Raw genomic sequence first — 55,559 nt, 5'->3', positions numbered from 1 at the left:
ACCCAGAGAGCATGGAGAGGTATGGCAAGATAAACAAACCGGGGGGCGATCACCATCTTTTCTATAAAGCCAAGTGAATGTCATAAATATTCAACGGAGAACAGGGAATGCAGAAGCGTCAGCGTGGCCAGGAGTGGTTGGAAGTATTGGAACGCTGCCACCTTGAAGTGATGTGCGGGGAGGAGACCAAGAGCGTTCCGCCGGTACAGGCCGCCATCTACGCCGTCAGCGGATTCGACGTCAGACCTGCTGCAGCCATCCCCACAGCATCGGCCGGCGCCGCCGACGAGCTCGATCTAATGTGGCATCACTTCGCAGCGGCGGTGTCACTCTACGACAACGAGAACGAGTTCCTCATTCTTCCGCCGGTGTCCGGCGCCAGCAGGATCGGGTGGGTGAGAGTAAGAGATTCCCTCGGCGAGAAATTGCCCTCACGCATTTCTAGTGTGACGGGTTCACCTGAGTTCGTGGCCTTGTCCATCGATGGTCGTCGCCTTTGTGCCGCCTCGGTCGAAGAAGATGACTACTGGGTGGTTGTGCATGATTTCACGGAAGACGCAACGGCCCCGTGAGGCATGACAGCCAGGTCCCGGCCCGCGAAGTTGACTCGTGCCTGCGAAGCGGCAAACGCGGGACAAGAAGACTGCGGTACGTTCTGTCCACCGCCTGGAGCGCAGGTCTCGTAAAACCTCTGCGCCAGGTCGACAAGCCGAGGATCGGCGACTGAGCGAAATTCGCGGCGCCTCTCTGTCTTCACCCGTATCCCGTCTGCCCCCCCCTTTCGCTCTTAGCGCCGGTCGGGTATCAGCCGCCTGGGAGCTACACCATAATCGGTAACAGTTCGAAACCCAAAGAAAGGGTAAGGAGTCCGTGACGTTCGGTCCGCCGCCCGGCGGTTTTCCTCCTCCCCCGCCCTCCGCCTGGGCCCCTCCGTCAGAGGTCGAGCAGGCGCTGTTCGAGGCCAAGTCGCGTGCGGACTGGGCGGCGTACTTCGGAACGCTCGCGCAGAGCAGGCTGTTCTTCGAGATACAGAAGGACAAGGCGGATGCCACACCCAGTGCGACGTACGCCGTCTTCGGGTACGACCCGCGCGTCGCCGGCGGACGGATCCGGGCCGTGTACACCGAGGGCATGCTGCCCGCACCGGAGCCACACCGCGTGTTCGACTGGAACTACCTGGAATGGTTCGCCAAAGTGTGGCAGCCGACCGATCCACCGGTGATCGTCGTCAACCCCGGAAGCCCTTGCGAGGCGTTCCTCCCCTCGGCGCCCCCGCACTCGGCGGCGTGGGCCCGGTACGGGGAGCAGGCTCCCGCCCAGGAGCAGTCGCCGCGTCTTCGCACTCTTCGTATCGGCGGCCCCCTGCACGGCCCCGCCGCCCACGGCCTCGCCTGTGGGGCCCTCCTGTGCGTGAACAACGATTCCTTCTGGAACGGCATGGCCTCGCACGGCGAGGGCTATCCCAGGGAACGAAAACAGCTACGGGAGTGGTGGGGCATCACCAGTCGCGAGGAGTGGCTGTCCGCCCTCAACGGCCTGCTCACCGCTGAATCACACAGCATGGTATGGGACTTCGCCATCGGTCTGCGCCGCACCATCGCCCGGGACTTCGGCGGACATGTCGACGTGGGGTACTGGAAGCAGTCCGTGGCCAACGTCATCCGCGCGAACTTCCAGGGCTCCGCCGTGGTCACCGAGGACGGCGTCACCAAGACCGAACCCCGGCCCGAGTCCGAGGTCGAGGCCCGTATCGAGGGGTTACAACGACTCATCGGGCGGATCACCCGCTACGAGGCCCGCATGCGCGCCGACGGTGTTTTGGGTGAAAACCAGTACGTCTCGTCCGTCGACGCCTGGGACCTCGGGCGCGCCTCGAACATGGCCCGGTGGGGACTCGCGGCCCGTTTCGGGACCCTAAAGGAGGCCGAGTCCGCCGTCATCCAGGCCGGGCGGGCCTCCGCCTTGGCCTACAAGTCGTGGCAGGACTTCGCCGCCGGCTTCATCCTCGGGCGCTCCCTCCACTTCGACGAAGAGGAGTTCGGCAGCTGGTACCAGGACATGGTCAAGGCCCATCACATCCTCGTGTCCGACCCCGGCAGCCCCTGGCTCAACATCCCGTTCCGCTGACGGCCGCCTGCTCGATCCCGGTGGCGTGCGGCGCCCGCCCTCACGCCACCCCCAGCTCACACCACACGTACTTCCCCCGGTCCCCGAACCGAGCCGACGGCTGCCACCCCCAGTACTCCGCGCAGGCCGTCACCAGCCCCAGCCCCCGGCCCTCCTCCCGCTCCAGCACCCGCTCCAACGGCACCGGCGGCTCCGGCGGCTCCGGGTCCGTGTCCCACGCCCCGATCCACACCAGCCCCTCCGCCGACCTGCGCACCCGCAACGCCGCAGGCCCCTTGGTGTGCCGCACCGCGTTCGACACCAGCTCCGTTGCGAGGAGTTCCGCCGTGTCCACCAGCCCCGTCAGGCCGTGCAGGGTCAGGATCACCCGCAACGTCTGGCGGCAGACCGTCACCGCTCTCAGGTCGTTGGGGATGTAGAGCGTGTAGTCCCAGGTGTCGTCGGTCTCAGGGTTTTCAGGCATGCGTCATCAACTCCGATCAGTGAGGGGGGATTTGGCGCGCGGTGGCATTGCCGCAGCCGTCATGGCAGGACGGCGCGGTGCGCTTCCGCAGCGTGTGCGTTACGTCACCGACGGTAGGTCATAAATTTCATTCGCGGCAAGCCGGTCGCTTAATCTTGCCCCCGAACGAGTCCCATCCCCAGGGACGTTGAGGAAAGAGGACGCCGGTGCCGGCACGACGGAACCCCACAGCACGCCAGGTTCGCCTGGGCGCCGAACTGCGGAGACTTCGCGAGGCCGCAGGGCTCAAGGCGACGGAGGCGGCCGCCCAGCTCGGGGTGAACTCCGTACAGATGAGCCAGATCGAGTCCGGCATCGCAGGAGTGAGCGAGCAGCGCGTACGCCGGCTCGCCGCCAACTACGCCTGCTCGGACGCTGTCCTGATCGATGCACTGGCGGCCATGGCGACGGACCGTACGCGGGGATGGTGGGAGGAGTACCGAGGTGTGCTCCCGGCCGCGTACCAGGACCTCGCCGAGCTGGACCATCACGCCCGCTTCCGCAAGGATGTCGCGGTCATCCACGTGCCGGGGCTTCTCCAGACCGAGGACTACGCCCGGGCGCTCTTCGCTTACATGAACCCGGAGTTCCCAGAGAGCGAGGTGGCCCTTCGCGTGGAGCACCGGATGAAGCGGAGGGTCGTCATCGACGGGCCCGATCCCATCCCGTACGAGACCGTCATCCACGAGGCGGCGCTTCGCATCCGGGTGGCCGGGCGCGCCGCATCCCGGGCTCAACTCGGTCGCATCCTTGAGCTGTCCGAGGCGGAACACGTCACCGTACGCGTCGTTCCCTTCGCACTGGACGACTTCGCGGGCGCCGGAAGTGCCATGGTGCACCTCGGCGGAGCAGTTCCCCGGCTGGATACCGTCGTGCGCGACGCGCCACACGGCACGGCGTTCATCGACTCCGAAGCACAGCTGGAGCACTTTCGAAAGCTCTTCCGTAAGGTGAGGGAGGAAGCGCTGACCCCCGAGCAGTCGCGCGACCTCATCCAGCAGGTGACGAAGGAGCTGTGAGGGCCGGCATGATCACTCCCGCCTCGTGGAAGAAGTCGTCCTTCTCCGGCGGAGGTGAGGGGAACGACTGCGTCGAAGTCGCCCACCTCGACACCCACATATCCGTCCGCGACTCAAAAACCCCCACCCGCGCCACCCTCACCTTCCCCGCACCCGCCTTCACCTCCTTCATCGAAGCCGTGAAGGCGGCCCCGGCTTCGGCGTGGCTGAACTGAGAGGCGCCCTGTTCACCGAGGTCCAGGGCGTGGGACGCGGGCACGGGGGGGCGACGTGCCGCTGGTGGCCCCTGAGGGGAGCCCCCGGTCCGGCTGACCGGTGACGCGGTCGTCAGGATGGCGCCCGGCCACGTCCTCATCGCTGTCGTCGGGAGGTGGGGCGAGCGGGTGGCCCCACACCGCGCCGACCCGCTCCGTCCCGTTTCGGTCGGACTTCTTGGCATGTACTTGATCTGATCATGTCAAGGCCGCACCATGAGCGCCAACCGCACAGCGAACCCACAGGGTCCCCAAGAAGGCCCCGGTCGGGTTCGTATCCGCACGTCGCACGGGAACATCCCCACCTCCACCCCCACAAGGAGAGTTCATGCGACTTCGCATCCGCGGCTCCGGCGCGCGCGGCGGCAGACGTACCGCCGCTCTCGGTGCGCTGCTGGCGCTCGCCCTCGCCGCTCCGGTCTCGGCCGGTCTCGACCATGCCAGTGCCGACGGGGTACGCAGGGTCGGGCCGGCCGGCGACGACGTCCGGCAGTACGAGATCCATCAGGGCACGAACGCCGTCACCCGTACGGCCATCCAGGCGACCGGTGTCACCGTCGACGAAGCCGACGAGGAGAGTGTCGTCGTCTCCGGGCGGGCCGAGCAGATCGGCAGGCTGCGCCGGATGGGGTACGACGTACGGCCGCTGGGGGACGTGCCGCAGCGGAGCGGGGCGCGGCTCTACGACTTCCCCAGCGCCGACGCGAAGTACCACAACTACGCCGAGATGAACGCCGAGATCGACCAGCGGCTCGCCGCCTACCCGGGCATCATGAGCAAGCGGGTGATCGGGAAGTCGTACCAGGGCCGGGACATCGTCGCCATCAAGGTCAGCGACAACGTCGGCACCGACGAGGACGAGCCCGAGGTGCTGTTCACCGCCCACCAGCACGCGCGGGAGCACCTGACCGTGGAGATGGCGCTCTACCTGCTGCGTGAACTGGGCGCGGGGTACGGGTCCGACCCGCGGATCACGAACATCGTCAACAGCCGGGAGATCTGGATCGTTCCCGATCTGAACCCGGACGGCGGTGAGTACGACATCGCCAGCGGGTCGTACCGGTCGTGGCGGAAGAACCGGCAGCCCAACTCCGGGTCGTCATACGTCGGGACGGACCTCAACCGGAACTGGAACTACAAGTGGGGCTGCTGCGGCGGGTCGTCGGGGTCGAAGTCCTCCGAGACCTACCGCGGGTCCGCCGCCGAGTCCGCGCCCGAGGTGAAGGTCGTCTCCGACTTCGTGCGCAGCCGGGTCGTCGGGGGCAGGCAGCAGATCAAGGCCGGCATCGACTTCCACACCTACAGCGAGCTGGTGCTGTGGCCGTTCGGGTGGACGTACAACGACACCGCCACCGGGATGACCGCGGACGACGCCGCCGCCTTCAAGGCCGTGGGCCAGAAGATGGCCGCCAGCAACGGGTACACCGCGGAGCAGTCAAGCGACCTGTACATCACCGACGGGTCCATCGACGACTACCTCTGGGGTGTGCACAGGATCTTCGACTACACCTTCGAGATGTACCCGACGTCCAGCTGGGACGGAGGGTTCTACCCGCCCGACGAAGTCATCGAGCGGGAGACCTCCCGGAACAAGGACGCCGTGTTGCAGCTGCTGGAGAACGCCGACTGCATGTACCGGTCGATCGGGAAGGCCGACCAGTACTGCGGCTAGGGGTTACGCCTCCTCGAAGTAGGCGTCGAGCACCGCGTCCAGCTGCTCGTCCCACTCCTTGAACCGCGCCCTGGCCGCCGCCTCGATCTCGATCGGGTACCAGCGGCGGTCGGGCGTGTGCACGGTGATCGTGTAGCGCTTGCCGAAGCGGGGCGACTCCGTCTCGACGGCGGCGATCTCGTCCCATCGGAACTCGCAGGTCTCCTCGTCCAGGCTGAGGCGGACGCCCCTGCTGTCGGCCACTATCCGCGCCCGGCGGTCGGAAGCCTCGAAGATCGGGCCTTCGGCCGCGTGCTCGTCGGTCGCCGGTTCGCCGGACGCGCCGTCGACCGGGGCGTCGGTGTCCTTGACCAGCTCCTCGGCGGGGCGCGCCGGCTCCTCGGCCGCCGCCTTCCCGGACTTCAGCTCCCCAGCCGTCGCCTCCACGGGATCCGGCTCCTTCGACACCGGCTCCCCCAGTGTCGGGCCCGTGATCCCCGGGATGTACGCCGGGTCGAAACCGGCGCCCGTGACAGGCTCGGCCTTCAACGGCTCGGCCTTCGACGGCTTGCTGCTCGATCCTATGCGCTGCTCCACGGCGGCAGTATGGACGACTTTCCTGTGCCGGAACCAGTCAGCTCACGAACACGCCGGCCACCGCCGCCACCGCGAACCCCGCCAGTGACAGCACCGACTCCAGGACCGTCCAGGTCCGCAGCGTGTCGCGCTCGCTGATGCCGAAGTACTTGGCCACCATCCAGAAGCCGCCGTCGTTGACGTGCGAGGCGAAGATGGAGCCCGCCGAGATGGCCATGATGACCAGGGCGGTGAAGGCCTGGGAGTGGTGATCCTGCGTCAGCAGTGGGGCCACGATGCCCGCCGTCGTCACGATCGCCACCGTCGCCGAGCCCTGGGCGACGCGCAGGACCAGTGAGATCAGGTAGGAGAGGACGATCACCGGCAGGCCCACGTCGTGGAAGGTGTCCGACAGTGCCTGGGCGACACCGCTCGCCTTCAGTACGGCGCCGAAGACGCCGCCCGCGCCGACGACCAGCAGGATGTTGCCGACCGGCTTCAGGGACGCCGTGGAGACCTTCTCCAGCGACGTGCGGGACCAGCCGCGCCGGATGCCGAGGACGTAGTAGGCGAGGAGCAGGGCGATCGTCAGGGCCACGAAGGGGTGGCCGAAGAACTCGATCACCGAGCGGGTACGGGACGCGTCCAGGGTGATCGAGGAGAAGGTGGCCGCCAGGATCAGGATCAGCGGCGTACCGACGATGGCGAGGACCGCGCCGAGGGCGACCGGCTGTTCCCCGGGGCCGGTCCCCCCGGTCTGTTCGGCCCGCACCGCGCGCCGGGCCTCCTCCGCCGCCTCCGCCATGTCCCGCGGTACGGCGACGAAGACGCGCCGGCCGATCCAGGCGGCGTACGCCCAGGCGGCCAGGACGGCCGGGACACCGCAGACGGCGCCCATGAGGATCACCCAGCCCAGCTGGACGTGCAGCAGTCCGGCCGCGGCCACCGGGCCCGGGTGCGGGGGCAGGAAGGCGTGGGTCATCGACAGTCCGGCCAGCAGGGGCAGGCAGTACAGGAGGATCGACCTGCCGCCGCGCTTCGCCGCCGCGTAGACGATCGGGGCCAGGACGAAGATGCCGACGTCGAAGAAGACCGGTATGCCGAAGACCAGGCCCGTCAGGCCCATCGCGAGAGGGGCCCGGCGCTCGCCGAACAGGGCCAGCAGGCGCCCGGCCAGGACCTCGGCGCCGCCGCTGACTTCGAGGATCGCGCCGAGCATCGTCCCCAGGCCGATGATGATCGCCACATGGCCGAGGATGCCTCCCATGCCGGACTCGATGGTGGACACCGCGTCGGAGCGCTGGACCGTGCCGAAGAGTTCGGTGACCGACAGGCCCGCCAGCAGGCCGACGGCCACGGAGACGGCGAGCAGGGCGACGAACGGCTGGAGCCTGACCTTGATGATCAGGAAGAGGAGCAGGGCGATGCCCACGGCGGCGACCGTGAGCAGTCCGGCCGTGCCGTCGACGAGGAGGAGCAGTCCTCCGGTGTGGGGCGGGGCGGTGGGAGCGGGAGCGGCGAGGAAGTAGGACATACGGGGGTCCTCTGCGTAAATGCATGCTGCTTTCGGGCAGGGGGGATCGCGGCACGGCGCCGGGAGGGCGCCGTGCCGGAGAGGGCGTGCGTGCGGGAGCGGCAGGGGGTGCTGCGGGAGTGCGGCGCGTGTCAGCCGAGTACGGCGAGTGCGTCGATCTCGATGAGGAGGCCGGCCGGCAGGCCGACGTAGACCGTCGTGCGGGCGGCGGGCGGCTGGGTGAGGGCCTGCTCCTCGAAGTAGGCGTTGTAGATCTCGTTCATCTCGGCGAAGTGGGCGGTGTCGGTGAGATAGACGCGGATCATCATCACGTCGTCCCAGCCGGCGCCGCCCTCCTCCAGGATCGCCTTGACGTTGGCGAGGGTCTGGAGGGTCTGCTCGCGCAGGGTGGGGCCGGCCGGCGTGGGGGGCTTGCCCTCCTCGGCGGGCAGGAAGCCGACCTGGCCGGCGACCTGGAGGATGTTGCCCTTCTTCACGCCGTGCGAGAACGTCGCGGGCGGGGTGGTGTGGGTCTTCGGGGTGAGCGCGGTCTTGTCGGTCATACGGTGGGGTCCTTCACTGGGGTTCGTCCGGAGTACTCGCCGCTGATCGTGTCCGCCGTACGGCGTACCAGCGGGAGGAGGGTGAGGAGTTCCTCGGCGGTGACGACGACGTTCGGCGCGGACACCGACATCGCGGCGACCACCCGGCCGTCGGCGCCGCGGATGGGGGCGGCGACGCAGTTGATGGACTCCTCGTGGCCGCCGAGGTCGGTGGCCCAGCCCTGTTCGCGCACCGTGGCCAGTTCCTTCAGGAAGGCGTCGGCGTTCGGGGTCGAACGGGGCGTGTAGAGGGGGTAGTCGAGCCGCTCGGCGAGGGCGCGGCGCTCGGGTTCGGGCAGGTCGGCGAGGAGCAGCTTGGCCACGGCGGCGACGGTGATGGCGACGGGTTTGCCGATCCGGGAGTACATGCGGACCGGGTAGCGGCTGTCCACCTTGTCGATGTAGAGGACCTCGTTCTCCTCGTGGACGGCGAGGTGGACGGTGTGCCCGCACTGTTCGTTGAGCCGTACGAGGTGGGGGTGGGCGATCTCGCGGACGTCGAGGTTCTCCATCGCCTCCTGGGCGAGGGCGAAGAGGCGGGCGCCGAGGCGGTAGCGCTGGTCGGACTGGCGGTAGACCAGGCCGTGTTCGTGCAGGGTGCGCAGGAGCCGGAGGGCCGTGGACTTGTGGACGCCGAGGCGGTCGGCGACCCGGCCCAGGTCGGCGGGGCCCTCGGCGAGCAGGGGCAGGATGCTCAGGGCACGGTCGACGGTCTGACTCATGGGATGTTCGCCTCCTCCGGGGCCCGATCGGCCTGCGTCCAGCCGGGGCCGAGTCGAAGTCTCCCCCATGCGTCGTCGTCCAGGGCGGCGAGGCGGTCGGCGTGGTCGCGGGCGGGGGGTGCGGCGAGGTCTCCGGGGGCGGTGAGGGCGGCGGCGGCGAAGAGGTGGCCGTGGCGCAGGCGGTCCCGCGCGGGCAGGCCGCGCAGGGTCGCGGAGAGGAATCCGGCCGCGAAGGCGTCGCCGGCGCCGGTGGTGGCCACGACGGATGTGCGCAGGGCCGGTGCGAAGGTGGCGGCGCCGCGCTCGCCCGCACGCCGTCGTTCGCGCTCGTCCGCACACCGTCGTTCGCGCTCGCCCGTACACCGTCGTTCGCGCTCGCCCGTACACCGCCGTTCGAACGCCGTCGCTCCCTTCTCCCCCTGCTTGACCACCAGTACCGCCGGTTCCGGCAGTTCCCTGCGGATCGCGTCCGGGCCGCCCGTGACACCCCAGGCCTCCTCGGCCTCGTCCTCGCCCACGAACACGATGTCCGCGCGCCGGGCCAGTTCCAGCAGCACCCGGCCGCCCTCGCGGTCGCGCCACAGCCCGGGCCGGTGGTTGACGTCGAAGGACACCGGTGGGCGGTCCGGGGCGGGGGCCGTCAGCGTGTGGAGCAGTTCCCGGCAGTCGTTCGACAAGGCGGCCGTGATGCCGGACAGGTGCAGGACGCGGGCCGCGCGCAGTGCCGTCAGGTCCACGGTGGCCGGGGACATCGCCGACGCCGCCGACCCCGTCCGGTAGTACGCCACCTCGTGCGCGCCCGTGCCCCGGTCCCCCGCGGTGCGGAAGTACACCCCGGTGGGCCGGTCCGGGTCGCGGTGGACGGCGGTGACGTCGACGCCGTACCCGGCGATGCGCTCCACGAGATGGTCGCCGAAGCCGTCGGCGCCCACCCGGCCGACCCAGCGGGCCGTGTGCCCGAAGGCGGCCAGGGCGCAGGCGACGTTGGACTCGGCGCCGCCGATGGCCCGGTCGAAGGAGGGGACGTCGGCGAGGCGGCCGGGGCGGCTGGGCAGGAAGGTGACCATGGTCTCGCCGAGCGTCACCACGTCCGCGGTCTCCCACGCCGGTGCAACGGCCGGGGCGTAAGCAGCGTCGTCGATGATGACTCCTGTCGAGCACTTCCGTGGAGACTCCTGTGGAGGACTCCCGTCGAGGGTCCGGGTGACGGCTCCGTTGACCCGGTGTTCGGCGAGATGCTAGACACCAGTAGCAGTACACGCAATGGTCGTTGCATATTTTGCAACGATCGAGAGAGGGGCTCCATGGGCACCGAAGCGCTCACCCGCCTTGCCGAGGAACGTGTCGACCACCGCTTCAAGGGCCTCCCGCCGGACGCCGACGGCCTCACCGTCGCCGAGCTCACCGCCCAGCGGCGCAACCTCTTCCGGGACGGCGACGGCTTCACCACCCCCGTCCTGGCCCTCTCCGCCGAGCGCCTGGAGCACAACCTCGCGCTGATGGAGACGTACACCGCCCGGCACGGTCTGGCCTTCGCCCCGCACGGCAAGACCTCCATGGCCCCGCAGCTCTTCCACCGCCAGATCGAGCACGGCGCCTGGGGGATCACGCTGGCACTGCCCCACCAGGTGCGGGTGGCCCGGGCGTTCGGCGTCCGGCGCGTGTTCCTCGCCAACGAACTGGTGGACGCCTCCGCCCTGCGCTGGATCGCCGGCGAGCTGGCCGCCGACCCGGAGTTCCGGTTCGTCTGCTACGTCGACTCCGTGCGCGGGGTGGAGCTGATGGACGCGGCCCTCGGCGGCACCGCCCGCCCGGTGGACGTGGTGGTGGAGGTCGGCGCGGGCGACGGCGCCCGGACCGGGGTGCGGTCGGAGGCGGAGGCCCGGACCGTCGCCGACGCGGTGGCCGGCACCGCGACGCTGCGGCTCGTCGGCGTGGCGGGGTACGAGGCGCAGGTGCCGGACGCCTCCCCGGAGCGGGTGCGGGCGTGGCTGGAGCGGCTGGTGGCGCTGGCCGTGGAGTTCGACCGGGCCGGGCGGTTCGCCGGGGCGGGCGAGATCGTGGTGAGCGCCGGCGGCAGCGAGTGGTTCGACGCCGTCGCCGATGTCTTCGCCGCTGTCCCCGGGCTCTCCCTGCCGGTGCTGAAGCTGCTGCGCTCGGGGGCGTACGTCTCGCACGACGACGTGCACTACAGCAGGCTGACCCCGTTCAACCGGGTGCCGGAGGAGGGGGCGCTGGAGCCCGCGTTCCGGCTGTGGGCGCAGGTGGTGTCCCGGCCGTCCCCGGCCGAGGCGTTCGTCAACGCGGGCAAGCGGGACGCCGCCTACGACCTCGACCTGCCGGTGGCGCACGTGGTACGCCGGGACGGCGGCGAGCACGCGGCGACCGGGATCGAGGTGACCGCCCTGTCCGACCAGCACCTGTGGCTGCGCACCGGGCCCGGCGCGGATGTCGAGGTCGGCGACTGGGTCGGCTTCGGCCTCTCCCACCCGTGCACGTCCTTCGACAAGTGGCAGCTGATCCCGGTGGCCGAGGCGGACGGCACGGTGGTCGACTACATCCGTACGTTCTTCTAGGAGGCCCGTGTGGAGGACCTGGTCATCCGGGACGCCGACGTGGTCGACGGCAGCGGTGAGCCGTCGTACCGCGCCGATGTCGTGGTCGACGCCGGCCGGATCGTCTCGATCGTCAAGGAGGCCGCTGCGGCGGGCTGCCAACGCCCGGGGGCGGTGCGGGAGATCGACGCGGAGGGCCTGGTCCTCTCGCCCGGCTTCATCGACATGCACGCCCACTCCGACCTGGCCCTGCTGCGCGACCCGGACCACAGCGCCAAGGTCGCGCAGGGGGTCACCCTGGAGGTCCTGGGGCAGGACGGGTTGTCGTACGCCCCCGTGGACGACCGCACGCTGGAGGAGGTGCGGCGGGCGGTCACCGGCTGGAACGGGTACGGCGACGACGTCGAGGTCGACTGGCGGAGCGTCGGCGAGTACCTCGACCGGCTGGACCGGGGGATCGCCGTGAACGCGGCCTACCTGGTCCCGCAGGGCACGGTCCGGGCGCTCGTCGTCGGCTGGGAGGACCGCCCGGCCACCCCGGCGGAGCTGGACCGGATGCGGCGGCTGGTGGCCGAGGGGCTGGAGCAGGGCGCGGTCGGACTGTCCTCCGGGCTGACGTACACGCCCGGGATGTACGCCGGGGACGGCGAACTGACCGAGCTGTGCCGGGTGGTGGCGTCCTACGGCGGCTACTACTGCCCGCACCACCGCTCCTACGGCGCCGGCGCCCTGGAGGCGTACGCGGAGATGGTGGACCTGGCCCGGAAGGCGGGCTGTCCGCTGCACCTCGCGCACGCGACGATGAACTTCGGCGTGAACCGGGGCCGGGCGCCGGAGCTGCTCGCGCTGCTCGACCGGGCCCTGGACGCGGGCGTGGACATCACGCTGGACACCTATCCCTACACCCCCGGCTGCACCACCCTCGCCGCGCTGCTGCCGAGCTGGGCGAGCGAGGGCGGCCCGGAGGAGGTGCTGGCCCGGCTCGCCGACCCGGAGACGGCCGAGCGGATCCGGTACGCCCTGGAGGTCACCGGCTCGGACGGCTGCCACGGGGTGCCGGTGGAGTGGGAGACGGTCGAGATCTCCGGCGTCACCGATCCGGCCCTGGCCGGCCTGGTGGGCCGTACCGTGCGGGAGGCGGCGCGGCTGCGCGGCGAGGAGCCGTGGACGACGGCGCGCCGGCTGCTGGTCGGCGACCGGCTCGGCACGACGGTCCTCCAGCACGTCGGCCACGAGGAGAACGTCCGCGCGATCATGCGGCACCGCGCGCACACCGGTGGCTCCGACGGCATCCTCCGGGGCGGCAAGCCGCATCCGCGGGCGTACGGCACCTTCCCGCGCTATCTGGGGCACTACGTGCGGGAGTCGGGGGTGCTGACGCTGGAGGAGTGCGTCGCCCACCTGACCTCCCGGCCCGCGGCGCGGCTGCGGCTGCCGGACCGCGGGCTGGTGCGCGAGGGCTACCGGGCCGACCTGGTGCTGTTCGACCCGGGGACGGTCGCGTCCGGCGCCACCTTCGCCGAGCCGCGCACGCTGCCGGACGGGATCCCGTACGTGCTGGTCGACGGCCGGTTCGCCGTCGAGGACGGCCGGCGGACGGACGTCCTCGCGGGGCGGTCCGTCCGCCGTACGCCGCTGTGAACCGCGCTTACGGCTTGGGCAGGGTGCAGCCGGCCGCGCTCAGGTCGAGACGGTTGCCGGTGGTGAAGCAGGCCGGGATGTTGTAGATCTCCTGGGCGTAGTTGATGCCCTGGCGGACGGTGACGTTGCCGTTCGCGTCGACCTCGCACGGATTGTTCACCGTGCACCGCTCGCCGTCCTCGTTGCCGGTGTTGTTGACGGCGACGACCTTGCCGGTGGTGGTGTCGATCACCGGGGAGCCGGAGGTGCCGCCGATGGTGTTGCAGGAGGAGGTGTAGCGGACCGAGTCCTTGAAGGTCCAGTCGCCCTCCTTCAGCCGGTACACGAACCCGTCGATGTTGCAGCTGTAGGTGCGCTTCCAGTACCCGGAGACCACCTTGATGGCGGTGCCGGCGACCGGGTGGGTGTCCTGCACGGTGAGCGGACTGATGCCGTACGTGCTCCTGATCGCCGCGTACGTGGTGGTGGTGCGGTAGATCGTGACGTCCGTGTCCGTCATGGTCGAGTAGACGACCTGGTTGGCGCGGAGGGTGCCGATCCTGGAGCCGGAGGCGTTCAGCAGGCCGAAGGAACGGCTGGAGGACTGGCCGGTGATGACGTCGCCGGGACCCGGCATGCCGGTCTCCAGGCAGTGGCCGTTGGTCAGCACGAGCGCCGGGTCGGTGTCGGCCGAGCCCGGGAAGCGGATGACGGAGCCGGAGCAGTTGCTGAGCGAGACGGTGCCGGCGAAGCTGACGGCCGCCTTGACGGCCTTGGCGGAGTGCGGGGCGGTGGTCTTGGCGGCCGTGTGCGGTGCGGCGACCGCCGGTGTCGCGCCCAGTCCGGCTATCGCCAGGGCGGAAAGCGCGGCAAGGAGAGGCTTGTTCACGTGGGGGTCCCCTCTTACGACTGGGGCGACCGGAGGTGCTTCCGGTCGCCCACTCGGTTGTCATGCGCATTCTCAGCAGCGGAGAGGCGCGGGGACAAGACGCGGTGTCAGGTCATAGGGGTTTCCCTGTGCGCGCGGGCGGGGGCGCGACCGCTCACGGCACCGGACATGTCGTCACCAACCCCCGGTTCTACGGGTGTTTCCAGGTGCCGTGGCCGTGTCCGCGGCCCCTGCCGGCGGGCGTGCCGGACGGTGACACCGTCGGCGCGGCCGTCGGTGCCGTCGGGCTCGGGGCGCCGGACGCCGAGGGGGCCGGCGCCGAGGTCGTGACGCCGGGGCCGTGGTCCGTCGCGCCGCCCGGGTCCCGGGTGCCGGCGGTGGCGGGGGCGGAGGGGTCAGGGGAGGCGGCGGCGGGGGAGGGCGAGGAGCCGCCGGCGCCCGCGCCGGCCGGGGACGCCGTGCCCGGGGAGGCGGTCTCCGCGCCGGGGCTCGCCGACGCGGCACCGGCACCCGCGCTCCGGCCGGCTCCGGGACGCGCGCCGTCCGGGGAGTTGGGACCGCCCAGCCCGGCGAGGGCCGCGACCGCGCCGGCCACGCCGAGGACGCCGGCGGCCACCACCACCCGGCGCCGGCCGCCCGGACGCCGCGCGGCACGCCGCCGGCCGGCCCGGCCGGGCTCACGCGCCCCGGCGGGGGCGTCCACGGCGGGCACCCCGGGCCGCTCCCCCGGCTCCGGCGGCTTCGCCCGCTGCCCCGACTCCGGCGGCTCGGCCCGGGGGGCGAGGTCGCGCGTGCCGTCGTAGGCGTTCTGCCAGCCGTGCGCGGCGGCGGGGTCGGCGTACTGCTCGTACGCGGGGGCCGGAGCCGGCTGCGGGTGGTACACGTTCGGCCGGACGCCGGGCGCGCCGCCCGCCGCCTCCGTTCCGTACGCCCCCGCCTCGTACTCCCGTTCCGTGGACATGTCAGCGAATTCTAGGGATGCAAGTGACTCCTGAGACAGCCGACGTCGATATCCGGGCAGACTCCCGGGTCTCACGTGGCGGAAAACACGGGCCATGAGGCGTTACCGGGCCGTAAGCTCACGGACATGCAGGTGATCCAGTCGACCAAGCTCGCCAACGTCTGTTACGAGATCCGGGGCCCGGTGCTCGAAGAGGCCATGCGGCTTGAGGCGGCGGGCCACCGCATCCTCAAGCTCAACACCGGCAACCCGGCCGCCTTCGGCTTCGAGTGCCCCCCGGAGATCCTGGAGGACATCCTCCGCAACGTCTCCACCGCGCACGGCTACGGCGACGCCAAGGGCCTGCTCGCCGCGCGCCGCGCGGTGGTGATGCACAACCAGACCATCGGGATCGAGACGGACGTCGAGCACGTCTTCATCGGCAACGGCGTCTCCGAGCTGATCGTGATGGCGATGCAGGGCCTGCTGGACGACGGCGACGAGGTGCTCGTACCGAGCCCGGACTACCCTCTGTGGACGGCCGCCGTCTCCCTCTCCGGCGGCACGGCGGTGCACTACCGCTGCGACGAGCAGTCGGACTGGATGCCCGACCTCGCCGACATCGAGCGCAAGGTCACCGACCGCACCAAGGCGATCGTCGTCATCAACCCGAACAACCCCACGGGCGCGGTGTACGACGAGGCGGTGCTGAGGGGGCTGACCGACATCGCCCGCCGGCACAACCTGCTGGTCTGCTCCGACGAGATCTACGACAAGATCCTCTACGACGGCGCCACGCACACCCCGACGGCGGCGGTCGCGCCGGACCTGCTGACGCTGACGTTCAACGGCATGTCGAAGGCCTACCGGGTGGCCGGCTACCGCGTCGGCTGGATGTCGATCTCCGGCCCCCGCGCGCACGCCGACTCCTACATCGAGGGCCTGACGATCCTGGCCAACATGCGGCTGTGCGCCAACATGCCGGGGCAGCACGGGGTGGTCGCCGCGCTCAGCGGACGCCAGACGATCAAGGACCTGGTGCTGCCGGGCGGGCGGCTGAAGGAGCAGATGGACACGGCGTACGAGCTGCTCACCCAGATCCCGGGTGTGAGCTGCGTACGGCCGAAGGGCGCGCTGTACCTGTTCCCGCGGCTGGATCCGGAGGTCTACCGGGTCAAGGACGACCGACAGCTGGTCCTGGACCTGTTGCGGCAGGAGAAGATCATGGTCGTCCAGGGCACGGGCTTCAACTGGCCCGAGCAGGACCACTTCCGGGTGGTGACGCTGCCGTCGGTCGGGGACCTGCGGGACGCGGTGACCCGGATCGGGAACTTCCTGGACGGATACGGCCGGCGCTGACGGATACAGCCAGAGGTGACCGCGGGACCTCGCTCCGTGACCCGACTCAACTTTAGACGAAATCCAAGCTAGGATGGTTTCCTGTCAGAGCACAGGAGGCCATCCCCCATGTACGAACCGATCCGCGCCAAGTCGGTCCACAGCACGATGGCCGGCACCCCCTCCGACTTCCCGCACCGCTCGCGCGAGGAGGAGCTGGACATCCAGCTCGCCGGACACCTCGCCGCGCTGCTCGCGGTCACCGACGAGCTGCGCGCCCTGAGCCCGTCCGCCGATCTGGACACGGCGGCGGAGCGCCTCGCGGCACAGGTGGCCCGGCTGCGGGGAGGACGTACGCCGCTGCGGGCGGCACCGGCCTCGGCCGGTGACCCCGCCGCCCTGCACCGGCGCGCGCACGCCCTCGCCGGCCGGGCGCTCGTGGTCGCCGCGTCGCGCGCCGACACGGCGGCGGCGATCCTCGCGGCCCAGCGGATGGACGCGCACACCGCCGCCCTGTCCGGGCCGAAGGCGTACAGCACCGCCCACTGATCCCCCGGGGATCCCCTCGAACGGCCCCGGTCCGCGTGCACCCGCAGCGACACGCGGACCGGGCGCCACACACCGCGCTCGGCTCGTGTGAAGATCCGGTGAGCAAGGGGGCGCACGGGAAGGGCCCCGCACGCCGTTGTGCGGGGCCCTTCCCGGGGTTGTTCCACGGCCGGTCGTGACGATCGCTGGTCAGGGCACATCCTGGCCGGCCGTGGGGTCTTTCGGCGGGGCCGGTCAGCCCAGGCGCTCCACCAGCGCCCGGTGCTGGTCCCACAGCTCCTTCGGGGTGTGGTCACCGAAGGTGTTGAGGTGCTCGGGGACCAGGGCGGCCTCCTCGCGCCAGATCTCCTTGTCGACGGTGAGCAGGAAGTCCAGGTCGGAGTCGGCCAGTTCGAGGCCGTTCGTGTCCAGCGCGTCCTTCGTCGGCAGGATGCCGATCGGGGTCTCGACGCCCTCGGCCCGGCCCTCCAGCCGCTCCACGATCCACTTCAGGACGCGGGAGTTCTCGCCGAAGCCGGGCCAGACGAACTTGCCCTCGTCGTTCTTGCGGAACCAGTTGACGTAGTAGATCTTCGGCAGCTTGGACTGGTCCTTGTCCTTGGCGACGTCGATCCAGTGGGCCATGTAGTCGCCCATGTTGTAGCCGCAGAACGGCAGCATCGCGAACGGGTCGCGGCGCAGCTCGCCGACCTTGCCCTCGGCGGCGGCGGTCTTCTCGGAGGCGACGTTGGCACCGAGGAAGACGCCGTGGTTCCAGTCGAAGGACTCGGTGACCAGGGGCACGGCGCTGGCGCGGCGGCCGCCGAAGAGGATCGCGGAGATCGGCACGCCCTTGGGGTCCTCCCACTCGGGCGCGATGATCGGGCACTGCGAGGCCGGCACGGTGAAGCGGGCGTTGGGGTGGGCGGCCGGGGTCCCGGAGGCCGGCGTCCAGTCGTTGCCCTTCCAGTCCGTCAGGTGGGCGGGGGGCTCCTCGGTCATGCCCTCCCACCACACGTCGCCGTCGTCGGTGAGGGCGACGTTGGTGAAGACCGCGTTGCCCCACAGGGTCTTCATCGCGTTGGCGTTGGTGTGCTCGCCGGTGCCGGGCGCGACGCCGAAGAAGCCGGCCTCCGGGTTGATCGCGTAGAGGCGGCCGTCCTCGCCGAACCGCATCCAGGCGATGTCGTCGCCGATGGTCTCCACGGTCCAGCCGGAGATCGTGGGCTCCAGCATGGCGAGGTTGGTCTTGCCGCAGGCGGAGGGGAAGGCGGCGGCGACGTACTTGGACTCGCCCTGCGGCGGGGTCAGCTTCAGGATGAGCATGTGCTCGGCCAGCCAGCCCTCGTCACGGGCCATGACCGAGGCGATGCGCAGGGCGTAGCACTTCTTGCCGAGCAGGGCGTTGCCGCCGTAGCCGGAGCCGTAGGACCAGATCTCGCGCGCCTCGGGGAAGTGCGAGATGTACTTGGTGGAGTTGCAGGGCCAGGGGACGTCCTCCTGGCCCTCCTCCAGCGGGGCGCCGAGGGTGTGGACGGCCTTGACGAAGAAGCCCTCGTCGCCGAGTTCGTCCAGGACGGCCTGGCCCATGCGCGTCATCGTGCGCATGGAGACGGCGACGTACGCGGAGTCGGTGATCTCCACGCCCAGCGCGGACAGCGGGGAGCCGAGCGGGCCCATGCAGAACGGGACGACGTACATGGTGCGGCCCCGCATGGAGCCGCGGAACAGGCCCTTCTCGCCGGAGAAGATCTCCCGCATCTCGGCGGGGTCCTTCCAGTGGTTGGTCGGGCCGGCGTCCTCCTCCTTCTCGGAGCAGATGAAGGTCCGGTCCTCGACGCGCGCGACGTCGGTCGGGTCGGAGGCGGCGTAGTAGGAGTGGGGGCGCTTGACCGGGTCGAGCTTCTTGAACGTCCCCTTGGCGACCAGTTCCTCGCACAGCCGCTCGTACTCGGCCTCGGAGCCGTCACACCAGACCACACGGTCCGGCTGCGTCAGTTCGGCGATCTCGTTGACCCACGAGATCAGTTCCTGGTGGTTGGTGGGGACGACGGTGGGAGCCGCGATGTCGCGCGCCACGATTGCTCCTAAGTGAGGGTTTTTGTGTTTGTCCGCCCCGTGGGGGCCGCGACCCGGATGCTTCGTAGCCCGCTCATCCGGTGCCGACCGCACTCATTTGATCATCCGAGTCTAGTGCGCATCTGTCCAGGGGGCATCACAGGTGAGCGGCGTGAGGAATCACACGATTTCCTGGACTCTTTGCGTCCACGTTGGGTTCAGGTGAAGGACTTTTTGCCCGACCGGTCCATGACGCGGAGATGTCCGTGGACTGATGAACGACTTACGGCGGTCTCGGTACCATGCGGCGCATGACTGCGCCCGTCCCCGACGCGCCCACGGACACGCCGGCCGCCGGCCGCGGCCCCGTCGCGCTCTCCCTGCCGCATCCGGTCAAGCCGAGGCTCCGCGGCTGGCTGCACCTCGGCATGTTTCCGGCCGTACTCATAGCGGGCCTGGTGCTCACCGCCCTCGCCGACTCGACCAGAGGCCGCGTCGCCTGCGGGGTCTACGCCCTGACGGCCTGCCTGCTGTTCGGTGTCAGCGCGCTGTACCACCGGGGCAACTGGAGCCCACGCATGGACGGCGTGCTGCGCCGCCTGGACCACGCCAACATCTTCCTGATCATCGCGGGCACCTACACCCCGCTGACCCTGCTGCTCCTGCCCGACGGGAAGGGCCGGTGGCTGCTGTGGAGCATCTGGGCCGCCGCGGCGGCGGGCATCGTCTTCCGCGTCTTCTGGGTCGGCGCCCCGCGCTGGCTCTACACGCCCTGCTACATCGCGATGGGCTGGGCGGCGGTCTTCTTCCTGCCGGACTTCCTGCACACCGGCGGCGTCGCCGTCCTGGTGCTGGTGGTCGTCGGCGGGCTGCTCTACAGCGCCGGCGGCGTGATCTACGGCATCAAGCGCCCCAACCCGTCACCGCGCTGGTTCGGCTTCCACGAGGTCTTCCACTCCTTCACCCTCGCCGCGTTCGTCGTCCACTACGTCGGGATCTCGCTGGTGGCGTACCAGCACGCGTAACCCCGCTCGCCCCGCTCCTCGCGGCCACGGCTCACCCGAGCCGTGGCCGCTTCTCGTTGCCTGACACTCCCGCAGGAGTTGACAGTCCCACTATTTTGACAGTTACTTTCATTTCATGGCTACTGTCATTCAGGTGGACGGGACGCGGCGCCACCCCCGCCGCTGGTGGGCCCTCGGCGCCCTGGTCGCGAGCATGCTGGTGCTCGGGTTCGACACGACGATCCTCAACGTCGCCCTGCCGACCATGGCCGGGCAGCTCGGCGCCACCACGGGCCAGCAGCAGTGGATGGCGGACGCGTACGTCGTCGTCTTCGCGGCGCTGATGCTCCCCGCCGGTCTGCTCGGCGACCGGTTCGGGCGCCGCCGGATGCTCGTCGCCGGGCTCGGCGTCTTCCTGGCGGGTTCGCTCCTCGGCTCGCTGGCCGGCGACGTGCACGCCGTGATCGCCGCCCGCGCGGTCATGGGCGTCGGAGCGGCGCTGGTCATGCCGCTCGCCCTGTCCGTGCTGCCCTCGCTGTTCGGCCCGGACGAGCGCACCAAGGCGATCGGCCTGATCTCCGCGGCCTCCGCGCTCGGCCTGCCGCTCGGCCCGATCCTCGGCGGCTGGCTGCTGGGCCACTTCTGGTGGGGCTCGGTCTTCCTGGTCAACGTGCCGATGGCGGCCCTCGGTATCGCCGCCTGCGTGTTCCTGCTGCCCGAGACCCGGGACCCGGCCTCCCCGAAGGTGGACGTCCTCTCCACCGTGCTCACCGCGACCGGCCTGGGCGCCCTCGTCTACGCGATCATCGAGGCCCCCGACCGCGGCTGGGGGGACCCGCTGACCCTGGCCGTGCTCGCCGCGTCGGCCGTGCTCCTCACCGCCCTGGTGCTGCGCGAACGCCGGGCGGCCCGCCCCATGCTCGACCTGACCCTGCTCGGCCGACGAGGCTTCCTGCTCAACACCGTCGCCGCGACGCTGGTGATGTTCGTGCTGTCCGGCCTGATGTTCGTGCTGCCCCCGTACCTCCAGGCCGTCCTCGGCAACGACGCCTTCGGCACCGGCCTGCGGCTGCTGCCGATGATGGGCGGGCTGCTGGTCGCCGCGCGGGGCGCCCAGCCGGTGGTCGTCCGGTTCGGCGCCCGGGCCGTGGTCGGCGCGGGCCTGGCGGTGCTCGCCTTCGCCGCCCTGCTGGGCAGCCGTACGACGGTGGACTCCGGCTACGGCTTCACCGCACTGTGGCTGTCGATCACGGGCCTCGGCTTCGGCTTCTGCATGGTCCCGGCCATGGACGGCGCCCTCGGCACGCTGCCCGCCGACCGGGCCGGCAGCGGATCGGGGCTGCTGACGACCCTCCGCCAGGTCGGTGGCGCCATCGGCATCGCGCTGCTCGGCAGCCTCCTCGCGGACGCCTTCCGGGACCGGCTCGACGTCACCGGGCTGCCCTCCGCCGCCGCGCACACCGCCGGGGAGTCCGTGGTCGCCGCGCACCTGGTCGCCGCGAGGACCGGCTCCGCACACCTCGCGTCCTCGGCGGACGCCTCGTACGTGCACGGCATGACCCTGGTGCTGCTGGTGTGCGCGGTGGCCTCCCTGGTGTCCGCCCTGCTCGCGGCGCTGCTCCTGCCGAACGCACCGGCGGCCCGGCGCACGGAAGGGGAGGAGACCCGGCCCGTGGCCCCCACCACGGCCGATGCCGGACAATGACCGGCATGACGGCCGCACGTTCCCCCCTCTCCCCCGCCGACCGCCCCCCGCTCGGACTGCGCGAACGCAAGAAGATCAAGACCCGCCGGGCGATCCGCGCCGCGACGTACGCGCTGATCAGGGAGCAGGGCTACGACGCCACGACGATCGAGCAGATCGCCGACCGGGCCGAGGTGTCGCCGTCGACCGTCTTCCGGTACTTCCCGACCAAGGAGGACATCGTCCTCACGGACGAGTACGACCCCCTGATGCTCGAGGAGTTGCGCGCCCGGCCCGCGGGAGAGACGTGGACGGACTCGGTGCGGTACGTGATGCACAAGGTCTTCGACGGGATGATGGCGGAGGACCCGGAGGTGGTCCGGCTGCGGGCACACCTCGCGGCCCGGGTCCCCGCCGTCCGCTCCCGGATGGTCGAGAGCATGTCGGAGAGCGGACGCATGCTCCGGACGGTCCTCGGCGAGCGCTTCGCCCTGGACCCGGACGGCCTGGAGGTGCGCGTCTACGCGATGGCCCTGGTCGGCGGCCTCATGGAGGCCAACATGTGCTGGGCGGAGAACGGCTTCGAGGACGACCTGCGCGCCACGCTGGACCGCGCCCTCGACGTCCTGGAGCGCGGCCTGCCCACCGGAAAACCCTGAGGCCACGGCCCGTTCCCGTGGCATCCTGACCGGGTGAACGGTCCCGAGATCCACGTCGAGTTCGCCCCCGAGCTGTCCGTGTTCGTCCCGCGTGCGCCGCGCCGGACGCTCGTCACCGACGGCGTCTCGACGCTCGGGCACGTCGTCGAGTCCCTCGGGGTCCCGCTCACCGAGGTCGGCGCGCTGGTCGTGGACGGCCGCACGGTCCCGCCCTCGCACATCCCGGGGCCGGCCGAGCGCGTCGCCGTGCGGCCGGTGGAACGGCCCCAGCGGGTGCCCGGCGCACCGCTCCGCTTCCTCCTCGACGTCCACCTCGGCACACTGGCCCGCCGGCTGCGCCTCCTCGGCGTGGACACGGCGTACGAGTCGACGGACATCGGCGACCCGGCGCTCGCCGCCCGCTCCGCGGCCGAGAAGCGGGTCATGCTCAGCCGGGACCGGGGCCTGCTGCGCCGCCGGGAACTGTGGGCCGGTGCCTTCGTCTACAGCACCCGCCCCGACGACCAGCTCCAGGACGTCCTCGACCGCTTCGCCCCCGACCTGCGCCCCTGGACCCGCTGCACCGCCTGCAACGGCCTGCTGAAGCAGGCCACCAAGGCGGAGGTCGCCGACCGGCTCAAGGGCGGCACCCAGCGCTCGTACGACGTCTTCGCCCAGTGCACGGACTGCGGCCGCGTCTACTGGAAGGGCGCGCACCACGACCAGTTGGAGGCGGTCGTGGAGCGGGCGCTGAGCAGGCGCACCCAGGGCGGTTGAGTACGCCGGCCGATCCGCGGGGCCCGCCCGCGGGGTCGGCCGGGGCATGAACACGGCTCGGACGGCCGACGACCGGGTGCGGGACGACGTCCGCGTGGCGGCGGGGTGGGCTCGGGCTGCTCCTGCCGATGGTGGTCTTCCGCGCGCTCGTGGCCTTCACCAGCGAGCGGGCCGCCAGGTGCCCCACCTACACGGAGGCCTGTCCCCCGGTGCCCGGCCGGCTGCTGTACGGCGGTCTCCGGACCTCGCTCGTGGCCGGTACGGCCGTGCTGGTGTGGCCCCGGCCCGGTGGACGGGCGCCGGGACCGGGGCCGTACCGGTCCTACGCCCGACGTCTCCCCTCCCGCGAACGGTGCCGTCCTCGACGCCGTCCAGGTGGTGCCGGTCCCGGCCGTCACCGTGGACGGCGGAGGGTGGTCACGGCCCGGCCGGGACCCGGTCACGTCCGGGCCAGCCGTGCCTTCAGGGCCGCCGGGTCCGTTGTCGGCAGGTCGCAGACGAACCCCCGGCAGACGTACGCGGCCGGGGCTTCGTCGATGAGGGAGCGGTCGGCGAGCAGCGGGAACTCGTCGCTGTCCGGGGTGCCGCAGGCGACGACGGCACCCGGGGCGGTGCCCAGCAGCGCCGTACGGTGCAGGGCGGCCGTCCGCTCGTCGGCCGGGGCGGGTCCGACGACCGCCACCTCGCGCGGCCCGTCGAGCAGCGCCTCGGCGACGGCGAGCCCCCATCCGATGAACCGGGGCACCCGCGGCCCGAGCGTCTTCACGACTCCCAACGCCCGCTCGGCGGCGGTCCGGTGGGCCTCGGAGCCGGTGTGGGCGGCGTAGCCCAGCAGCGCTCCCGCGGCGGCGGACCAGCCGGAGGGGACGGCGTTGTCGGTGGGGTCCTGGGGGCGGCGGATGAGGGGCTCGGCATCGGACGCGGTGTCGTACAGGGCGCCGGTCGCGGGGTCGGTGAAGCGGGCGAGGACCTGGTCGAGGAGGAGTCCGGCGAAGTCGAGCCACACGCCCTCGCCGGTCACCGAGGCGAGCGCGAGGAAGCCCTCGGCGACGTCGGCGTAGTCCTCCAGCACACCGGCGTTGGGGCCGACCCGGCCGTCCTTGCTGGTGCGGGCGAGCCGGGCGTGTTCGTCCAGGTGGACGCGGACGAGCAGGTCGGCGGCGCCGAGGGCGGCCTCGGTCAGGTCGGGCCGGTCGAAGTAGGCACCGGTCTCGGCGAGCGCGGCGACGGCGAGCCCGTTCCAGGCGGCGACGACCTTGTCGTCCCGGCCGGGCGCGGGCCGCCGCGTGCGCGCGTCGAGCAGCCGCCGTCGGACGGACGCGACCTTCTCGGCGTCGAACACGCCTTCCGTCTGCGGGAGCTGGAGGACGGACTGCCCGTGCTCGAAGGTGCCCTCCTCGGTCACGCCGAAGTACTGGGCGGCGAGTTCGGCGTCGTCGCCGAGCACCTCCCGGAGCTGTGCGGGCGTCCAGACGTAGTACGCCCCTTCCACGTGCCGCCCGCTGCCGTCGTCGCTGTCGGCGTCGAGCGCGGAGGCGAACCCTCCTTCCTCCGTGCGCAGTTCCCGCACGAGGAAGTCGGCCGTCTCCAGCGCGACCCGCCGGGCGAGATCCGACCCGGTGGCCCGCCACAGGTGGGCGTAGACCCGGCACAACAGGGCGTTGTCGTACAGCATCTTCTCGAAGTGGGGCACGATCCAGTCACGGTCGACGGAGTACCGGGCGAAACCGCCGCCGAGCTGGTCGTAGAGACCGCCCCGGGCCATCCGCTCACACGTGTCCTGCGCCATCTGCAGCGCGCCCTCGGCGCCCGTCCGCGCGTGGTGGCGCAGCAGGAACTCCAGCACCATGGACGGCGGGAACTTCGGCGCACCGCCGAATCCGCCGCGCTGCGGGTCGTACTCACGGGTGAGCCCGAGCAGCGCCTGCGCGAGTTCCCCCTCGCCGGGTGCCTCGGCGGCATGCCGGACGATCTCCCGCTGGGCGAGGTCCCGGACGATCTTCCCGGCGACCTCGGCGACCTCGTCCTGACGGGTGGTCCAGGCCTGCTGCACCCCTTCCAGCACCTGCCGGAAGGACGGCATGCCGTGCCGGGGGGCGGGCGGGAAGTAGGTGCCGAAGTAGAACGGCTCGGCGTCCGGGGTGAGGAAGACGGTCATGGGCCAGCCGCCCTGCCCGGTGGCGGCCTGGACGGCCTCCATGTAGACGGCGTCCACGTCCGGCCGCTCCTCGCGGTCGACCTTGACGCTGACGAAGTGCTCGTTGAGGTAGTCGGCGGTGGCCTGGTCCTCGAAGGACTCGTGCGCCATGACATGGCACCAGTGACAGCTGCTGTATCCGACGCTCAGCAGCACGGGCCGCCCGGTCCTGCGGGCCTCCTCGAAGGCCTCACCGGACCACGGCCACCAGTCGACGGGGTTGTCCGCGTGCTGGAGCAGGTACGGGGACGTCTCATGGGCCAGTCGATTCGGCATACCCCCATCCTGCCGCAGCACCCCGCGTGCGGGAGGTCAGGGCGGGACCGCGTCGGGCGTCCTCCTGGCCTGGGCCGCTCCCCTGGGGCTCACCCGGAGCCGCCCCTAGGACTCCCTCCCGGGTCCCCCCAGGGCTCCCTCCACGGATTCGCCCGCGACTCCCTCCACAGACTCCTGCGCGACCCCCTCCCCGGGCTCGGGAACGGCGTAGAACCGCATCAGCATCGGGCGCGCGCCCTCCGGGGACTCCTCGCGGGGGCGGCTGTAGCGGTCGAGGAGTCGGTGGTACTCGCGCATGAAGTCGAGGAGTTCCGCCCTGGTCATCCAGGTGCCGTGACGCTGGACCTGGACCCAGCCCTCGGGGCCCCGGTACTCCAGATGGGCCCGGCGGTACAGCGCGGTGTCGAACTCGATCTTCAGGTGGGCCAGCTCGGCGGCTGCCGCGTACTCCTCCGGGGCCATGGTGGCCGGGTCGGGCGTGGTGTGCCGGAAGGGCAGGGCGCGCCACCACCGTTCCCGTCCGCCGGACTTCTCCGGGATCTCCTCGATGAGCCGCTGCTCGGCCAGTTTGCGCAGGTGGTAGCTGGTGGTGCCGGAGCTCTCGCCGAGTTCGCGGGCGAGCACGGTGGAGTTGGCCTCGCCGTGCCGGCCGAGGTAGTCGAGGATCCGGCGGCGCAACGGGTTGCCGAGGGACTTGTAGAGGGCGGTGCGCTCCAGGCTGGTCATCTCGGGCAGGCCGTCGGTCATGGGCTCACGGTAACGCGCGGACCCCTGACCGATCCCTGAGCCACCCTGAGACATCCCCGATGTCCGCCGAATTTTCTTTGCAGAGTTTTCTCTGCGGTTTATCGTGGAAGCAGTTGTCCATGACGGCGACGAGGGGGCGAGGGATGACGGGGACGAGGAAGTGGACACTGCTCCTGCTGGGAGCGGCGGCGGTGGTGCTGGTGCCGTGGATGGGTGTGCTGGCGGTGACCCTGCCCGGCAGCACGCGGGTGCACCACTGGTCCCTGGCCTGGATCGGCCTGGACGTCCTCCTGGCGGCCGGCTGCGCCGCGACCGCCGTCCTGGGCCTGCGCGGCGACCCCCGCTCCCGCCTCACGGCCTCGGCGACGGCGAGCATCGCGGTCCTGGACGCCTGGTTCGACATCACCACCGCCCACACGACGGCCTCCCTCCTGCAGGCCCTCGCCTGCGCGGTGGCGGAGGGGGCGGTGGCGGCGGTGTGCGTGGCGCTGGCGCTGGCGAGACGGGCCGGACGCGAGGAGTGGCCGTGAGCGCGGTCCCGGCACACTTCCCCACATCCCTCCGGTCGTCACCCCCTCGCGCTCCCGCCTCCCTCCAAGGACACTCGTAGGCGGAGGAGTTGCCGCCGGAGGGGGACGGGACATGCGGGACGGTCATCGGGCGGAGGCCGAGCGGCTGCTGGTGCGGGCCGTCGAGGAGGAGGTGCGGCGGTCGGGCGGGCGGATCGACGGTCAGGTGCTGCTGTCGCGGGCGCGCGGTGCGCTGGAGGCGATGGCGGGGGCGGCCGGCGAGGAGTACGAGGCCTACACTCGCGCGCTCGACGAGGCGGAGGCCGGCCGGCTGACCTTCGGCCAGCGGTACGCGCGCGCGGGCGCCGGAACGGCCCTGCTGGTGGCGGCCGTTGCCGCCGTCGCCGCCGCCGTGGCCGACCTGTCCCTGGGCACGGGCACCGGTACGGCCCTCGGCGCGGGTGCCACCGCCGCCGTGGCGGGCGCCGCGGCCACGGTGGTGAAGGTGGCCGGTGCGCATCTGCCCGCCGCGCACCACCGCGCGGGCGCGGCCGGTCAGCCCGGCGGGCCCGAACAACTGCGGCTCCAGTGGCTGACGGCACTGGAGGTGCGGGGGATCCGCCCGTTCCTCGACCAGCAGCGGGTCCTCAGCGCCTCCACGGGCGCGAAGAAGACCGGCGGCGGCCCGGCGTTGCGCGGTGCGGACAAGAGCGCGGCGGCCCGCAGACGTTCGGTGCTGGAGCAGTCCTTCGGTCAACTGCCTGAGGCCGACGGCGTCTTCGCGGGGCGGCGGGCGGAGCTGGGGCGGATCAGGCAGTGGGCGCAGGCGGCCCGTGCGACGACCGAGACACGGCCGACGGTGGTGGTGCTGCACGGCGAGCCCGGCTCGGGGCGGACCACGCTCGCGGTGCGCGCGGCGCACGAGCTGCGGGACCACTTCCGGGGCGCGGTGGTGGTCGACCTGCGCGGCGGCAGCCGGGACGAGGCGCCGCTGTCCACCCGGGACGCGCTGCTGCACCTGCTCAACCGGCTGGGCGCGCCCCGCGAGCAGCTGCTGTTCAGGGAGCGGTCCTCTCCCGACCAGCAGCTCAAGCGGCTCGGTGAGCTGTACCACCGGCACCTGACCGGGCTGCCGGTCACGATCGTGCTGGACGACGCCTCGGACCCGGAGCAGGTGCGCGCCCTGGTACCGGAGCGGTCCGACAGCCTGGTCCTGGTCACCGCCCGGACCCCGCTCGACCTGCCCGCCGACCTGCCGGCCTGGGTGCACGAGCTGCCGGTGCCGGCGCTGGACGCACCGGGCGCCGAGGAACTGCTGGGCGCGGCGGCCGAGGACGCGTCGGGGCCGTACGACGCGGAGTCCGCCGAGCGGGTCCGCGAGCTGTGCGGGGGGCTGCCGCTGGCGTTGCGGATCGCGGGCTCCGCGCTGGGCCCGCGCTCACCCCGGCAACTGGCCGCGGACCTGGGCGTGTACGGCCCGGTGGAGCCGGTGGAGCGGGCGCTGTGGCTGCGCTACACCGACCAGCCGGAACCCGCCCGCCGGCTGCTGAGGAGGCTCGCGCTGGCGGGCCGGGCCTCGCTGGGCGCGGCTGCGGCGGCCGCGCTGCTCGCCACCGACGAGGCGGAGGCCACCCGGCATCTCGTGGCGCTCGCCCGGGCGGGCCTGATCGACCATGTGCGCGGCAGCCGGTACCGGCTGCACCACCTGGTGCGGGCCTTCGCGCACGCCCGGCTGCTGGACGAGGAGGAGCCGGCCGAGCGGGCGGCGGCGCAGGAACGGCTGATCGTGAACTACGCCGAGCTGGCCGACGCGGTGCTGCGCCTGGTCGACGGGAACATGTCGACGCGGTCGAACCAGTTCGGCTCGCACGGCTTCCCCTCGCTCGACGAGGCGCTGCGCTGGCTGGACGACGAGTCGAGCTTCATCACCGCGGCCCTGCGGCACGCCGAGGGCGTGGACCAGGCGGCGGTGCTGAACCTGCTGGGCGCGCTGTGCGACTACTGCCTGCTGCGCGGGGACCTGTACCGGCTGGGTGAGATCAGCGAGCTGGCGCAGTCGGTGGACCAGGGGCTGCTGGTGCGGTCGGTGCAGTGGCGTACCGGTATCGCGGCCCGGCAGCTGGGCGAGCTGGACAAGGCGCGCACCACGCTGGCCTCGGTGGTGGACCTGTACCGGGAGGCCCGTCACGAGGCGGGGGCGGCCCGCGCGCTGACCTCGCTGGGGATCACGCTGCACCACCAGGGCAACCTCACCGAGGCCGCGGCCAGGCTCCGGGAGTCGCTGGACCTGCAGCAGGCGCCGGAGCTGGCGACGGACCGGGCCTGGACGATGCACGCGCTGGCGGCCGTGCAGCGGGACCGGGCGCGGCTGGCGGAGGCGCTGGACCTGCTCACCCGCTCCCTGGTGCTGCACCGCGAGGGCGGCTCGGTGCACGGCGAGGCCTGGGCGCACTTCCAGCTGGGGCAGCTGGCGCTGCGGCTGGGGGACGTACCGCGCGCGGAGACGGAGCTGCGGGCGGCCCTGGAGCGGTACGGCAGGACGCGGGACGCCCGCGGCGAGGCCTGGGCGCTGACCCAGCTGGCCCGGGCCCGGCTGGTGGCCGGGGACTCCTCGGCGGCCGTGGAGGGCCTGCGCCGGGCGGTGACCCGGCACCGGGACAACGAGGACGCGCGCGGGGAGGCGTGGACGCTGTACTACCTGGGGCAGGCGCTGGAGGAGACCGGCGAGCTGGACCAGGCGGTGCGCGAGCTGGAGCGGTCGCGGACGATGTTCTCCCGGATACGGGACGTCTACGGCCTGGCCTGCGCCCGGCACCACTCGGCGCGGGCGACCCGGGACCAGCGGGCCGCGCAGACCGGCTCGCTGCGAAACTCCGGGTTCGCCCGTCAGCTCCTGGTGGACGCGCGGACCGACTTCCAGCGGATCGGCGTCGCCCACGGCGAGGCCTGGACCTGCCTGGAGCTCGCGGTGGTGGACGCGGGCAACGCGCGCACGCAGCAGGCGCTGGCGCTGTGCGACGAGGCGCTCACCCTGTTCTCGTCCTACGGCGACCGGCGCGGCGAGGACTGGGCCCGTTTCCTGCGCTGCACCCTGCTGCCGTACGCGGCGCCGGGCGGAGTGGAGGTGGGCACGGCGGTCGCCCAGGAGGAGCTGGCCCAGCTGGCCCGTGCCACGCATCCGCTGCGGGACGAGAAGCTGGACGACTACGTGTCGGCGTTCGCCCTGCTGCTGGAGCGGGGCGTCCGGCTGGAGGCCGGCTGGCAGGCCTGGCGTCTGCGCATGACTCCGGACCGCCACGCCCGGGAGGTGATGGGAGTGGCGGTTCCGGCGGGGAGCTGACCCGCCGCGGGTCAGCCCTGCTGGGCCGAGGGGCCGGTCTTCTGCCCGGCCTTCTCACCCTCGGCGTCCGGGGCCTCCTTGAAGTCGACCTTCTGCATGTGCTTGCTCATCGACTTCATCAGGCCCCAGACGGCCAGGGCCATCACCGCGAAGACGATGAAGCCGAGGACTCCGGGGGTGACCTTGTTCTGGTCGACCTCCTTGGCGAGGGGGACCAGGTGCGTCACTGCGAGGCTCACGCTTGCGCTCATGTCAGGCATTGTCCCGGATGCCCGCGAAGAGGTCGTCCTCGGGGATGGAGGTGTCCACGAGGGACTTCGCCAGCTCGTACTCCTCGGTGGGCCAGACCTCCTTCTGGAGTTCCAGCGGCACCTTGAACCAGCCGCCGTCCGGGTCGATCTGCGTGGCGTGGGCGATCAGCGCCTTGTCGCGGATCTCGAAGAAGTCCGCGCACGGGATGTGCGTGGTCAGGGTGCGCTCGGTGCGCTCGACCTCGTTCCACCGCTTGAGCCACTCGCCGTAGGGCGACTCCAGGCCGCGGTCGAGCATCGCCTGGTGCAGCGCCTCGGTGCGGGGGCGGTTGAAGCCCTGGTTGTAGTAGAGCTTCAGCGGCTGGTAGGCGGGCCCGAACTCGGCCTCGGGGTACTTCTCGGTGTCCGCCGCGCCCTCGAACGCCACCATGGAGATCTTGTGGGTCATGATGTGGTCGGGGTGCGGGTAGCCGCCGTTCTCGTCGTAGGTGGTGATCACCTGCGGACGGAAGGAGCGGATCTGCCTCACCAGCTCGCCGGCCGCCTTGTCGACGTCCTCCAGGGCGAAGCAGCCCTCGGGCAGCGGCGGCAGCGGATCGCCCTCCGGCAGGCCGGAGTCGACGAAGCCGAGCCACTCCTGCTTGACGCCGAGGATCTCCCGGGCCTCGTCCATCTCCTTGCGGCGGACCTCGTGGATGTTCTCCTCGATGTAGGCGTCGCCCTGCAGCTTCGGATTGAGGACGGATCCGCGCTCTCCGCCGGTGCAGGTCACCACCAGCACGTCCACCCCCTCGGACACGTACTTCGCCATGGTGGCCGCGCCCTTGCTCGACTCGTCGTCGGGGTGCGCGTGAACGGCCATCAGTCGCAACTGGTCAGTCAAGACTCAATCCTCGGTAAGTCGGCGCCCCCGTGGCTCCGGGTGCGAAGAAACTGGCGTCGTCCCGAAGGGACTCGTTGAGGGGTGGTGGTCGGGTGGCGGGCGGGCGGCTTCTATAGTGACCGAATCGGGGGGCGAATAATTCCGCGGAGAGGACGATCATGAGTACCGCGAGCACGCGGCTGCCCGAGGGCCGCTACGGCCGTTCCTCGGACCGGCGCGCCGACCGCAGGCTCAGGATCGCCGGCTCCGTGCTGGGCGCGGCCCTGCTCGCCCTGATCGGCTTCTTCTTCTACCACTACGTCACGAAGAGCGAGATCAGCGCCGCGGTCATCTCCTTCAAGGCGTCCGACGACGCGGTCCGGGTCCACCTGGAGGTCCACAAGGACGCCGGTGCCTCGGGCTACTGCACCGTGCGCTCCCAGGCGGCCGACGGCGCCGAGGTGGGCCGGGCCGACTTCCGCTTCTCCGGGTCGGCCACGCGGATCGACAAGGTGGTCACGCTGCGTACGACGGCCGAGGGGACGACGGCCGAGCTGCTGGGCTGCCACGCCGGCTGAGGGCCACCGTGGGACAGGGACGACACCTACGACACCTCCCAGGTTCGCCCGGATTACGCAGGCGCTGACCTGCGTCGATGCAATTCTGGTGGCTTATGTCCTCCCCCTTGGGCCGTTGAATTGTTAGGCTCGTGGTTTCGCCCACCCGAGAGGGAACATTCTTCTGGGTAGGGCGATGCTTTGTATTCCCAGTACCGACGAGGAGCACCCTGTGACCCAGACCAGCGAGAACGTCACCTGGCTGACCCAGGAGGCGTACGACAAGCTCAAGGAAGAGCTTGAGTACCTTACTGGTCCTGCGCGCACGGAGATCGCCGCCAAGATCGCGGCCGCGCGCGAGGAGGGCGACCTGCGCGAGAACGGCGGGTACCACGCGGCCAAGGAGGAGCAGGGCAAGCAGGAGCTGCGCGTGCGCCAGCTGACCCAGCTCCTCGAGAACGCGAAGGTCGGTGAGGCGCCCGCCGCGGACGGTGCCGTCGCGCCCGGCATGGTCGTCACGATCGCCTTCGACGGTGACGAGGACGACACCCTGACGTTCCTGCTCGCCTCGCGCGAGTACGCGAGCGCCGACGTCGAGACGTACTCCCCGCAGTCCCCGCTCGGCGCGGGCGTCATCGGCCACAAGGTCGGCGACGACGCGGAGTACGAGCTGCCGAACGGCAAGAAGGCCTCGGTGCGGATCCTGGAGGCCAAGCCGTACACGGCCTGACCCCGGCCCCCGGCCTGCTTCGGCCCCCGGCCGCCCTCAGGGCGGCCGGGGGCTTCGTCATGACGGGCGAACGGGTGCGGCTTCGTCATGACGGGCGAGCTGATGCGGCTTCGTCATGACGGGCGAACGGGTGCGGCTTCGTCATGACGGGCGAACGGGTGCGGTGCCGCCGGGTCAGTCGATGACGGTGTAGCCGGCGTCGTGCAGGGCCTGGCCGACCTCGGTGCAGTGGACGGGGCCCTTCGTCTCCAGGTGCAGCTCCACCTCGGCCTCGCTGAGACCGAGCCGGGGATCGGTGCGGACGTGGCTGACGTCCAGGACGTTGGCGTCGACCGCCGACAGCACCCCCAGGAGGGTGGCGAGGGCGCCCGGCCGGTCGGTCAGCCGCAGCCGTACGGCCAGGTAGCGGCCCTGGGCGGCCATGCCGTGCCGCAGGACCCGCTGCATCAGCACCGGGTCGACGTTGCCACCGGAGAGCACCGCGACGACCGGGCCCTCGAAGCCGTCCGGCGCGGCCAGGAGCGCGGCGACCGGGCTGGCGCCGGCCGGTTCCACGACCAGCTTGGCCCGCTCCAGGCAGAGCAGCAGCGCCGCGGACAGCTGGTCCTCGCTGACCGTGCGCACCTCGTCGACCAGTTCGTCGACGATCCCGAACGGCACCACGCCGGGCCGCCCGACCTTGATGCCGTCGGCCATCGTCGCCGGGTTCCGCAGCGACAGCGGGCGCCCGGCGGCCAGCGAGGGCGGGTAGCAGGCGGCGCCCTCCGCCTGTACGCCGACGATCCGGACGTCCGGCCTGAGCGCCTTCACCGCCACCGCGATACCGGCCGCGAGTCCGCCGCCGCCCATGCCGACGACGACCGTGCGGGCCTCCGGGCACTGCTCCAGGATCTCCAGGCCGACCGTGCCCTGGCCGGCGATCACGTCCGGGTGGTCGAAGGGGTGGATGAACACCGCGCCGGTCTCGGCCGCGTACTCCTGGGCGGCGGCCAGCGTCTCGTCGACCACCTGGCCGTGCAGGCGCACCTCGGCGCCGTAGTCCCGGGTCGCGCTGATCTTCGGCAGGGGCGCGCCGTTGGGCATGAACACCGTGGAGTGCACGCCCAGCAGCGAGGAGGCCAGCGCCACGCCCTGCGCGTGGTTGCCGGCGCTCGCGGCCACCACGCCGGCCGCCCGCTCCTCCGGCAGCAGCCCGGCGATCCGCACGTAGGCGCCGCGCAGCTTGAACGAGCCGGTCCGCTGGAGGTTCTCGCACTTCAGGTGCACCGGCGCGCCCACCAGCTGGGTCAGGTGCCGGCTGCCCTCCATCGCGGTCACCCGGGCCACGCCCGAGAGCATCTTCTGGGCGCCGCGGACGTCGTCCAGGGTGACGGAGCGCAAGGAGTCGGCCGTGCGGTAGCTCATGACTCCAGCATCGCAGTTCACGTCCCGGCACGACGGGTGTGACCAAGCAGCGAGACCGGTTTGCGCAGCGCCGGTACGGCCCGGCGCCGGGCCGCGTACCCTGTCCCCCAACCCAGCAGCCCTTCATGAAGCGAGCCTCCGGCCATGCCCACAACACCTGAAATGTCGATGGACATGACGACCGTCGGTGACACCGGTCTCCTCGACACCCTCCAGCACGAGGTGGCGGTGTTCGCCCGCCGCGCCGAACAGACCCGGCTCGGCGGCGTCGGACAGGTGCGCAACTCCATGGACCGGGCCGCGTACCTGCTGCTCAACCGTCTGGACAACGAAGGCCCGATGGGTGTCAAGGCGCTCGCCGCGAGCATGGGGATCGACTCCTCCACGGTCACCCGGCAGGTGGCGCCGCTGGTCGACTCCGGGCTCGTCAAGCGCACCTCGCACCCGGAGGACGGGCGCGCGGTGGTGCTCCAGCTCTCGCCGCGCGGCGCCGCCCGGCTGGAGGAGGTGCGCTCGTCCCGGCGTCAGCTCATGGCCGAGCTGACACACGACTGGGCGCCGGAGGAGCGCGAGCAGTTCTGCACGCTCCTCACCCGCTTCAATGTCGCCCTCTCCACCCGGATGTCGGTGCAGGGCGTCGCGGCGGCGGAGCAGCCGCCGGCCTCCTGAGCGCGCAGCGCACCGCGGGCGTCCGCACCTCTTGACCCCGGGCCGCCGCTGGCCTCATATGAGACCGGGTCCCGACCAGGACCCCGTCAGGGGGAGGCGTGGTGCGCGATCGGCAAGTGGCCCGAGATGCCCGCCGGGCCCGGGAGTTCGAGGCGTTCGTCGCGGGCGCGGCCGGGCGCCTGCTGCACGCCGCCATGCTGCTCACCGCGGAGGCGCCGGACGCCAACCCGCGCGCGCGGCGCCTGCTGACGCTCGCGCTCGCGCACACCTACGCCCGCTGGGACCGCCTGCGCGGCGAGGACCCGTACGACTGCGCCCGCCAGTACCTGGCCACCCGCTTCGCCCGCACCACCTGGCACCGGTACGGCGTCCTCGGCCGGGCCCGGCCGGATCCGCGCAGCCCGCTGGCCGCGCTCACACCACGGGAACGGCTCGTCCTGGTCCTGCGGTTGTACGAGGGTGTGGCCGAGGAGCAGACGGCGGCCCTGCTCGGCCTGCCCGCGGAGCGCGTCCACGTCCTCTGCGACCGGGCGACGGCCACGGTGCTGCACCCGGACCGCCCGGCGGCCCCGCGCACCGTGAACACGGAGGTGGCGCCGTCATGAGCACCGCCGTCGGCGGGGGGAGGCGGGGATGAACCGGGGTGAGCGGGAGGCCGCCGTGCGGCGGATCATGGAGCGGGGCGGTGCGCCCCTGCCGCCGGAGCTGTACGGGGAGGCGGTGCGCCGCGGGGACCGACTGCTGCGGCAGCGGCAGCTCGTCCGTCGTGTGCTGTGGCTGCTGGCGTTCGCCGCGGCCGTCGCGTTCGCGGTGTGGGCGGCCGGGGCCCAGCCGTGGGCGGAGCCGCCCTCGCAGACGACTCCGCCGCTCACCGGCTGGTGAGCGGCGGGCTGGCCGGGCTGTCAGCCGAGGGCCTGCTGCAGGTCCTCCAGCAGGTCGTCGACGTTCTCGATGCCGACGGACAGGCGGACCAGGTCGGCCGGGACCTCCAGGGCGGAGCCGGCCGCCGAGGCGTGCGTCATCCGGCCGGGGTGCTCGATGAGGGACTCGACGCCGCCGAGGGACTCGCCGAGGGTGAAGACCTGGGCACGGTTGCACACGTCGACCGCGGCCTGCTCGCCGCCCTCGACGCGGAAGGACACCATGCCGCCGAACGCCTTCATCTGCTTGACGGCGACCTCGTGGCCGGGGTGCTCGGGCAGCCCCGGGTAGAGCACGCTGCTCACCTTGGGGTGCCGGGTCAGCATGTCGGCGATCTTCGTGGCGTTCTCGCTGTGCCGGTCCATGCGCACCGCGAGGGTCTTGGTGCCGCGCAGCACCAGCCAGGAGTCGAAGGGGCCGGCGACGGCGCCCATCGCGTTCTGGTGGTAGGCCAGCTCCTCGCCGAGGGCCGGGTCGGAGACGATCAGCGCACCGCCGACCACGTCCGAGTGGCCGCCCATGTACTTCGTCAGGGAGTGTACGACGACGTCGGCGCCGAGCGAGAGCGGCTGCTGGAGGTAGGGGGTGGCGAAGGTGTTGTCCACGACGAGCCTCGCGCCCGCGTCGTGGGCGACCGACGCGACGGCGGCGATGTCGGTGATGCCGAGGAGCGGGTTGGAGGGGGTCTCCACCCAGACGGCCTTGGTCTTCGGGGTGATCGCGGCGCGGACGGCGGCCGGGTCGCTGGTGTCGGCGACCGACCACTCCACGCCCCAGCGGGTGGCGACCTTGGCGAAGAGCCGGAAGGTGCCGCCGTAGGCGTCGTTCGGGATGACGACGTGGTCGCCGGGGGTGAGCAGCGTACGCAGCAGGGTGTCCTCGGCCGCCAGGCCGGACGCGAAGGCGAGGCCGCGGCGGCCGCCCTCCAGCGCGGCGAGGTTCTCCTCCAGGGCGGTGCGGGTGGGGTTGGCGCTGCGGCTGTACTCGTAGCCGCCGCGCAGCCCGCCGACGCCGTCCTGCTTGTAGGTCGACACCTGGTAGATCGGCGGTACGACCGCACCGGTGAGGGGATCCGCGGTGTTGCCCGCGTGGATCGCGAGGGTCTCGAAGTGCTGACTGATATGCCTGTCGCTCATGTGCACCGAGCGTAGTCCGCCCGGCCCGTTACCGACGCCCACCAAGTCCGGCCGTTACCGACGCCCACCCAGCCCGGCCCGCCCGCCTTGCCCTCCCCCGGGGCACCTTGCCCACCGCCCGTGTCCGCTTCCTGGAGCCGCGGCGACGCCCACCGAGCCCGGTCCACCCCGCCTGGGGCACCTTGGCCTCCGCCCGTGTCCGCCTTTTGGGCCGCCGCGACGCCCACCGAGCCCGGTCCGCCCCACTGCGCCCACCCCCGGGGGCACCTGCCCTCCGCCCCGAGCCGCCCTCCCCGGGGGACCCCGCCCTCCACCCCGGGCCGCCCCACGCCGCCCTCCCACCGGCCGCCGTCCTCCCACCACCTGCCGGACTCCCACCGACCCGCCGCCCTCCCACCCGCTCCGGCCGGCTGTCATGACCCGGTCGGGAGTTTTCCACAGGGGCGGGGCGGGGTTCGCCAAGTGTCGGCGGCGTCTGGTTCGCTTGGGGCATGGCGATTCTCTGGCTGCTGATGGCGCTGCTCATGCTGAGCCTCGTGCTGCTCCCGGTCATGCGGCGCAGGCGCGGGATGATCGAGCAGGTCCTCCCGGGACACCCGGACGCCGCCGACCCGGCGGCCTACGGCTTCGTGCGCCAGGAGGAGCTGGACGTGCGCCTGCCCGGCCCGGACCAGGACCTGCTGGCCGTCCTGGAGCTGGTGCAGCGCACCCAGGACTACCGGGCCGCGGCCCAGCTGCTGGCCGGCACCGACGCCGGGGACGAGCTGCGCTGGCAGCGGGTGCAGGCCTTCGCCGGCGCCGCCTCGCTGGAGCTGCGGCAGCGGCCCGGCGGGATACACGAGACGCCGGGCGGCCAGTGGCTGCGGGTGTGGCGGGCCGAGCGGCCCAAGGACGCGGGCGCTGCCGCCGTCCACGCGGAGTTCCTGGTGCAGCAGGCCTGGCGGACGGCGACACCGGGCACGGAGGACTTCCGCATCATCATGGAGGAGGCGCGGGAGGCCTGCGCTCAGGCGGCGCTGCTGGCCCCCGGCGACCCGGTGCCGTACGTCATAGAGCTGTCCATCGCGCGTGGACTGGCCTACCCGCGGGCCGAGTTCGAGCAGCTGTGGCTGAAGATCGTCGACCGCGCGCCGCACCACATGGGCGCACACCTGGCCGCCCTGCACTACTGGTGCGAGAAGTGGCACGGCTCGCGCGAGCAGGCGTACTCCTTCGCCGAGGCCGCCGCCGCCCGAGCCCCGGAGGGTTCGCTCCTCGCCGCGCTGCCGCTGTTCGCGGTGCTCGAACACCTGCCGGAGGTGACCACGGTCAGGAGCTTCTTCCAGAGCGAGGTCATCACCAAGGCGATCCACGGCGCGCTGCACGCGGTCCACTCGGCCCGCCCCGACGACGCGACGCTCCCGCACGTGCGGCACCTGCTGCTGTTCTTCCTGGTCCGCGCCGAGCGCTGGGCGGAGGCCATGGACCAGCTGATACACATCGACGGTCATGTGGGGGCGCTGCCGTGGATCCTGGCCGCCGACCCGGCCGCCGAGTACGCCGTGGCCCGCGCGCTGGCGGTGGCCGGTTACGAGGCGAACGGCGGCAGCCCCGCCGGCCTCCCCGGCTGACCGGCGTTGCCCTTCCGACCTGCGGTAGGGCATACTCCGCTTCCCCCCACACCACAAGCGCCACCGGTGCCACACATGTACCACCAGCACCGGAAGCACCATGAGCACCACCGGCTACGACCGGGTCTGACGGGCCCGTCGGCCTTGTCATGTCCCTTTTTGAGGTCCTGTGGGGGGATCTGCCCGATGGGCGCTACTCTGCGCGCGCTGCGCGCCCTCGTCCTGCTGCTCGGCTTCTATCTGCTGAGCCTCGTCCTGCTCGCCGCGCTGATCGGCCTCGATGTCCTCGTCTTCAGCTGGGGGCACGGCCCGCTCACGGCGAAGGTCGGCTTCGTCACCGTGCTGCTCGCCATCCCCGTCGTCCGCGGCATGCTGATGCTGCGCACGCCCAAGAGCGAGGACGCCCCCGGCATCCCGGTCACCGAGGCCGAGGAGCCCCGGCTTGGGGCACTGGTCCGGGAGATCGCCGCGGCGGCCGGCACCCGCGCCCCCGACCGGATCGTGCTCACCGGCGAGGTCAACGCGGCCGTCAGCGAGAGTCCGCGGCTGCTCGGCCTGCTCCCCGGCCCGCGCCGCCTCTACCTCGGCGTCCCGCTGCTGACCGGCCTGACCGAGGCTCAGCTGCGCTCCGTGCTCGCCCACGAGTTCGGGCACTTCACCGGCGGTGACACCCGGCTGTCCGCGCTCGTCGTGCGCGGGCGCGCGCAGATCGGCCGGGTCATCGGCCAGTTCCACGAGAAGGCGGACGGCAAGGTCGCCGCCGACCGGGCCCGGCAGGAGCGGGCGTCCGCCAAGCGCGTCGCCAAGGGCAGGAAGGCCAAGCAGGTCGACACCACCGGCGTCGGCGCGACGTACCGGACGATGGCGCGGATCTACACCGCGTACGGCAGGTTCTACCTGCGCGCCTCCCTCTCCACCGCGCGCGGCCAGGAGTTCGCCGCCGACCTGACCGCCGCCCGGATCGCCGGACGGGACGCGACCGCGTCGGCGCTGCGGGAGATCCCGGTCCTGTCCGCCTCCCACGACTTCTACCTGGAGTCGTACGCCACCCTCGGCCTCCAGGCCCGGCTGCTGCCGCCGCGCGGTGAGTTCTTCGGCGGCTTCGGCCGGCTGCTGACGGCCCGTGAACTGGAACTGGCCGGCCTCCGCTCGGATCTGCCGGAGGAGCCCGCCGGGCCGTACGACTCCCACCCCCCGATCGCCGAACGCGTCCGCCGGATCGAGGCGCTGCCCGCCGACGGCCGCACCGACGAGGCCAGGGGGGCGGCGCTGGCCCTGCTGTCCGACCCGGCGCGCACACTGGCCGCGCTGGAGGACGCCACCCTCGCCGACGAGCTGCTGCGCTACCCGCGCGCGGCCGGCTGGGAGGAGCTGCTGGACGCCTCGATGGCCGCGGGCCTGTCGGCCACCCAGACCCCGCTGCACCGGGCGCTGGCCGGGTACACCGGGCAGCCGGCGACGCTGTCCGCGCTGCTGGACGTCGTCGACGACGGCCGGCTGTGGCGGCTGGCGGAGAAGCTGCCGCTGTCGGAGGAGGCGGCCGCCGCGAAGGGGCGGGCGTTCCGCGAGTTCGTACGGCCGGTGCTGCGCCGCTCGCTGCGCACGATGGTGCTGGCCGAGTTCAGTTCCCGTTCACTGCTGCGCTGGGAGTTCTCCTGGTCCCAGCCGGCGTCGCTGCGGCTGCCCGGCTGGGGCTCGGAGACGGGGCAGGGCGGCCCGGAGGCCGAGCTGGAGGCGGCCCTGGAGGCGGCTCTCGCCGACCACCCCGACACCACGCGGCTGCGGGCGCTGCTGCCGCCGGCCACCCAGAACGCCTGACGGTCCCATCCCCCGGCAGCCCCACGCCTCATCCCCCTCCCCCCGCCCCCTGAAAACCCGAGAACTCCCCCAAGAAGGAAACGGACCGACCCCCGATGACCGTCCTGTTCTGGATCCTGGGCGTCCTGGCCGTCCCCACGCTCGTCTTCGTGCTGTGGCTGGCCTGGGTGTTCCTCAAGGAGCTGTTCAACCCGAGCCCCGACGACGACGCGGAGGCGACGGAGGCCGCGGAAGCCGCACGGGCCGCGCAGGCCGCGGAGAAGCTCGGGCTGCTGCCCGTCGAGCGGCAGAACACGGACCTCGCCGGGCCCCTGCCCGCGGAGTGGGCCGGTGCGCTCGCCGCGGTCCGCGGCGGCGACTGGCTGCCGGCCGCCGACCTGCTCGCCTCGATAGGCCGGGACTGGGAGCGCCGGTCGTGGGCCGCCTATCTGCTGGCCGAGTGCGCGGCCGAGGAGGACGCCTGGCTGCTGGCGTGGGAGGCCGAGCGGCGCGACGATCCGGACGCGGCCGTGGTCCGGGCGCGCAGCACGGTGATCCTGGCCTGGAAACTGCGGGGCGCCCAGAAGGGCCAGTACACGACCAGGGAGCAGTTCGACGCCTTCCACCGCACGCTGGACGGTGCCCGTGAGGAGGTCGCCAGGGCGGCGGAGCTGAACCCGGACGACCCGACGCCGTACGTCGCGGAGATCTGGGTGGCGCTGGGCCTCGGCTATCCGAACGCCCGGATGGACGCGTTGTGGGAGGAGCTCACCGCCCGCGCCCCGCACCACTACGAGGCCCACTTCTCGGCGCTCCAGTACTGGTGCGCGAAATGGCGGGGCTCCGAGCGGCAGGCCGTGGAGTTCGCCGAGCGGGCGGCGGCCGGCGCACCGCTGGGCAGCCTGCTGACGGCGCTGCCGCTCGTCGCGCACTTCGAGCACGACGACTCGGAGGACACCGCGGCCGACAACACCCCCGAGATGCTGGCCCGGGTCGAGGCGGCACTCGCGGACGCGGCGGCGGCCGACCCGGCCCACCCGCGGCTGCCGGAGCTGCGTCACCTGCTGGCGTTCTACCTGCACCTGCAGGACCGCAACGAGGCGGCGCTGGAGCAGTTCAAGCTGGTCGACGGGTATGTGCACGCACTGCCGTGGCGCTACCGGAACGACAAGGCCGGGTACTACTGCCGGGTCCGCAACACCGTGGTGGGCGAGGTGGCGGCCCAGGCCGCGCCGGCGCCCGCCTGACCGGAATGCGGGGGGCCGCCCGGACGTTCCAGGGGCGTGCCGGTCGCCGAGGCGGCGGGCACCCCGTCCCCGCACCGACAGGGAGACTCCATGCTCATCGGCCGCACGCCCCGGCTGCCCACCCCTGAACAGGTGGGGGGCTGACGTACCGGATGGGCTTCGCAGTCCACGCCCGCAGGGTCCGGGACGAGCAACTGCCCCTCGCCCGGCGGCACACCGCCCTGAGGCGCGCCGTCGGGCACTACTGCCCGCTCGGCTTCAACGCGACCTGGGCCTACCTCGCCGCGACGTCGTGCCCCTCCCCCGACCTGCGCAGGGACCCGGCGGCCATGCTGCGTGCGCTGGACACCCTGGAGGCCGGCCGTGCGGCCCGGCGCGCGGAGGTGGCCGCGTTCGCCGTCCGCCGCCGCATGGAGAAGGCGTCCGGCCGGCGGACTCCCCGGCCCGTCGACACGGCGTTCCTGCGCAAGCCGTACTGGCCCGGTGAGACGGCACCGTCGCGGCTGGGCCTCGTCGCCGCCGTGGCGAACCGTCACGCCTCCTTCACCCGCCTCCCCTTCCCCGACGCGACGCTCTGCACCGACAGCGAGGCACGGCAACTCGCCGACCTGCACGCCCGCCTCGACGCCTGCGCGAGGTTCTCTCTCTCGAACCTCGGTCGCATGGACCGCCCGACCCACCGGACACTGGCCGAAGCGGTCGGTGCCCTCCACAGCCTCGTCCGCCCGGGCTACGCACCCCTGAACACCCACCTGCTGGCGTGGCTGCGCTTCGCCGGCTTCCTCACGTACGCCGCGGAGGTCACGCGTGCCGCGGAGGCCGGCGCGTCCGGCGGGTGATCGACGCTGCGCGGCGGCGGTGGGACGGTGAGCGGGCGGCGCACGCTCGCCGCGCTCTTCCGCCGCCACCCTGGCGTCCCGCTCGTCGTCAGCCGGCTCGGGTGCTCGACGGCACCGCGGCCGAGGTGTCCCGCGCCCCCGCCGAGCCCGTAAATCGGGCGACGGTCCCGGCGGCCGCCCCGTAGATTCGCCCTTCGGCCGGGCGGTGGAAGGTGAAGGGGAGGGCATGGGCAGTCCCGTGTTCCTGATCGGCGGCGGCTGGGACCGCGCCGAGGTGTACGAGCCGTTCCTGCGCGAGGTGCGCGGGGAGCGGCGGGTGGGGTGCCTGGTCCTGGACGAGGGGGACGGGGTCGCGCAGTTCGAGCGGTACGCGGTGGCCCTGGGGAAGGCGGACCCGGCGTGCGTACCGGTGCCGTTGCCGGTGCCGCTCGGCGGCCGGTTCGAGCCGGAGGCCGCGCTGGACGGAACCGACGGGCTGCTGGTGTGCGGCGGGCTGACGCCGGCTTACCGGGAAGCCCTCTCGGGGTGCCTGGAGCGGCTGCCGGAGCTGCTGGCGGCGCGTGGTCTGCCGTACGCCGGTTTCTCCGCCGGTGCCGCCGTGGCCGCGCGGCGGGCCGTGGTCGGCGGGTGGCTGGTGGACGGGGTGCCGGTGTGCCCGGCGGAGGCCGGGGAGGACCTGGCGGAGGTCGAGGTACGGGCGGGGCTCGGGCTGGTCCCGTTCGCGGTGGACGTGCACGCGGCCCAGTGGGGCACGCTGCCGCGGCTGGTCGCGGCGGTCGCGCGGGGCGAGGTGCCGTACGGGGTCGCCGTGGACGAGAACACGCTGCTCGCTGTGGACGGCGGCAGGGTGCGGGTGGCCGGGGCGGGCCGGGCCCATGTCGTACGGCCGGCGGGCGACGGCGCCGTCCTGGTGCGGGCGTACGGCGCCGGGGAGGGCTTCGGCCTGTAGCAGTGCGCCCCGAAGGCGCGGGGGGACCGCACGAACAGGGCGCCCGGAAGGCCGTAGCCCAGCAGGCCCGGCAGGACTACGGCCCAGCGGCCGGCAGGACTACGGCCCGGCAGGACCGCAGGTCAGATCGTGGCGGTGTCGATGACGAAGCGGTAGCGGACGTCGCTCGCCAGCACCCGCTCGTACGCTTCGTTGATCTCGGCGGCGCTGATCAGCTCGATCTCGGCGCCGATGCCGTGCCCCGCGCAGAAGTCCAGCATCTCCTGGGTCTCGCGGATGCCGCCGATCATGGAGCCGGCGAGCGTCTTGCGGCCGCCGATCACCGAGAACAGGTTGAGCGCGACGGGCTCCTCGGGTGCGCCCACGTTCACCAGGGCGCCGTCGACCTTCAGCAGCGACAGCAGCGCGCCGAAGTCCATCGGTGCCGAGACGGTCGAGACGATCAGGTCGAAGGTGCCGGCCAGCTCCTCGAAGGTCTTCGGGTCGCTGGTGGCGTGGTAGTGGTCGGCGCCCAGCTTCAGGCCGTCGTCCTTCTTGCGCAGGGACTGGGAGAGGACCGTCACCTCGGCGCCCATGGCGTGGGCGATCTTGACGGCCATGTGGCCGAGGCCGCCGAGGCCGACGACGGCGACCTTCTTGCCGGGGCCCGCGTTCCAGTGGCGCAGCGGGGAGTACGTGGTGATGCCCGCGCACAGCAGCGGCGCGGCGACGTCCAGGGACAGCCCGTCGGGGATGCGGACGACGTAGTTCTCGTCGGCGACGATCTTCTCGGAGTAGCCGCCGTGGGTGGGCTCGCCGTCCTTGCCGACGGCGTTGTAGGTGCCGACCATGCCCTTGAGGCAGTACTGCTCCTCACCGCGCAGGCAGTTCTCGCACTCGCGGCAGGAGTCGACCATGCAGCCGACCCCCACCCGGTCGCCGGCCTGGAACTTCGTCACGCCGGGGCCGACCTCGGCGACGACACCGGCGATCTCGTGGCCGGGGACCATCGGGAAGATCGCCTCGCCCCAGCCCTCCCGGACCTGGTGGATGTCGGAGTGACAGATACCGGCGAACCGGATGTCGATCAGGACGTCGAACTCGCCGACCGCGCGTCGCTCGATGGTCGTCCGCTCCAGCGGGGCCTTCGCGGCGGGCGCGGCGTATGCGGCAACAGTGGTCATGCCGGGGATCTCCTTGCGAGGGGGGTCGCGCCCGGCTCTCTTTGTGCCGGGTACGGCCTCCAGCCTGCACCGCGGCGGCCCGGCCACCCAGACCACGGCTTTGCGTACGACGGCTGTGCGTACCACTGGCGGGGTCAGGCTCATGAGCGTACGACCAGGAATACTGGACGCATGGAGAGCAGCGACGAGCAGCCGGACGCGGCGGTCACCGCCGGGCGGCCCCTGGACCGGCGGGCGGAGCTGAGCGAGTTCCTGCGCAGCCGGCGGGCCCGGCTGAAGCCGGAGGACGTCGGGCTGGCCGGCTTCGGGCGGCAGCGCAGGGTGCCGGGGCTGCGCCGGGAGGAGCTGGCGCAGCTGGCCGGGGTGTCGGTGGCGTACTACACCCGGCTCGAACAGGGCAACGGGCGGAACGTGTCGGCGGAGGTGCTGGCCTCGATCGCGCGGGCGCTGCGGCTGACGGAGGCCGAGCACGCGCACCTCACCCACCTGGCGAAGCCGAAGGCGCACAAGAAGAAGCCGGCGGCGCGGCAGCAGCAGGTGCGGGGGGCGCTGCGGCAACTGCTGGACTCGATCGACGGCGTACCGGCGTACGTGGTGGGCCGGCGGGCGGAGATCCTCGCCTGGAACCGGATGGCGGCGGCCGTCTTCGGGGACTGGGCGCAGTTGCCGCCGGCGGAGCGGAACTGGGCGCGGCTGGTGTTCCTGCACCCGGACTACCGGGAGCTGTTCGTCGACTGGGAGCAGAAGGCGATCGACATCGTGTGCGCGCTGCGGATGGACGCGGGCTGCTATCCGGACGATCCCCGGCTGTCGGCGCTGGTGGGCGAGCTGTCCGTGAAGAGCGAGGAGTTCCGCCGGCTGTGGGCCACGCACGACGTCAAGGAGAAGAGCCACGGCGTCAAGCGGTTGCACCATCCGCTGGTGGGCGATCTGGACCTGAACTTCGAGAGTTTCCGCCTGACGGACGGCTCGGACCAGTCCCTGGTCACCTACCACGCCGAGCCGGGTTCCCCGTCCGCCGAGTCCCTGCGTCTGCTGGCCAGCTGGGGTGCCGACGCGACGCGGGCCGCGACGCGGTGAGGGGCACACCGAAGGATGTCCTCCGGTGTGCCCCTCACCTGGGAGCGCTACGGCCTACTTGCCGAAGTACGCGTTGTGGATCGTGATCTCCGACGTGTTGCCCTTCTTGTCGGTGATCTTGGCGCGGAACGAGATCGCCTTGTTCTTCGCCGGGTTCTTGACGGTGATCTTGCCGCTCTTGACGGTGACCTTCTTGAAGTTCTTGCCGTCGTAGGAGACGTAGACGGCGAGGGACTTCAGGTTGCGGCCCGCGGCCGAGCCCTCGACGGTGACCGGGAAGGTGACCGTCCTGCCGGCCGTGACGCGGCTGTCGAGGCCGGTCGTGGCGCCGAAGTGCAGCGCGGAGGCGGGCAGCTGGGTGAAGTCGGCCGGCTTCTTGGAGCGGAAGGTCCAGGCCGCGTCGATGCGCGTCGAGGCCTCCGCCACCTTCGCGGACCGCTTGACCGAGGTGGTCAGCCTGTACGCCGCGTCACCGGCCGGGACCTTGAAGGTCTTCCCGCCGTACAGCGGGTCGTCGTTGGAGCCGACCTTGGTGCCGTTGCGGTACAGGGTGGTGTTCGCCGAGGTGTACTGCGTGTACCCGGCGTGCTTGCCGGAGTCGGCGAACAGCGGCAGCGAACCGAAGATCTCGTTGCCGTCGCGGAAGAGACCGAAGCCCGTGCCCACGTGCGGGCCGAAGACCGCGGTGTTGACCGTCTTGGTGTAGGTCCGGCCGGCCTTGAAGGTGAACTGGCCGAGGCCGTAGCCGATCTCGTCGACCGGGAAGCCGTCCTGGTCGACGCCGCCGTTCTGCTGGAACTCCAGCTGCCACTGGACGCCGCCGGTGGCGGACAGGTGCAGGGTGCGGGTGCCGGGCAGGCTCTGCGGGATGCTGATGGAGGAACCGCTGGAGCTGCCGGGCAGCCAGCCCACCGCGTCGATCGAGCCCTTCTTGCCCTTGGCCGCGGCGCCGAGCCGGGCCTTCACCGTGGCCAGGTCGCTCGCCTTGTAGTGCTTGGTGTAGCCGGTGGCGAGCTGCTTGACGGCGCCGCCGGAGGTGACGTCGTACTGCTCGGTCGCGCCCTTGCTCCAGTGGCCGTCCCACTGCTGGCGCAGCGAGCCGGCGGGCAGCTGCGGGCCCAGGTGGGCGGTGCGGAAGTTCTTGTAGGTGTCCAGGAACCAGCCGTAGCCGTACTGGTTGTCCCCGAGCATGACGTCGAACTCGGGCGAGGCGAACCGTGGCGTCACGCCCGTGGCCGGGACGGTGATGTCCACCGGCTTGGCCTTGCGCGCGTCGATGGTGATCGTCTGCTTCCTGCCGACGGTCAGCTTCGGCTGCGCGATCCAGTCGATGCCCTTGGTGGCGTTCTGCGGGTCCGCGTAGACGGAGGTGTTGAGGATGTACGTGCCCTTGGGCGCGCGCACCTTCACCGTGCCGGACTTGTCGTACGGGTTGAGCCAGACGCCGCCGGCCAGACCCGCGACGCCGCTGAGGTCGGCGCCGTAGTTCGGGGTCGGCCTGCCGTCACGGCCGATGAACTTCAGGGTGAGGTCGTACGACTCCACCTCGCGCTGCACCGCGGCGGCCGTGCGGACGGTCTGCCCGTCGCCCGTCGCCGTCACGTACGCGGAGTAGGCGCCGTCGACGGTGCCGCCCAGCTTGGTGTCGACGGTGAGGTCGACCGCGGCCGTGCCGTGCGCCGGGACGGTCACCTTCGTCGCGCCGAGCGTGAAGAAGCCCGCCGGGGCCGCCGCGCCCTTGGGGTTGGTGGCGGTGCTGCTCAGGGTGAGCGTGACGTCCTTGTCGCCGAGGTTGCGGTAGGTCAGCTTCTTGGTGGCCGGCTTGTCGTCGGTGTGCGGCCACTGCTGCACGCCGAAGCTCACCGACACCGGGTCGGCGACGATCGACTGTTTGATGGCCTTGTCGACCTGGATGCGGCCGGAACCCTGCTGGAACGGTGTGTACTTGCCGCCCTTGGTGGAGCCGGTCAGGGCGCCCTTCAGCTCGGCGTAGCCCCAGTCGGGGTGCTCCTGCTTGAGGATGGCGGCTGCGCCCGCGACGTGCGGGGTGGCCATCGAGGTGCCGGAGATGGTCAGGTAGCCCTCGGGCTTCTCGCCGACCTCCTGGTCGATGACGCTGCCCTTGGCCGCCGCGGCGGTGATGTCCACGCCGGGCGCGGTGACGTCCGGCTTGATGGCGCCGTCGCCGGTGCGCGGGCCGGTGGAGGAGAAGTCCGCCAGCTTGTCCTTCTTGTCGACGGCGCCGACGGTCAGTGCGGCGTCCGCGCTGCCCGGGGAGCCGATCGACTGGGGGCCGTCGTTGCCCGCGGCGATCGCGAACAGGACGCCCTTCTCGGCGGAGAGCTTGTTGACCTCGGCTTCGAGCGGGTCGACCTCGGGGGTGTCGTAGCCGCCGAGGCTGAGGTTGATGACGGAGGCGCCCTGGGAGGCCGCCCACTCCATGCCGGCGAGGATGCCGGAGTCGTCACCGGAGCCGGAGTCGTCCAGGACCTTGCCGTTGAGGAGCTTGGCGTCCGGGGCCACACCCTTGTACTTGCCGCCCGACTTGGCGCCGGTGCCGGCCACGATGGAGGCGACGTGCGTGCCGTGCCCGAAGTGGTCGGTGGCGTCGGCGGCGGCGGTGAAGTTCCTGGACGCCAGCACCTGGTTCTTCAGGTCGGGGTGGCTGGTGTCCACGCCGGTGTCCAGGACGGCGACCTTGACGCCCTTGCCGGTGTAGCCGGCGGCCCAGGCGGTGGGGGCGCCGATCTGCGGTACGGACCGGTCGAGCGAGGCCTTGCGGACGCCGTCGAGCCAGACGTGCGCGATGCCGGAGGCGGTCCTGTCGCCGTTGGTGACGGCGTCCCACAGCTCGGCGGTGGCCTTGACCGGGGTCTGCACGGCGTCCGCGTTGAGCGCCTTCAGGCTGCGGCGCAGGGTGCCCGCGTCCCGGACGTCGGCCTTGGCGGCGGTGGCGGCGCCGCGGTAGCCGACGATGACCTTCAGGCCGTTCTTCCGGGCCTTGCGGGTGGCGGCCTTGTCGAGCTCGGTGACGTCGAACAGGCGCTGGTCCAGCGTGCCGGAGGCGACCAGGCGGGCCGCGTCGGCCGGGACGACCAGGGTGTGTCCGGCGGCCTTGCGGACCTGGAAGGGTATGTGCTCGCGCCCCTTGGCCCGCTCCAGGCCGACGATACGGCCCTTGGCGTCGAGGGCGACCCGGTCACCGGTGATCAGGGTGACGTGGTGCCGGGCGGTGACGTTCGAGGCGGCGACGGCCGCCGGGACGCCTGCGGGCTTCGCCGACGCGGGGCTGGTCATACCCGCTGCGAGGGCGACCGCTGCGGCCGTTGCCACGGTGGCCGCAGCTGCTCTTTTCACTTGTCTGCGCAAGTTCTCCCCCTGGAGATGGAGTACCGGGCGAATTCCCCGTTCACCCGGCCGGGGGCGGACTCGCATGCATGAGCGTCAACCCCCCGGGTGACGCAGTATGCCGGGGGGTGATCAGACGGCTCAATAGATGAGAGGAAGGTGAGAAAGCGCGTACGGAAACTGTTACGCGGCGGCCGGAACACCGTTACGGAACCGCGAAGTCCCGTGTGCTTCCGCTGGGTTGTGCCCCGTCAGGTCCCCGCGTTCTCCTTCACGGTGATCCTTCCCGTGCGCAGGGTGACCAGGCGCGGGGCCTTCTTCGCCAGCGCGGAGTCGTGGGTGACCATGATGAACGTCAGCCCGTGCTCCTTCCACAGGCGTTCCAGTACGTCCATGATCTCGTCCCGCATGCCCTCGTCCAGGTTGCCGGTCGGCTCGTCGGCCAGCAGCACCTTGGGCTTCTTCACCACGGCCCGGGCGATGGCGACGCGCTGCTGCTGTCCGCCGGACATCTCGCCGGGGAGATGTCCGAGGCGTTCGCCGAGACCGACCGATTCCAGTGCCTCGGCGGCCAGTTCCCGCCGTTCCTTCACCTTGATGCCGAGGGGGACGAGGGCGGTTTCCACGTTCTCCTGGGCGGTGAGGGTGGGGATGAGGTTGAACGACTGGAAGACGAAGCCGATGTTCTCGCTGCGGAGTCGTGTCAGCCGCGCCTCGGTCAGCCCGGCCAGGTCCGTGCCGTCGAGGACGACTTCGCCGGAGGTGGGCCGGTCGAGGGCGCCGAGCATCTGCAGAAGGGTGGATTTGCCGCCGCCGGTGGGGCCCTGGATGACGAGCCTGTCTCCGTCGGCGATGGTGAGGTCGATTCCGTCGAGGGCGTGGACGGTGTCCTTGCCCCGGGTGTAGCGCTTGGTGACGTTCCTCAGTTCGTACATGGTGGCTCCGGGATCTGTTCGGGGTGGGCGCGCGCTCGTGTGCGGCCGCCGGTCCGCGGGGGCTGGGCGCGCGGTTCCCCGCGCCCCTCGGCCGGACCGCCGGCCTTCGCCGGGGAGCCGGGCTACTCCACCCGCCTCAGCGCGTCCGCCGGGCGCAGCCGGGACGCGCGCCAGCCGCCGAACCCGCCCGCGATCAGGCCGCCCGCCACCGCGAGACCCACCGCCAGGACGATCGTCGTCACGCTCACCGGGGCGGTGAGGGCCACCTCCAGGGTCTTCGCCGTCCGGCGGCCGGGGCCGCCCGGGAAGCCACCGCCGCCGGTGCCGGAGCCCGTGCCGCCCCCCAGCCGGGCCTGGAGGCCGGGGCTGATCGCCGTGACGGTGTAGGCGCCCGCCAGGCCGAGGGCGATGCCCAGGACGCCGCCGACCAGGCCGTTGACGACGGCCTCGCCGACCACCTGCCGGGTCACCCGGCCCGACTTCCAGCCCAGTGCCTTCAACGTGCCGAACTCGCGGACCCGGCGGGAGACCGCGGAGGAGGTGAGCAGTCCCGCCACCAGGAACGCGGCCACCAGCACGGCGAGGGACAGCCACTTGCCGACGTTGGCGGCGAGGGAGGAGGCGGTGGACAGGGAGCCGGAGACGGTGTCCGCGAGGTCGGCGGAGGTGGTGACCGTCGTACCCGGGACGTTCTGCTGGATCGTCGACTTGACGCCGTCGATCTTCTGCGAGTCGGCCGCCTTGACGTAGACCGTGGTGACCTTGTCCTTCGCGCCGCCGAGGGTCTGCGCCCGCTTCAGCGGGATGTAGAGGTCGGCCGCCGGGTCACCGCTGTCGGCGGTGGCGATGCCGATCACGCGGAACGTGACGCCCTTGACGGTGACGGTGGAGCCGACCTCGTACTTCTTGCGCTGGGCGTAGGCGGAGTCCGCCACGGCGACCCCGGCGTCGGTCTCCGTCGCCTTGAAGGTACGGCCGCTGGTGATCTTCGAGGAGGTCAGCGGGCCCAGGGACGGCTCGGTGACGTCGGTGCCGTAGACGGAGTAGTTGTTGACGTCGAAGTCGGCGCCGCCGCCCTTTACCTCACCCTGCGGCCGGCCCTCCCCGCCGCGCTGGAACCCGCCGCCCCCGTCCTGCTGCTGGAACCGGCCGCGCGTGAACTGGCCGCTGACCTTGAGGACCTGCAGGCTCAGACCGCCGACCGCGTCGGAGACCCCGGGCTGCGAGCCGACCTTGGCGACCGTGGAGACCGGCAGCGTCTGGAAGCCCTGCACCATGACCCGGTCGCTGCTCTGTTCGGCGTCGTCGTCGCCCTGCGCGTCGAACCGGAAGCGGGGGCGCTGGGTGTCACCGGTGGACGCCGACGCCGCCTTGGTGACCGTCATGTCGGTCCCCAGCCCGTACAGCGACTGCAGGACCTTGTCCTGGGCCTTCCCCATGCCGTTGGACACGGAGTCGACCACGATGACCAGCGCGATGCCCAGGGCGAGCCCGGAGGCGACGACGAGGGCCGCCTTTCTGCGGCGGCGCAGTTCGCGCCTCAGGTAGGTGAAGAACATGGCCGCAAGCTAGGGACGGACCGTGATGACACCATAAGGCCGGCATAAGAGCGGCATGAGAAGGCTGCGGCCGGGCCCGTACACACCGGTGCCGCCCCTGGGGGCGGCACCGGAGAGCTGTGGTCGACGCTGCGTCAGACGGCCGAGCCGGCCTTCCACTGCGCCCAGTCCATGTTCCAGCCGTTGAGGCCGTTGTCCGGGGAGACGGTCTTGTCGCCGGTGTTCTGCACGACGACGACGTCACCGATCAGGGAGTGGTTGTACAGCCAGGCCGCCGGCGTGCTGGAGTCGTTCGCGCCCTTCTTGTCCTGCAGGCCCACGCAGCCGTGGCTGGTGTTGACGTTGCCGAACACCGAGGGAGCGCCCCAGTAGTTGCCGTGGATGAAGGTGCCGGAGGTGGTCAGGCGCATGGCGTGCGGCACGTCCTTGATGTCGTACTCGCCCTTGCCGTCGTCGTCGGTGAAGCCGACCGTCGCGCCGTTCATCCGGGTCTCCTTGAACTTCTCGGAGATCACCATCCGGCCTTCGTACGTCTTGTTGTCGGGCGAGCCGGCGGAGATGGGGATGGTCTTGACGACCTTGCCGTCCTGCGTGATCCTCATCTGCTTGGTCTTCGCGTCGACGTAGGAGACCTGGTTGCGGCCGATGTGGAAGGTGACCGTCTTCTGCTGGACGCCGTAGACGCCGCTGGCGCCCTGGACGCCGTCGAGCGCGAGCTTCAGGGTGACGGTGGAACCCTCCTTCCAGTACTCCTCCGGGCGGCAGTCCATGCGGTTGGCGTTGAACCAGTGGCAGGCGACCTCCTGGCCGCTGCTGGAGCTGACCGTGATGCCCTTCTGCACGGCGGCCTTGTTGGTGATCGCCTTGTCGAAGTTGATCGACACGGGCATGCCGACGCCGACCGTGGAGCCGTTGTCGGGGGTGAAGCTGCCGATGAAGCTGTTGGCCGGGGAGACCGTGGTGAAGGAGGCGTTCTCGTGGGCTATCCGGCCTTCGGAGTCCTTGGCCTCCGCGGCGAGCTTGTAGGTGGTGGAGCGCTCCAGCTGGACGCTGGGCTTCCAGCTCTTCTTGTCGGCGGACAGCTGGCCGGCGACGGTCTTGCCGTCCTGGGTCGTCATCGTGACGCCGGTGAGGGTGCCCTTGCGCACGGTGACGGCGGCGGAGTTGTTGATCGAGGCGTTGTCGGAGCCGTCCTTGGGCGTGATCGTGATCTGCGCCTCGGACGACTTCTTGGCCGCCGCCTCGTCGACCTTGGCCTGCGAGGTGTCGCCGCTGCCGCTGCCGGAGGCGTCGTCGCCGCCGGAACACGCCGTGAGCACCAGCACACCGCCGAGCAGAGCGGACGCGGCCGCCAGGCCCCTGCGCCGCATACTGTCCGTCATCACAAGCTTCTCCATCATTGCAGTCGCGATAAGCCCGAGAGTCCCCGTCAAGAACCTTGAACGCTACGGCCACCCCTCCCCGTTCCACAGACCGCGGGTCTGTGGGGCATCCCACGTCCGCGGAACGCGGTCGCGGGCGGTACGGGTTCGGGTTCCGGTCCGTGCGCCCCCCGGGACGACAAAACCCCGGACGGCGGTTGCCGTCCGGGGTCATGGGTGCCCCGCGACGCTCAGCCGATGCCGTCCTCTTCCTCGTCGTCCGCCGCCCCATCATCCTCGTCCAGGTCCCAGTCGGGCGAATCGGGGTCGAAGTCGATCCGCTCGCTGGACCAGGAGGCCTGCTGGAGCTCCACCCCGGGCACCGCGTTGACCAGGTCGAACGGGTCCACGAGATAGGCCAGGGCCTCCGCGGTGTCCTCCGTCACAGCGCTCTCGGCATGGGTCCGCTCCGCCTCGGGCAGCTCGGGGTCCTCGGCGACCCGGCGCAGGGCGGCCTTGGTCACCTCGTCGTCGTCCTGCACTTCCAGCACCAGCTCCACGCGAAGCCGTACAAACCGTGATGTGTCTTCTGCACTCATGGCGGGAGCGTACGACCGAAACCTCCCGTGACTTTCCTGTGACCCGCGCCTTTCACTAACATCGCCCCACACGGCCAATTCGCCAGCGTCACAAGGGGATCGATATTCCGTGTCATCCGCTCGCCGCCCGCTGCTGACCGCCACCGCCGCGGGCACCCTGCTCTGCGCGCTGTGGTTCGTCCCGTCCGCGAACGCCTCGCAGGACACCCCGGCGAGAGAGACGGCGACCAGCTCCGTCTCGACCCAGGTCACCCACGTGACGCAGGCCAGAGCGGTGACGGCCGCGACCACCGAGACGACCGCGGACGAGGTGGCGCAGGAGACCGAGCTGGCCGACACGGGGGCCTTCGACACCACCCCGTACGTCGTCGGCGGCAGCCTCTTCCTCGCCGTGGGCGCCGGATTCGTGGTGTATTCGGTACGTCGGGAACGCCTGGGTTTTTAATCTGTCTTGACGAATGCTTGACAGGGCACACATAGTTCGCGCATGAACAGATCATCGGGCGTGCGGCTGTGCGCCACCGCAGCTGTGAGCGCGCTGTCGCTCGCCCTCGTCACCGGGTGCGGCAACGGAGACTCGAAGGACGCCGGCGCCACCTCGGGCAAGGACGCGGCGAAGCCCGCCGCGAAGACGCTGAGCGCCGCGGAGTTGAAGAAGCGGATCATCACCCAGGGCGACGTGCCCGGGCAGAAGGTCGGCGAGGTCGAGGGCGGCGTCCCCGACGCGAGCAAGGTCAAGGCCGACGACGCCCAGTGCGACCCGGTGCTGCGTGCCTTCACCGCCATCGCGCCCGGCTCGCCGGCGGCCCACACCAGCAAGATGGCCACCGAGGACAAGAAGGCCCCCAAGCCCGACGCCACCTCGCTGGAGGACGGCAAGTTCGAGGACGCGGTCAACGAGTCCATGAACCTCGACGTCACCGTGGTCACCCTGGCCTCGTACGACGGTGACGGCGCCGAGCAGGGCCTGAAGTCGGTCTCCGACGCGGTCAAGGCCTGCGCGGGCGGCTTCTCCGGCCAGCAGGACGGCGAGAAGAGCAAGTTCACCAAGGTCTCCGAGGAGAAGTCCTCCGGCACCGGTGACGCGTCGGTCGCCTTCACCACCGTCAACGACGCGGGCAAGGACGGCTCCCTGCCGCTGCACGCCGAGGTCGTGCGGCACGGGAACACCCTCGCCGTGTACACGACGATCAACATCGGCGCGATGATGAGCAAGAAGGCCTACACGGTCTCCGCTCCGGTCGTGAAGGCGCAGGCCGCCAAGCTGAAGTGACGTCAGCCGACGTGACGTTCCCTCCGTGGACGTCGAGGGGCCCCGGCGACTGCCGGGGCCCCTGCGCGTCTCACCGGAGGTTCACTGGAGGGGGCCGGTGACCTTCTCGACGGCCGCCACGAGGTCACCGCCGCGCACGAACGCGTCGGCGGCCGCCAGGTCGGGGGCCAGGAACCGGTCGGGGCCCGGGCCCTGGACGCCCGCGGCCCGTACGGCCTCGATGACCGCCTGGCTGGCGGGCGCCGGGGTGAGGCCCTCGCGCAGTTCGATCGCACGGGTGGCCGCGTACAGCTCGATGGCGACGATCCGGGTGAGGTTGTCGACGGCGGTGCGCAGCTTGCGCGCGGCCGACCAGCCCATGGAGACGTGGTCCTCCTGCATGGCGGAGGACGGGATGGAGTCGGCGGAGGCCGGTACGGCGAGCCGCTTCATCTCGCTGACCAGCGCGGCCTGCGTGTACTGGGCGATCATCAGACCGGAGTCCACACCCGCGTCGTCGGCGAGGAAGGGCGGGAGCCCGTGGCTGCGGTTCTTGTCCAGCAGCCGGTCGGTGCGGCGCTCGGCGATGGAGCCGAGGTCGGCGGCGGCGATGGCGAGGAAGTCCAGGACGTAGGCCACGGGCGCGCCGTGGAAGTTGCCGTTGGACTCGACCCTGCCGTCGGGCAGCACGACGGGGTTGTCGACGGCGGAGGCCAACTCCCGCTCGGCGACCAGGCGGGCGTGCGCGAGGGTGTCGCGGCCGGCGCCGGCGACCTGCGGGGCGCAGCGCACGGAGTAGGCGTCCTGGACGCGGGGCGCGTCGTCCTGGTGGTGCCCGGTGAGCTGCGAACCCTCCAGCACGGCCAGCATGTTGGCGGCGGAGGCGCCCTGGCCCGGGTGGGGCCGGATGGCGTGCAGCTCGGGTGCGAGGACCTTGTCCGTGCCGAGCAGCGCCTCCAGGGTGAGGGCGGCGGTGACGTCGGCGGACTTGTACAGCATGTCCAGGTCGGCGAGGGCCATCACCAGCATGCCGAGCATGCCGTCGGTGCCGTTGAGGAGGGCGAGCCCCTCCTTCTCGCGCAGCTCGACGGGGGCGATCCCGTGCTCGGCGAGCAGCTCGCCGGCGGGCCGGACCACACCGTCGGGGCCCTCGGCGTCCCCCTCGCCCATGAGGGTGAGGGCGCAGTGGGAGAGCGGGGCCAGGTCGCCGGAGCAGCCGAGGGA

General features: G+C 71.8%; 51 protein-coding genes (2 of these 51 running past the window's edge). 29 read left to right on the top strand and 22 right to left on the bottom strand.

Annotation, left to right across the window (positions count from 1 at the left end; genetic code table 11):
* The 3 genes from ACZ7N4_RS09545 to ACZ7N4_RS09535 all read left to right on the top strand — a co-directional run.
* Positions 1–77 carry the 3' portion of a putative T7SS-secreted protein gene (locus tag ACZ7N4_RS09545; RefSeq protein WP_471355688.1) on the top strand. The gene continues 4,648 nt to the left of window position 1, outside the view, so the window shows 77 of its 4,725 coding nt (coding positions 4,649–4,725); its start codon lies off the left edge, out of view; its stop codon occupies positions 75–77.
* Positions 78–107: 30 nt separating this feature from the next.
* Positions 108–572 (top strand): hypothetical protein, encoded by a 465-nt coding sequence (locus ACZ7N4_RS09540; RefSeq protein WP_471355685.1) that lies wholly within the window; start codon positions 108–110, stop codon positions 570–572.
* 298 nt (positions 573–870) lie between these two features.
* Entirely contained in the window at positions 871–2,127 is a 1,257-nt protein-coding gene (locus tag ACZ7N4_RS09535; RefSeq protein WP_471355683.1) for a DUF1266 domain-containing protein, read from the top strand.
* A gap of 40 nt (positions 2,128–2,167) precedes the next feature.
* On the opposite strand, the gene ACZ7N4_RS09530 is transcribed toward ACZ7N4_RS09535, so the two are convergent.
* Positions 2,168–2,590 (bottom strand): ATP-binding protein, encoded by a 423-nt coding sequence (locus tag ACZ7N4_RS09530; protein ID WP_471355679.1) that lies wholly within the window; start codon positions 2,588–2,590, stop codon positions 2,168–2,170.
* A gap of 206 nt (positions 2,591–2,796) precedes the next feature.
* On the opposite strand from ACZ7N4_RS09530, the gene ACZ7N4_RS09525 reads away from it, so the two are divergent.
* From ACZ7N4_RS09525 to ACZ7N4_RS09515, 3 genes are all read left to right on the top strand, one after another.
* Positions 2,797–3,648, top strand: coding sequence for a helix-turn-helix domain-containing protein (locus ACZ7N4_RS09525; protein WP_471355677.1), 852 nt, complete (start codon positions 2,797–2,799; stop codon positions 3,646–3,648).
* 8 nt (positions 3,649–3,656) lie between these two features.
* A complete protein-coding gene (locus tag ACZ7N4_RS09520; protein ID WP_471355674.1) occupies positions 3,657–3,863 on the top strand; it encodes a DUF397 domain-containing protein in 207 nt (68 codons plus the stop codon).
* Positions 3,864–4,230: 367 nt separating this feature from the next.
* Entirely contained in the window at positions 4,231–5,574 is a 1,344-nt protein-coding gene (locus ACZ7N4_RS09515; protein WP_471355672.1) for a M14 family metallopeptidase, read from the top strand.
* A gap of 3 nt (positions 5,575–5,577) precedes the next feature.
* Here the strand turns inward: ACZ7N4_RS09515 and ACZ7N4_RS09510 are convergent, their stop codons facing one another.
* The 5 genes from ACZ7N4_RS09510 to ACZ7N4_RS09490 all read right to left on the bottom strand — a co-directional run bounded on the left by ACZ7N4_RS09510 (position 5,578) and on the right by ACZ7N4_RS09490 (position 10,033).
* Complete coding sequence (locus tag ACZ7N4_RS09510; RefSeq protein ID WP_471355670.1) at positions 5,578–6,150, bottom strand: hypothetical protein; 573 nt, start codon at positions 6,148–6,150, stop codon at positions 5,578–5,580.
* 37 nt (positions 6,151–6,187) lie between these two features.
* Positions 6,188–7,663, bottom strand: a complete 1,476-nt coding sequence (locus ACZ7N4_RS09505; RefSeq protein ID WP_471355668.1) for a GntP family permease — start codon at positions 7,661–7,663, stop codon at positions 6,188–6,190.
* A gap of 131 nt (positions 7,664–7,794) precedes the next feature.
* Entirely contained in the window at positions 7,795–8,205 is a 411-nt protein-coding gene (locus tag ACZ7N4_RS09500; protein WP_471355665.1) for a RidA family protein, read from the bottom strand.
* Positions 8,202–8,966 (bottom strand): IclR family transcriptional regulator, encoded by a 765-nt coding sequence (locus ACZ7N4_RS09495; protein WP_471355662.1) that lies wholly within the window; start codon positions 8,964–8,966, stop codon positions 8,202–8,204. Before ACZ7N4_RS09495 ends, ACZ7N4_RS09500 begins: the two co-directional genes overlap by 4 nt.
* Positions 8,963–10,033, bottom strand: a complete 1,071-nt coding sequence (locus tag ACZ7N4_RS09490) for a sugar kinase (RefSeq protein ID WP_471356176.1) — start codon at positions 10,031–10,033, stop codon at positions 8,963–8,965. Before ACZ7N4_RS09490 ends, ACZ7N4_RS09495 begins: the two co-directional genes overlap by 4 nt.
* A 237-nt stretch (positions 10,034–10,270) precedes the next feature.
* Between ACZ7N4_RS09490 and ACZ7N4_RS09485 the strand changes: the two genes are divergently transcribed.
* Positions 10,271–11,542: an amino acid deaminase gene (locus ACZ7N4_RS09485; RefSeq protein ID WP_471355660.1), complete on the top strand. Its 1,272-nt coding sequence runs from the start codon at positions 10,271–10,273 to the stop codon at positions 11,540–11,542.
* A gap of 9 nt (positions 11,543–11,551) precedes the next feature.
* The gene (locus ACZ7N4_RS09480; protein ID WP_471355658.1) at positions 11,552–13,162 is read left to right on the top strand and encodes an N-acyl-D-amino-acid deacylase family protein; all 1,611 of its coding nucleotides are present in this window, start codon (positions 11,552–11,554) and stop codon (positions 13,160–13,162) included.
* 7 nt (positions 13,163–13,169) lie between these two features.
* Here ACZ7N4_RS09480 and ACZ7N4_RS09475 read toward each other — a convergent pair whose 3' ends face one another.
* Positions 13,170–14,030, bottom strand: a complete 861-nt coding sequence (locus ACZ7N4_RS09475; protein ID WP_471355654.1) for a S1 family peptidase — start codon at positions 14,028–14,030, stop codon at positions 13,170–13,172.
* A gap of 190 nt (positions 14,031–14,220) precedes the next feature.
* Complete coding sequence (locus ACZ7N4_RS09470) at positions 14,221–14,991, bottom strand: hypothetical protein (protein ID WP_471355651.1); 771 nt, start codon at positions 14,989–14,991, stop codon at positions 14,221–14,223.
* Positions 14,992–15,117: 126 nt separating this feature from the next.
* Between ACZ7N4_RS09470 and ACZ7N4_RS09465 the strand changes: the two genes are divergently transcribed.
* Entirely contained in the window at positions 15,118–16,329 is a 1,212-nt protein-coding gene (locus ACZ7N4_RS09465) for a pyridoxal phosphate-dependent aminotransferase (RefSeq protein ID WP_471355648.1), read from the top strand.
* Positions 16,330–16,437: 108 nt separating this feature from the next.
* On the top strand, positions 16,438–16,857 hold the full coding sequence (locus ACZ7N4_RS09460; protein WP_471355645.1) for an SCO4983 family protein: 420 nt from the start codon (positions 16,438–16,440) through the stop codon (positions 16,855–16,857).
* A gap of 234 nt (positions 16,858–17,091) precedes the next feature.
* On the opposite strand, the gene ACZ7N4_RS09455 is transcribed toward ACZ7N4_RS09460, so the two are convergent.
* The gene (locus tag ACZ7N4_RS09455; RefSeq protein WP_471355642.1) at positions 17,092–18,915 is read right to left on the bottom strand and encodes a phosphoenolpyruvate carboxykinase (GTP); all 1,824 of its coding nucleotides are present in this window, start codon (positions 18,913–18,915) and stop codon (positions 17,092–17,094) included.
* Between the two features lie 290 nt (positions 18,916–19,205).
* On the opposite strand from ACZ7N4_RS09455, the gene trhA reads away from it, so the two are divergent.
* From trhA to ACZ7N4_RS09435, 4 genes are all read left to right on the top strand, one after another.
* On the top strand, positions 19,206–19,919 hold the full coding sequence (gene trhA / locus ACZ7N4_RS09450) for a PAQR family membrane homeostasis protein TrhA (RefSeq protein ID WP_471355640.1): 714 nt from the start codon (positions 19,206–19,208) through the stop codon (positions 19,917–19,919).
* Between the two features lie 115 nt (positions 19,920–20,034).
* Positions 20,035–21,603, top strand: a complete 1,569-nt coding sequence (locus ACZ7N4_RS09445; protein WP_471355638.1) for a DHA2 family efflux MFS transporter permease subunit — start codon at positions 20,035–20,037, stop codon at positions 21,601–21,603.
* A 5-nt stretch (positions 21,604–21,608) separates the two neighbouring features.
* On the top strand, positions 21,609–22,241 hold the full coding sequence (locus ACZ7N4_RS09440; RefSeq protein ID WP_471355636.1) for a TetR/AcrR family transcriptional regulator: 633 nt from the start codon (positions 21,609–21,611) through the stop codon (positions 22,239–22,241).
* A 33-nt stretch (positions 22,242–22,274) separates the two neighbouring features.
* Entirely contained in the window at positions 22,275–22,997 is a 723-nt protein-coding gene (locus tag ACZ7N4_RS09435; RefSeq protein ID WP_471355633.1) for a Mut7-C RNAse domain-containing protein, read from the top strand.
* A 439-nt stretch (positions 22,998–23,436) separates the two neighbouring features.
* On the opposite strand, the gene ACZ7N4_RS09430 is transcribed toward ACZ7N4_RS09435, so the two are convergent.
* The gene (locus ACZ7N4_RS09430) at positions 23,437–25,470 is read right to left on the bottom strand and encodes a thioredoxin domain-containing protein (RefSeq protein WP_471355630.1); all 2,034 of its coding nucleotides are present in this window, start codon (positions 25,468–25,470) and stop codon (positions 23,437–23,439) included.
* Positions 25,471–25,575: 105 nt separating this feature from the next.
* Complete coding sequence (locus tag ACZ7N4_RS09425) at positions 25,576–26,217, bottom strand: ArsR/SmtB family transcription factor (protein ID WP_471355628.1); 642 nt, start codon at positions 26,215–26,217, stop codon at positions 25,576–25,578.
* 143 nt (positions 26,218–26,360) lie between these two features.
* On the opposite strand from ACZ7N4_RS09425, the gene ACZ7N4_RS09420 reads away from it, so the two are divergent.
* Together ACZ7N4_RS09420 and ACZ7N4_RS09415 are read left to right on the top strand one after the other, a co-directional pair.
* Positions 26,361–26,747 carry a hypothetical protein gene (locus tag ACZ7N4_RS09420; protein WP_471355626.1) on the top strand — a complete coding sequence of 129 codons (387 nt, stop codon included), beginning with the start codon at positions 26,361–26,363 and terminating at the stop codon, positions 26,745–26,747.
* Between the two features lie 112 nt (positions 26,748–26,859).
* Positions 26,860–30,066 carry a tetratricopeptide repeat protein gene (locus ACZ7N4_RS09415; protein ID WP_471355623.1) on the top strand — a complete coding sequence of 1,069 codons (3,207 nt, stop codon included), beginning with the start codon at positions 26,860–26,862 and terminating at the stop codon, positions 30,064–30,066.
* 11 nt (positions 30,067–30,077) lie between these two features.
* Here the strand turns inward: ACZ7N4_RS09415 and ACZ7N4_RS09410 are convergent, their stop codons facing one another.
* Positions 30,078–30,326, bottom strand: a complete 249-nt coding sequence (locus ACZ7N4_RS09410; RefSeq protein ID WP_471355621.1) for a hypothetical protein — start codon at positions 30,324–30,326, stop codon at positions 30,078–30,080.
* Positions 30,319–31,200 (bottom strand): mycothiol conjugate amidase Mca, encoded by an 882-nt coding sequence (gene mca / locus ACZ7N4_RS09405; RefSeq protein WP_471355617.1) that lies wholly within the window; start codon positions 31,198–31,200, stop codon positions 30,319–30,321. Before mca ends, ACZ7N4_RS09410 begins: the two co-directional genes overlap by 8 nt.
* Positions 31,201–31,358: 158 nt before the next feature.
* Between mca and ACZ7N4_RS09400 the strand changes: the two genes are divergently transcribed.
* Both ACZ7N4_RS09400 and greA read left to right on the top strand, forming a co-directional pair.
* Positions 31,359–31,757: a DUF4307 domain-containing protein gene (locus ACZ7N4_RS09400; RefSeq protein ID WP_471355614.1), complete on the top strand. Its 399-nt coding sequence runs from the start codon at positions 31,359–31,361 to the stop codon at positions 31,755–31,757.
* Positions 31,758–31,968: 211 nt separating this feature from the next.
* Positions 31,969–32,466, top strand: coding sequence for a transcription elongation factor GreA (gene greA, locus ACZ7N4_RS09395; RefSeq protein ID WP_471355612.1), 498 nt, complete (start codon positions 31,969–31,971; stop codon positions 32,464–32,466).
* A gap of 174 nt (positions 32,467–32,640) precedes the next feature.
* Here greA and ilvA read toward each other — a convergent pair whose 3' ends face one another.
* Positions 32,641–33,870, bottom strand: coding sequence for a threonine ammonia-lyase (gene ilvA / locus ACZ7N4_RS09390; RefSeq protein ID WP_471355609.1), 1,230 nt, complete (start codon positions 33,868–33,870; stop codon positions 32,641–32,643).
* 162 nt (positions 33,871–34,032) lie between these two features.
* Between ilvA and ACZ7N4_RS09385 the strand changes: the two genes are divergently transcribed.
* From ACZ7N4_RS09385 to ACZ7N4_RS09375, 3 genes are all read left to right on the top strand, one after another.
* Positions 34,033–34,539: a MarR family winged helix-turn-helix transcriptional regulator gene (locus ACZ7N4_RS09385; protein ID WP_471356173.1), complete on the top strand. Its 507-nt coding sequence runs from the start codon at positions 34,033–34,035 to the stop codon at positions 34,537–34,539.
* Between the two features lie 101 nt (positions 34,540–34,640).
* Positions 34,641–35,144 carry a sigma factor-like helix-turn-helix DNA-binding protein gene (locus ACZ7N4_RS09380; RefSeq protein WP_471355607.1) on the top strand — a complete coding sequence of 168 codons (504 nt, stop codon included), beginning with the start codon at positions 34,641–34,643 and terminating at the stop codon, positions 35,142–35,144.
* A gap of 28 nt (positions 35,145–35,172) precedes the next feature.
* Positions 35,173–35,421, top strand: a complete 249-nt coding sequence (locus ACZ7N4_RS09375; protein ID WP_471355604.1) for a hypothetical protein — start codon at positions 35,173–35,175, stop codon at positions 35,419–35,421.
* A gap of 20 nt (positions 35,422–35,441) precedes the next feature.
* Here ACZ7N4_RS09375 and ACZ7N4_RS09370 read toward each other — a convergent pair whose 3' ends face one another.
* Positions 35,442–36,596 (bottom strand): cystathionine gamma-synthase, encoded by a 1,155-nt coding sequence (locus ACZ7N4_RS09370; protein WP_471355602.1) that lies wholly within the window; start codon positions 36,594–36,596, stop codon positions 35,442–35,444.
* A gap of 491 nt (positions 36,597–37,087) precedes the next feature.
* Here ACZ7N4_RS09370 and ACZ7N4_RS09365 point away from each other — a divergent pair, with 491 nt between their 5' ends.
* The 5 genes from ACZ7N4_RS09365 to ACZ7N4_RS09345 all read left to right on the top strand — a co-directional run bounded on the left by ACZ7N4_RS09365 (position 37,088) and on the right by ACZ7N4_RS09345 (position 43,038).
* Positions 37,088–38,206 carry a hypothetical protein gene (locus tag ACZ7N4_RS09365; protein WP_471355600.1) on the top strand — a complete coding sequence of 373 codons (1,119 nt, stop codon included), beginning with the start codon at positions 37,088–37,090 and terminating at the stop codon, positions 38,204–38,206.
* Between the two features lie 186 nt (positions 38,207–38,392).
* Positions 38,393–40,024, top strand: a complete 1,632-nt coding sequence (locus ACZ7N4_RS09360) for a M48 family metalloprotease (protein WP_471355597.1) — start codon at positions 38,393–38,395, stop codon at positions 40,022–40,024.
* A gap of 95 nt (positions 40,025–40,119) precedes the next feature.
* Positions 40,120–41,250 (top strand): hypothetical protein, encoded by a 1,131-nt coding sequence (locus ACZ7N4_RS09355; RefSeq protein ID WP_471355595.1) that lies wholly within the window; start codon positions 40,120–40,122, stop codon positions 41,248–41,250.
* Between the two features lie 152 nt (positions 41,251–41,402).
* Positions 41,403–42,089: a hypothetical protein gene (locus tag ACZ7N4_RS09350; RefSeq protein WP_471355592.1), complete on the top strand. Its 687-nt coding sequence runs from the start codon at positions 41,403–41,405 to the stop codon at positions 42,087–42,089.
* A 226-nt stretch (positions 42,090–42,315) separates the two neighbouring features.
* Positions 42,316–43,038, top strand: coding sequence for a Type 1 glutamine amidotransferase-like domain-containing protein (locus ACZ7N4_RS09345; RefSeq protein WP_471355590.1), 723 nt, complete (start codon positions 42,316–42,318; stop codon positions 43,036–43,038).
* A 122-nt stretch (positions 43,039–43,160) separates the two neighbouring features.
* On the opposite strand, the gene ACZ7N4_RS09340 is transcribed toward ACZ7N4_RS09345, so the two are convergent.
* Entirely contained in the window at positions 43,161–44,201 is a 1,041-nt protein-coding gene (locus tag ACZ7N4_RS09340) for an NAD(P)-dependent alcohol dehydrogenase (protein WP_471355587.1), read from the bottom strand.
* Positions 44,202–44,372: 171 nt separating this feature from the next.
* On the opposite strand from ACZ7N4_RS09340, the gene ACZ7N4_RS09335 reads away from it, so the two are divergent.
* The gene (locus tag ACZ7N4_RS09335) at positions 44,373–45,281 is read left to right on the top strand and encodes a helix-turn-helix domain-containing protein (protein WP_471355584.1); all 909 of its coding nucleotides are present in this window, start codon (positions 44,373–44,375) and stop codon (positions 45,279–45,281) included.
* A 54-nt stretch (positions 45,282–45,335) separates the two neighbouring features.
* Here ACZ7N4_RS09335 and ACZ7N4_RS09330 read toward each other — a convergent pair whose 3' ends face one another.
* The 5 genes from ACZ7N4_RS09330 to ACZ7N4_RS09310 all read right to left on the bottom strand — a co-directional run bounded on the left by ACZ7N4_RS09330 (position 45,336) and on the right by ACZ7N4_RS09310 (position 53,083).
* Positions 45,336–48,578 carry a S8 family peptidase gene (locus ACZ7N4_RS09330; RefSeq protein ID WP_471356171.1) on the bottom strand — a complete coding sequence of 1,081 codons (3,243 nt, stop codon included), beginning with the start codon at positions 48,576–48,578 and terminating at the stop codon, positions 45,336–45,338.
* A gap of 302 nt (positions 48,579–48,880) precedes the next feature.
* Positions 48,881–49,564: an ABC transporter ATP-binding protein gene (locus ACZ7N4_RS09325; protein ID WP_471355581.1), complete on the bottom strand. Its 684-nt coding sequence runs from the start codon at positions 49,562–49,564 to the stop codon at positions 48,881–48,883.
* A 122-nt stretch (positions 49,565–49,686) separates the two neighbouring features.
* On the bottom strand, positions 49,687–51,123 hold the full coding sequence (locus ACZ7N4_RS09320) for an ABC transporter permease (RefSeq protein WP_471355579.1): 1,437 nt from the start codon (positions 51,121–51,123) through the stop codon (positions 49,687–49,689).
* 134 nt (positions 51,124–51,257) lie between these two features.
* A complete protein-coding gene (locus tag ACZ7N4_RS09315; RefSeq protein ID WP_471355577.1) occupies positions 51,258–52,505 on the bottom strand; it encodes a L,D-transpeptidase in 1,248 nt (415 codons plus the stop codon).
* 230 nt (positions 52,506–52,735) lie between these two features.
* Positions 52,736–53,083: a hypothetical protein gene (locus ACZ7N4_RS09310; protein WP_471355574.1), complete on the bottom strand. Its 348-nt coding sequence runs from the start codon at positions 53,081–53,083 to the stop codon at positions 52,736–52,738.
* Positions 53,084–53,192: 109 nt separating this feature from the next.
* On the opposite strand from ACZ7N4_RS09310, the gene ACZ7N4_RS09305 reads away from it, so the two are divergent.
* Together ACZ7N4_RS09305 and ACZ7N4_RS09300 are read left to right on the top strand one after the other, a co-directional pair.
* On the top strand, positions 53,193–53,528 hold the full coding sequence (locus tag ACZ7N4_RS09305; RefSeq protein ID WP_471355571.1) for an LAETG motif-containing sortase-dependent surface protein: 336 nt from the start codon (positions 53,193–53,195) through the stop codon (positions 53,526–53,528).
* A 42-nt stretch (positions 53,529–53,570) separates the two neighbouring features.
* Positions 53,571–54,356, top strand: coding sequence for a hypothetical protein (locus ACZ7N4_RS09300; RefSeq protein WP_471355568.1), 786 nt, complete (start codon positions 53,571–53,573; stop codon positions 54,354–54,356).
* Positions 54,357–54,437: 81 nt separating this feature from the next.
* On the opposite strand, the gene hutH is transcribed toward ACZ7N4_RS09300, so the two are convergent.
* On the bottom strand, positions 54,438–55,559 hold the 3' portion of the coding sequence (gene hutH, locus ACZ7N4_RS09295; protein ID WP_471356169.1) for a histidine ammonia-lyase. The gene runs 417 nt beyond the window's last position; the window shows 1,122 of its 1,539 coding nt (coding positions 418–1,539); its start codon lies off the right edge, out of view; it ends in the stop codon at positions 54,438–54,440.

The sequence above is a fragment of the Streptomyces sp. NPDC107654 genome (genome assembly GCF_055639035.1).
This window is presented reverse-complemented; position numbering and strand designations above follow the sequence as displayed.

What these genes read in the sequence shown, in the direction of transcription:
- ACZ7N4_RS09540 (WP_471355685.1), top strand. Translation starts at nt 108, where the DNA reads ATGCAGAAGCGTCAGCGTGGCCAGGAGTGGTTGGAAGTATTGGAACGC.
- ACZ7N4_RS09530 (WP_471355679.1), bottom strand. Translation starts at nt 2,590, where the DNA reads ATGCCTGAAAACCCTGAGACCGACGACACCTGGGACTACACGCTCTAC.
- ACZ7N4_RS09520 (WP_471355674.1), top strand. Translation starts at nt 3,657, where the DNA reads ATGATCACTCCCGCCTCGTGGAAGAAGTCGTCCTTCTCCGGCGGAGGT.
- ACZ7N4_RS09515 (WP_471355672.1), top strand. Translation starts at nt 4,231, where the DNA reads ATGCGACTTCGCATCCGCGGCTCCGGCGCGCGCGGCGGCAGACGTACC.
- ACZ7N4_RS09505 (WP_471355668.1), bottom strand. Translation starts at nt 7,663, where the DNA reads ATGTCCTACTTCCTCGCCGCTCCCGCTCCCACCGCCCCGCCCCACACC.
- ACZ7N4_RS09500 (WP_471355665.1), bottom strand. Translation starts at nt 8,205, where the DNA reads ATGACCGACAAGACCGCGCTCACCCCGAAGACCCACACCACCCCGCCC.
- ACZ7N4_RS09495 (WP_471355662.1), bottom strand. Translation starts at nt 8,966, where the DNA reads ATGAGTCAGACCGTCGACCGTGCCCTGAGCATCCTGCCCCTGCTCGCC.
- ACZ7N4_RS09490 (WP_471356176.1), bottom strand. Translation starts at nt 10,033, where the DNA reads ATGGTCACCTTCCTGCCCAGCCGCCCCGGCCGCCTCGCCGACGTCCCC.
- ACZ7N4_RS09485 (WP_471355660.1), top strand. Translation starts at nt 10,271, where the DNA reads ATGGGCACCGAAGCGCTCACCCGCCTTGCCGAGGAACGTGTCGACCAC.
- ACZ7N4_RS09470 (WP_471355651.1), bottom strand. Translation starts at nt 14,991, where the DNA reads ATGTCCACGGAACGGGAGTACGAGGCGGGGGCGTACGGAACGGAGGCG.
- ACZ7N4_RS09465 (WP_471355648.1), top strand. Translation starts at nt 15,118, where the DNA reads ATGCAGGTGATCCAGTCGACCAAGCTCGCCAACGTCTGTTACGAGATC.
- ACZ7N4_RS09460 (WP_471355645.1), top strand. Translation starts at nt 16,438, where the DNA reads ATGTACGAACCGATCCGCGCCAAGTCGGTCCACAGCACGATGGCCGGC.
- trhA (WP_471355640.1), top strand. Translation starts at nt 19,206, where the DNA reads ATGACTGCGCCCGTCCCCGACGCGCCCACGGACACGCCGGCCGCCGGC.
- ACZ7N4_RS09445 (WP_471355638.1), top strand. Translation starts at nt 20,035, where the DNA reads ATGGCTACTGTCATTCAGGTGGACGGGACGCGGCGCCACCCCCGCCGC.
- ACZ7N4_RS09440 (WP_471355636.1), top strand. Translation starts at nt 21,609, where the DNA reads ATGACGGCCGCACGTTCCCCCCTCTCCCCCGCCGACCGCCCCCCGCTC.
- ACZ7N4_RS09430 (WP_471355630.1), bottom strand. Translation starts at nt 25,470, where the DNA reads ATGCCGAATCGACTGGCCCATGAGACGTCCCCGTACCTGCTCCAGCAC.
- ACZ7N4_RS09425 (WP_471355628.1), bottom strand. Translation starts at nt 26,217, where the DNA reads ATGACCGACGGCCTGCCCGAGATGACCAGCCTGGAGCGCACCGCCCTC.
- ACZ7N4_RS09420 (WP_471355626.1), top strand. Translation starts at nt 26,361, where the DNA reads ATGACGGGGACGAGGAAGTGGACACTGCTCCTGCTGGGAGCGGCGGCG.
- ACZ7N4_RS09415 (WP_471355623.1), top strand. Translation starts at nt 26,860, where the DNA reads ATGCGGGACGGTCATCGGGCGGAGGCCGAGCGGCTGCTGGTGCGGGCC.
- ACZ7N4_RS09410 (WP_471355621.1), bottom strand. Translation starts at nt 30,326, where the DNA reads ATGCCTGACATGAGCGCAAGCGTGAGCCTCGCAGTGACGCACCTGGTC.
- ACZ7N4_RS09400 (WP_471355614.1), top strand. Translation starts at nt 31,359, where the DNA reads ATGAGTACCGCGAGCACGCGGCTGCCCGAGGGCCGCTACGGCCGTTCC.
- ilvA (WP_471355609.1), bottom strand. Translation starts at nt 33,870, where the DNA reads ATGAGCTACCGCACGGCCGACTCCTTGCGCTCCGTCACCCTGGACGAC.
- ACZ7N4_RS09385 (WP_471356173.1), top strand. Translation starts at nt 34,033, where the DNA reads ATGTCGATGGACATGACGACCGTCGGTGACACCGGTCTCCTCGACACC.
- ACZ7N4_RS09375 (WP_471355604.1), top strand. Translation starts at nt 35,173, where the DNA reads ATGAACCGGGGTGAGCGGGAGGCCGCCGTGCGGCGGATCATGGAGCGG.
- ACZ7N4_RS09370 (WP_471355602.1), bottom strand. Translation starts at nt 36,596, where the DNA reads ATGAGCGACAGGCATATCAGTCAGCACTTCGAGACCCTCGCGATCCAC.
- ACZ7N4_RS09365 (WP_471355600.1), top strand. Translation starts at nt 37,088, where the DNA reads ATGGCGATTCTCTGGCTGCTGATGGCGCTGCTCATGCTGAGCCTCGTG.
- ACZ7N4_RS09360 (WP_471355597.1), top strand. Translation starts at nt 38,393, where the DNA reads ATGGGCGCTACTCTGCGCGCGCTGCGCGCCCTCGTCCTGCTGCTCGGC.
- ACZ7N4_RS09355 (WP_471355595.1), top strand. Translation starts at nt 40,120, where the DNA reads ATGACCGTCCTGTTCTGGATCCTGGGCGTCCTGGCCGTCCCCACGCTC.
- ACZ7N4_RS09350 (WP_471355592.1), top strand. Translation starts at nt 41,403, where the DNA reads ATGGGCTTCGCAGTCCACGCCCGCAGGGTCCGGGACGAGCAACTGCCC.
- ACZ7N4_RS09345 (WP_471355590.1), top strand. Translation starts at nt 42,316, where the DNA reads ATGGGCAGTCCCGTGTTCCTGATCGGCGGCGGCTGGGACCGCGCCGAG.
- ACZ7N4_RS09340 (WP_471355587.1), bottom strand. Translation starts at nt 44,201, where the DNA reads ATGACCACTGTTGCCGCATACGCCGCGCCCGCCGCGAAGGCCCCGCTG.
- ACZ7N4_RS09335 (WP_471355584.1), top strand. Translation starts at nt 44,373, where the DNA reads ATGGAGAGCAGCGACGAGCAGCCGGACGCGGCGGTCACCGCCGGGCGG.
- ACZ7N4_RS09330 (WP_471356171.1), bottom strand. Translation starts at nt 48,578, where the DNA reads ATGACCAGCCCCGCGTCGGCGAAGCCCGCAGGCGTCCCGGCGGCCGTC.
- ACZ7N4_RS09325 (WP_471355581.1), bottom strand. Translation starts at nt 49,564, where the DNA reads ATGTACGAACTGAGGAACGTCACCAAGCGCTACACCCGGGGCAAGGAC.
- ACZ7N4_RS09320 (WP_471355579.1), bottom strand. Translation starts at nt 51,123, where the DNA reads ATGTTCTTCACCTACCTGAGGCGCGAACTGCGCCGCCGCAGAAAGGCG.
- ACZ7N4_RS09315 (WP_471355577.1), bottom strand. Translation starts at nt 52,505, where the DNA reads ATGACGGACAGTATGCGGCGCAGGGGCCTGGCGGCCGCGTCCGCTCTG.
- ACZ7N4_RS09310 (WP_471355574.1), bottom strand. Translation starts at nt 53,083, where the DNA reads ATGAGTGCAGAAGACACATCACGGTTTGTACGGCTTCGCGTGGAGCTG.
- ACZ7N4_RS09300 (WP_471355568.1), top strand. Translation starts at nt 53,571, where the DNA reads ATGAACAGATCATCGGGCGTGCGGCTGTGCGCCACCGCAGCTGTGAGC.